Source organism: Paenibacillus sp. NRS-1782 (genome assembly GCF_050467685.1).
In the GTDB taxonomy this organism is placed as follows: Bacteria; Bacillota; Bacilli; order Paenibacillales; family Paenibacillaceae; genus Paenibacillus; species Paenibacillus terrae_A.
The window spans coordinates 1-57,671 of the sequence record NZ_JBITPH010000022.1; the positions used below are offsets into that span (position 1 = coordinate 1).

Consider the following 57,671-nt stretch of genomic DNA (forward strand, 5'->3'; position numbering starts at 1 on the left):
CATGCCGGGCGCACATGAAAAAGGCCCATGGAATTCACACTCCATGGGCCTTAATTTATGCATTTTGGACCAGCGCATACTCGTCTAATCCTTCTTTTCAGGTAAAGGGACATAATATCCTTTGCCATTCGGACCCATCGCGAATTTATTGCGAAGATGGATAAGATTAGGGCCGAATTTGGCTTCCAACTCCTCACGAAACTCATACATGATTTCCATAATATAAACATCATGAATAATCACTTCCGTAATCGGCATCACAAGCCCCGGATGCATCGTCCATGCAGCACGGCTATCATCCCCGAGTGAAAGTATACCCGCTACAACCTCACGGTCATCTACGCTGAGTACAATCCACCGTCCACCAATTTCGGACGTAATCTCTTTACTCATATCATGGTGGTAAATGGTGGCAAATTCAAAGTTAAGATCTCCGTACGCTACAATGAAAATCTCAATGCCTTCCCGGGCGACTTGCTCTAAAGCAGCTCTGAACACCTCGGCATCCTCTTTCCAAATTTCCATTAAGATTCGGTGCTTGGCTCCCTTAATCCCTTCTTGTATGCGACTTATAATGGCTTCATAACCCGATATATTCCAAATATTCTCTCTGTTTTGGGACGATGCTGTATACTGCTCCAATGTCTCTTGCGCTACATTAAAAATCTGCTCTGCCTTGCGTTTTCTCTGAGCAATCAATTCATGGGGCGGAAGTGGCACATATAACGGTGTATTATCCTGACTGACCATAATGTCCCCACGGTTAACCATCCCTGATAATACCTCATAAATTTTGGATCTTGGCACGCCGGAATTCAATGACACAGCGTATCCCGAAAGTGGAGAGCTTTCCAACAAGGTTACATAAGCTTTAGCTTCATATTCCGTAAAATTCAGATCCCGCAGAATTTCTAACACATTTGGTTTCATGACGCATTCTCCTCAAATTCATGTTCAACCTTACTATATCACTTCCCCTTGACAAAAACCGATATACACACTATCTTTTTATTAGTAGTTACTAAAGTAGCTACTCAAGTAACTACTCATATTTCATTTGATATGAGATCATGTCAGGGAGGATTTCACTTGAACAAAGTCATAGCTATCAACAGCAACAGCAATCGCATCTACTACAGCGCTACGATTCTGGCTCTGTTGATTTGGAGCACATCGTTTATTGCCACAAAAGCGGCGTATACCACGTTCCCCCCTCTTACATTGGGACTATCCAGATTTATGATAGCCTCTGTTGTGTTGGGTATTGTTTTGCTTATAAGAAAGGAATTTGTCAAAATTAAGCCAAAGGACTTAGCTATGATTGCATTTAGCGGTGTTTTGGGAATCACTCTTTATTTTTCGATGGAGAATATAGGAGTAAGCCTGACTACAGCTTCTAACGCAGCATTGATTGTCGCCTCCTATCCCGCGATCACATCGTTGCTTGAACTCATGATATATAAAGTGAAGCTCTCCAAATATAAAATCTTCGGGATTGCACTGGCTATGATCGGGGTATATTTTTTGACCTCGGTAGGCGGAAATTCGGATGGAAAGAATGAACTGATCGGAAATTTAATATTGATTGGAACTGGTTTTGCGTGGGCATTTTATACTTTCATGACGCGCAAGGTTGTGGACAAATACCCGCCCGTGACTTTATCTTTTTATCAAACCGTAGCAGGCAGTATCTTCTTTATACCTCTGGCACTTATTGAAAAAGATAGCTGGCAAGCTCCGACAACGGGATCGTTTATGTTATTAGTATATCTGGGCGTATTCTGTTCCGTTATCGCATTTTTGCTTTACAATTACGGATTAATCAAGCTGTCACCGAGCAGCTCCGTTTCTTTAATGAATTTGGTACCGATATTCGGGGTCTTATTTTCGGTTCTATTGTTGCAGGAAACCATTTCGTGGCGACAAATTATTGGCGGTTTGGTCGTTATCCTAGGTGTCCTACTCAGTGTACATCAACCAAGCAGTAAATAGAACGGAGAAGTATGATTATGTATCCTGTGCTACAATAAAGGGGCGAGTGACCTCACCAAAAGTTTCTCGCCCAGGTCGGTTGCGTTCATGCAGTCGGCTTTTTCACTTTTACATAAAAAAGGCGGTTATATTGATTAATGAGCTTATCCAGAATCATAGATTGCCTAAGCACACTGGCGTGACTGAAACCATGTTTCGCTTGCAAAGCATACAGCTTTTGTCGAGCTTTCTCCAACCGTTGACTCAAAATGTCGTCCCTTACCATGATATAACCCTCCTTGTCGTATCCTTAGTTTAGAGGGTTATGAATAAGTTTACAAAAGTAAAGGTTTGGGATAATTATCTATAATCCAACAAAAAAAGACCTGCTACGAAAGCGGGTCTGCAAGGCTAAAGCTAATTACTATAAGGGTCAAAAAATTTCCGGATTAAATATGCTCTATTGTGAATTGGATTAGACTTTTCCAAACAGCTTAGCAAAAATTTAAAACCATCTGAAAACGTCCCCCTACGCAAATAGTAGATCGCCAATTCTGTTGTAAAATGAGTAAAACGCTCTGCAATGAATTGTTGATTGTATACGCCTACTTGTTCTTGTTGTTCCAAAAGAGAGGCAATCTCCACCTCAAACCGCTTGAGTATTTCATCCACATTCAAATGATAACGATTAGCCGCCTCAATGATATTATCTAATGCGGGAAGAATTTCTTCTTTCTTTGAAGAAAAATAAGTTACATAATCGGGGAGTACACTTCCATCGCCTGACATAAGCCTATTTACATAGGTATTGGCCTTAGCCCACTCTTCAAACCGATTTTTCCACAAGATAGTCGTTTCATCCGTTTCCTTCACCCAGCTTAAATCGCCGTAAACACGATTATACTTGCGCGCTTGCTCATAGTCTTTTTTTGCATCACAAACTTCTGAACGAAGTAAATATGAAAATGCCCAGTAAGCAAACGGAGGGGCACTCGGCTTCTTTGGGTTTTTTTTCTTTTCATTTTGCCTCTGGCGCCGTTTCAACTTATTTTGAATTTCAGCCTTATTCTCCAATATCTCAGCGAAAAAGTTTATTTTATCCCATTGTCGTAATGAGCGATATGTATTCAATAAATCTTTTAACGCCTCTAACTGGTCAACTTCATCAAGGCGATCAATATAAGCCTCAAACTGAACAGCAGCCTCATAATTTCTCTCTTGATCATCCCCCTGCCTTGTCACGAACAAACGATATTGGCACAAGGCCAAGCGTTCCGAATGCTGCTTTCTCTCACTGATGGCCACATTTTCGTAAAGTATGGCTGCCGCCTCATTCATGCCTTCATTAAATAATTTCTCGGCAAGTTCAAATAGAGACTCAGAATATCCTAGCTTATCCAATAACATATCCACAACCTGCCGAATGAAGTCCAGCTTGTTCAATTTAGCACAATTATATAAAAAGGGACTCATTCTGCGCCAATTAGGGGTGGAATCGGTTAAATACTCCTCAATGTACCTTTCGTAAAAATAACCAACGGGGTGCCCCATCGCTTCTGTAATTCGATCCAATTGGTAAACCGAAAACGTACGGTTTCCATTAACCAAACTGCTCACAGTACCTAGATTCATTCCTGATATTCTAGCCAGCTCGGAAATATTTAAACTATTTTCCTTCATGTGTTTGATTATCTCTGCAAGTATCGTGGTTGTATTGGACAACCCCCCCCCTTTAAAGTTAACTTTTTAGGATTCCGTTAATATAAATGTGAGCCATTACAATCAAATGATAGAATAGCTTTTCTAGAAATAATGATACCAACTTTTGGTATCGTTATATATAATTTTCATAGATTCAGGAGAAAACAAACAGCAAAAAGAACGAGGTAAAGCATTAAAAGACCTACTGTAAGAGAAGGTCTTGGAATGGAGCATTTTTCAATACCAAGATTAATTACATCCCACCATGGGTTCCGGTCGGTTGGTAAGTAGATCCATTTCCTTGATATTGCAAAGGGGGGATTAGTACTGTAAATATCACAAGGGCAGTAGCTAATAGGGATGTTACTATTTTATTCTTCATCTTCATTCACCTCGGTAGTCAAATTTCGATAAACTGCGATTGTCTCAGCAACTGCATTTTCTCTATAAGACTCAAACAGTTTCATACATTTAATTATATATGTTTTATTATTAATTGCAGTAGATTTTTCCAAACAGCTTAACAAAAATCTAAAACCTTCTGAAAACATTTCTCTGCGCAAATGGTAGACAGCCAATTCTTTTAAAAAATGAGTATAGCGTTCTTCAATAATTCGCAAATTGTACACGCCTACATTTTTTTGTTCTTTTAAAAGAGATAGAATTTCCGTTTCAAATCGCTGAAGTATATCATCTACATTTATATTGTATTGGTTAGCCGCACTAATGACGTTATCTAACGCGGTGAGAACCTCATCTTCCCTTGAAGAAAAGTAATCTATATAATCGGGAAGTACGCTTGCTTCCCCTGACAAAAGCTTATTCACATAAGTATTAGCTTCAGCCCACTCTTTATACCGTCCCTTCCACTTCAAAGTGTCTTCATCCGTTTCATTCACCCAGCTTAAATCGGCGTAAGTGTAAGTATGTTGTAGTGCCTGTTCATAATCTTTTTTTTCGTTACAAACTTCTGCACGAAGTAAATGTGAAAATGCCCAGTAAGCAAACGGAGGAGCGCTCGGCTTTTTTGTATTTTCTTTCTGTGTTTTTTGCTGCTGTAGCTCCAGCTTATATTGGATTTCAGCTAAATTCCCCAAAATTTTAGCAAATTTGTTTACTTTGTCCCACTTACGCAATGAGCGATATGTATTCACCAAATCTTTTAAAGCATCTAACTGATCAATTTCATCAAGACGATCGACGTAAGTCTCAAACTGGACAGCAGCCTCATAATTTTTCTCTGAGTCATCCCCTTGCCTCGTTACGAATAAACGGTACTGACAAATAGCCAAACGTTCGGAATACTGCTTTTTCTCAGTTAGAGCCACATTCTCATAAAGTATAGCTGCCGCTTCATTCATACCTTCCTTGAAAAACTGCTCGGCAAGCTCAAATAAGGGATCGGAATATCCCAACTTATCCAATAGCATATCCACAACTTGCTGAATACAGTCCAGCTTGCTCAGTTTTGCGCAATTATACAAAAAAGGACTCATTCTACGCCAATTTGGGTTGGAATCGGCTAAATATTCGTCAATATACCGTTCGTAATAATAGCCGGCGGGATGTCCCATCACTGCTGTTATTCGATCCAACTGGTAGACGGAAAACTTACGGTTTCCATTGACGATACTACTCACTGTGCCGGGATTCATTTTGGATTCTCTGGCTAAATCGCTAATGTTCAAACCATTTTCATTCATGTACTTCATCATCTCTGCGAGTATCGTGGTTATATTGGACAAAATAAACCACCCCTTTAAAGTTAACTTTTTAAGATATCGACCACTTTAGATGAAAACTATGACAAACAAATGATATTATAGTTTTCCGCAAGTAATCATACCATCTTCTGGAATGTTTTCATATACCTTCAATAGATTTGCTTTGCAACCTAAGCTATTGAAAAAGGCTCAGCAAGCCTCACCCTTCAGCCGTGGAACAACCATGCAGAAGCTGATATAATCGAATGGAATGGAGTTGATGACATGGCTAAAAAAAGAAATTCGACTTCCCCCGCTCCTGCGGCTCAGGACAAACCTGCAACGTTAAAGGATCTGTTGAGTCAGGACGTGCTGAATAAGCTCAAGGCTCAGGCCAATGAAGCCCAGGCAGAGCAGGATAAACGCAAGGAAGACGAACGGCAGCGTGCCCTCGAAGCAAGAAAAGCAGAACAGAAGAAGCTGGACAACAACTTTGAGCATCTGCTGAATAACAGCAATTTGGACTGGCACAAATATAAATAAGCCAAAACCATCCCGGTTTTGGCTCATCTCCAAGCTTGATTATATTATAGCCAGTCACGAATGTGTTGTACCGAGTACAGCACCCCTACCCAAACCGGCAGACTGAACGCCATCCCCCATATGAGACCTTTAGCCAGCTTTTTGTCTACCTCCACCATGATCCTGCCCCTTTCCTTGGGAATAGCAGCAGTATGGGTCAAGAATACGGTATTCAAACCCGTATTTCCTAATCCCAACAAAAAAAGGTATGATAGAAAACGGAAAAGTGCTCTGCGCTGCCCCAAACTATAATTTAGGATTTTACACATCTAATCTTTCAGGAGGAATACAAATGATTGGAAAAAAGATACGTCCCTGGTATATGCTGTGCCTGCTAGCTACCCTGCTCGTGCTGGTAGCCGGATGTGGCACAAAAGCGACAGATGTAGAAGCCGCAAGCCGGACAAGCAGTACAACCCCTGCCGCGACTAAAGACAAAAGTAAACCTGTTTCCCATCCTGTCGTCACGATTGTCATGAACGACGGTAAAAAGATCAAACTTGAGCTGTACCCGGAAGTAGCACCGAACACCGTTAACAATTTCATTTCCCTGGTGCAAAAGGGAGCTTACAACGGTACGATCTTCCATCGTGTCATCCCCGGCTTCATGATTCAGGGCGGTGACCCTCAGGGTAACGGTACAGGCGGCCCCGGCTACAGCATCAAAGGCGAGTTCAAGAGCAACGGTGTCAACAATACGCTCAAGCACACGCGCGGCGTACTATCCATGGCCCGCTCAGCAGATCTGGATTCAGCCGGATCGCAATTTTTCATCATGGTTGCCGATGCGGATTACCTTGACGGTCAATACGCTGCTTTCGGCAAGGTAACGTCTGGGTTGGATGTCGTAGATGCCATCGTGAACTCCAAGCGTGACAGCAATGATAAACCGATCAAACCAGCTACGATGAAAAAAGTAACCGTGGACACGCTGGGTAAGAAATATCCGGCTCCAGTCAAAGTGAAGTAAGATGATATCGGCCCTGTGCGTATGCATGGGGTCGTTTTACATGTTCTACAAAGAGGTTTATCGTGTTCCACAGTAATGCTTACTTGGCTGCTGCCTCTGAGATGTAGTAAGAGTATATACACAAAATCCCACATACTCTTTTCACTCCACTACATTTTATTTCTCGAATAGATGTCGTGCCTTGTTATTACCCAAATTTTAAGGAACCTGCACTTCATGCTCCGGTAGATTGTGATGTGCCTTCCTTCCCTTAAGCAGCCATAGCTCTGGCGTATCCTGTACTCCTTCAAGCCTCAAGCTGAACGCCGTCGGCGGCAAATTACGTATACGCAGCAGCAGACGGTTACCGTCTGCCGCTGTGTCCACAAGCGCTAATGGCCTCAGTGAATCGTTCCTGCCTGTGCGAATCAGATCGCCCGTGGCACCAGCCGCACTCTCCCGGCTCCAGACACGCAGCTCATTCACAGACGGCGTGGCAATCCGCTTGCTGAAAGAAACGACCACCTCATCATCTGCGGTCGATCTTTCCGCACGGAGCGGGATGGGCGGCTCATCGTACATATAGCCGCCCAGATGGTATTCGTAGGCGGTCCAGACGTCATAACCGCCCTCCAGGGCGGCAGCCCCGAACTGCCGGGTCCATTCGCGATCCCGAACCATACTCGCGAGTGAACCGATATCCGCCTGCACCCCGAGGGGCAGATTCGGATCAGCGGCGCGTAACGCCTGCGCTATGCGGGCGTAGCCGCCAATATAATGCGGCGGCAGGCGACGACGCATCCAGTCCGGCCAATGGGTCTGGAGCACATGCATATCCGGGGCTACGCACCCGATCATCGCTACCGCGTCCAGACCCTGCCATTCCCGTAGCTGGCCGGGCACATCGCCGCGCCCGTTCACGGCCAGCGACCACGTCGCCACGCAGATGTCCGGCCGGACATCACGCACGCCGCCTGCGCCGTTCACCAGCTCGCCGATCAGCGCGTTCACGGCGTCCACGCGCAGATCGACCCACTGCGTGTACAGCTTCGGGACCTTCCGGTAGTAATTCCGCGCATGCTTGTCGCGGAAATCCGGAATGTCCTCACCGCTGCGCTCGCGGAAGGCCCGCCGGGCATGCGGGCCAATATCCCCGTACACTCCACTGCGCAGCCCGTTCCATTCGGGAAAATAAGGCTCTGCCACCTCGAACCCGTCGAACGGAATGTCGGTGACCAGCCGGGCAGCGGCTTTCTTTTTCCACTCTACGTATTCCTGTGCAAAATGCGAAAGTCGCTGAAACCCGTCATTCGGCTCGCGCAGCAGTTCCATACGCCATTCTTTCCACTCTGGCGGCAGCTGTGACACACCGAAGGAGCCATTGCCAAGCACCATCGCCCATACCGCGATTCCCCTGCGTTGAAAGGCCGCAACGAGCGCTCCATCCACTTCATTTTCACGCACAACAAAATAATGCACGGTCCGGTAGCCTGCAAGTGCGATTTCATCGGCTATACTATCCCGCGAACGGTTGGCGTAATAGGGAAACAATGGATCTATTTGAATACTGGGGCCGCTCAGTGCCCACGGCTTTATTTTTCCGGTCAGGGCTATAGATTCTGTTGGTTGTGTCCCGTCATTACCGTTATAGCTCAATTGAATCCACCTCCGTTACCCGTCTCTTCGCTATATGCTCCTGCTGGTTCGCCTATGTTACCATACTTCGCAAATTCCGTGAAATGCAAACTTACAGACGGAAATGCAGCACATACTGTTTCACTGTCAGCGTAGTGTTTTCTCTGTGCTATGATCTTCCCCAAGACGTTCAGCTCTGTGCCCAGCTCCTTTGCGAAAGTGGGCATATAGCCTGCCTCCAGGCAACACCTCGAACAGCAACATCATTAGAGAAAAGAATACGAGCGCAATGACCTCTTCTGCCAAAATATACAGCGGATAAGGTCCCAAAACATCCAATATCGACGGTGTTGGCGGCTTTCCGGCAAGAAACATATAGTTTGCTCCGAGTACATTATCTACGAGCCAAACGATCAGCGCCAAGCCATTGAGGAAAAGCATAGCTCCCCCAACGCCCTTCCACGTCGGTTTCAGCCCTTCGATCCATGTCATATACAAGGCAGCCCATATAATGGCACTATGAGCCACAAAAAAATGAATAAAACGATAGTGTGGAAAAGCATATGCCAAATTAGGCGTGAGTACCGCTTGAAACGCTCCTCCAATTCCGGCAAAAAGTACGATCGGATACAGCCAGCGGCTGCGGAAAATCAGCAGCAGAATCGACAGCAGCAGCGTCACACTGCACAGTTCCAACGGCAATGATGTCTGAGCATCCCAAATGTGCTGCGTCACATACCATATATTCAGAGTTACCTCTGACAGAATGAGTAGGGTCACCAGAAGCCAGCGAATCCCCTCACTTAACAGCTTATGCGACTGAATCAGGCCCCGAGTCAGCCAAAGCAGTAAAGCACATAAAATAAGCCCCAGTACAGCCAGCACATGTGAGGAAGTAAAAGCCTCGAATCCTTCCGGCGCAGCAGCATCGAACCAGGACCATGACCACGGCTTGTCCATCAAAAGCCCCCTTCTATCCTTTTTCTCTTTCTTGCTTGTTCGACACCTTAGCCTTTATGATAAAAGATATCATATTCAAAGGAGATCCCTCATGCCCATTAATCGCCGTTTGATCACGGATCAGGACTTCACCGAGGCGTTGGAACATCATCTTCGTGTCCGTATATTTCAGGATGACCAGTTGATTGGTTCGGGCGGAGTCATTATCCGTTTTGACGATCAAACTATAGTCGTGCAATCCAGTGTCAGTGATCTGGCCTACCATCCCAGAAAACAATGTGAGTTTTTTGAAATTAGAAAATAACCGTTATACACCGGAGAACCATTTTGCTTCGTTTTCCGGTGTATAGCGGCTATATTTTCTTTTTCTGACACGTTACGTTTTACAGCTGCATTCCACGAGTTTTCATCATGAGCTTGTTCGTAAGCATTTTCAAGTCCTCCGAAGAAGACGAAATTTCCTGCATAATAGCCGTTTCCTCATGAGCGGCTGTATAAATCTTGTGCGCACCTTCCGAGAAGGCCCCTGACATTTGCTGAATACGATTGATCTGCTCGAAGGTTTGATCTACCCGATTCGTCTGCTCCGTCACAGCTTCTTCCATTAAGCGAATACCTTCGACAAATTCACGCACAATCGAATTCAAACGACTCAACGTCTGATCCACCGAGCTTGTCCGTTCCGCCTCAGCACTGACCAGCGAGGTTTGCTGATGCATTAATTGTACCGTTTCCAAAATTTGCGACTGCACTCGGCTAACGATGGCATTGATTTGCTGCACCGATTCCGTGCTTTGTGAAGCCAATGCGCGAATCTGGTGAGCGACTACGGCAAACCCGTTACCTTCCTCTCCCGCACGTGCGGCTTCAATGGAGGCGTTCAGCGCCAGCAAATGAGTTTGTTCCGCGATATCCTTGACGGTGCTTGTAATCGCTTCAATTTGTGAAGCTTCCTTTTCCAGTCGTGCAATGACTTGCTGCGAACGACCATGTGAAGCTGTCAGCTCCCCCATTCCATCCATAAGAGATGAAAATACGGTCTGCGTTGATTCGACTGAATGCTCCATGTGGCCTGACAGCTCCAGCATATGCCCCGATTTGCTACGCATCATTTTAAAATCGCCCAGCATTCGATCCGCTGTTTCAATGGACTGGGAAGAGGCTTGCTTTTGCTGCTCTACGCCTTCCAAAATATCCTCCACCACCGAAGTCATGGATTCAATCTGTGTCGTAGCCTGTACAATAGCCGAACTAAGGTTTTCCGCGTTTTGCGAAGTCGCTCTTGAGCTGTACGATATCTCGTTAAACATATCCTTGATGTTCAGCATCATACGCCGGAATGCATCATAGAGCACCTTGATTTCGTCATCTGAACGGCGCTCAGGAATGACTACGGACAGATTCCCTGCCGAGGCTTCCTCTGCCGCCTTTGCCAGTCTAACAATCGGACGTGTGAGGAGTTTGGAGATCAACCACCCCAAAATGCCACTCCACAGAACGCCCATTAACAGAATGATTGAGATATACAGCCATTCCTGTGTACCTTGAGCAAGCCAGTCCTTGAGTACAAAAATAAAAAAGGCGCTTGTTCCATAGGTTATTACAGATATTGAGACAAATGCAGCAACCATTTTCGTACCTAGTGACATTTTCATGTACTGTAGTCCACCCCAAAAAACTCAAATTTGATTCCATTTTACCATATAATTGCTACAATTCTAGTGGTTTTTTTCACAGACAACCTTATTTATGAGTACAAAGATAGAGAGACTTTAGGCCCTCCATCCTAACTGCCAAAATAACATGCAATAGACATCAGCGTGCATTAAAAAATGGATGAACCGCACTTCTGTGTGCTTTACAGGCCATTCGTCACCTATTAAACCATTGATTTTCAGGCATTCAACCATTCCATCATTCGGAATTATTGTCATTTTCCTGTTCACTAGCTGTTTTTTTGACTGCTTCAATTGTGTCTATTTGGTGACTGTTTTTTTCCAGTACGGTAAACTCCCATGGGCCTATGGTCATACCCTCTCCCTGTCGGATATCAAAATGCTCTGAAAGCATCCAGCCGCCAATCGTATATACGTCTCTGGCCTCAATATCCGTCTCCAAACGACGATTGACTTCATGAATGAGCGCTTGCGATTTGAGTATGTAACGATGATCGTCTGTTTTGGTAATGAGCGGGGTTAGCGCCGCAGGGGTCGTCAAAATCAAACACATTGTTCAGGTAGCGATATTCTGTCGGTGTAATTTCACCACCCCCTTATGACGTTCATTTTTGGATGGACAGATCCTATAAGTCATGATGTCCATAATCGTGTATTACCCAAAAATGACAAGGAGTAGACTATGGTTGACCAAGTTAGCGAATCGCCAGCGGACTCTTTTGTACGATATCTATCCATTGATCAGCTATCAACTGGTGCCCAACCGCTGTCGGATGAACTCCGTCATGCAGCCAATAGGAGGCGTCCGCCTTGGTAGCTGCCTCGTTCAGCACGCTTTGGAGCGGCACAAATACGGCCCCAAATTCGTCCGCAAGCTGACGCACAAGCTGCTGATAGCCCGTTATTTTTTCCTGCCAAATGTCCCAGCGTGCCTCGGTAGCTCCTGTTTTCAAAATAAACGGCTCACACAGCACCAGTCCGGTATCAGGCAGTACTTCACACGTTTCCTCCAAAATGTGGCGATAGGCTCGCTCAAATCGGTCCGTCACCCCGGACGGCTCCTGCTCCACGATCCGCCAGGCATCGTTCACGCCGATCATAATACTGAGCAGGTCCGGCTTCAGGCTAAACGTGTCCTCATTCCAGCGTGCATACAAATCCGAAACCCGATCCCCCGAAATCCCCCGGTTCACAAATTCTGGCTGCGTAGCAGTCAATCGGCTCCCCAGTGCACCTGCGATCAGATACACATAGCTCTGGCCCAGCCAATGGTTCGCGTCCTCATTCCGTCCTCTTCCTCCATCTGTTATGGAATCCCCCTGAAAAAGAATACGTGTGCGTCCTGTATTAGTGCTGCTAGTCATATTCCACAATCCCTCCTTAACCTTTTCCAATAATATCCTTATCATACTTCATATTTTCCAAATTAGAAAGCGGTTTCAAAAATTGAGAGAATTGTAGATTTGCAAAATGATTTGGTAATGGTACATCACATTTAAATGAGTAATAAAACAAGAATACTATGTAAAATTAAAAGTTACCTAATCCACATAAAACAGTAACAAGTTTATCATGATATCAACTCCTTCCAAGTATCCTTCAAGATTCAATAAATCCTGTTGGTACGTGATAATATGCGGTAAAGAACAGGCATCATTCAGCCAATTCTTTTGAGATACTCTTCATTGATTGCAACATATGTATCCCATCTAAGTGGTAAGAAGAATCTTTCATTATCCTTGTCGCTGTGTGATCAGAAACTAAGTAGATGGCCCTTCTTTCAGGATCGCGATCTGTAAATGCTGTTTCAGCTGGCCTACCGCGTTTTGAAACAGTAAATGGAAGGTTATAAATCAATCCATCAATTACTAATCCTCTATTTTCAACACATTTTAAGCCACTAAATATTTCATGTTTAGTTCTCGGAGGGTACCCATTATAAAGTATGCGCTCTACTCCATAAGAATCTTTAATATACCTATGATGAGTATCTGATCCCTTATCTAAAACATTTAAAAATTTTGTTTCAAAATAAAAATCATCCAATTGTAATTCGCTTGCTTCAGCCGGATCAATATCTGTCATGGAACCCTCCTCTGTTCTCTCTAAACAAATTATAGTACTAGGAGGTAAAATAAGGTATATATAAAATTAGAGATTATTGCTCTCATTATCTTTCAAAGACTACTATACCCTCCTATTACCACTCCCAAAAAAACCACCTTACACCGCGCGGTACTTGCATACCTCCCGAAAATTACAGCCGCCGCACGCTCTGCGGGATGGCATCGGCGTGAAAAAAGACTCGGGTTTCGGCCGATTATAATAATCATCGTCGAGACAGGACTTCATTTCCTCGATGTATCGCCCGACATTGGCAACCACCTTGTCGATATCCTCCTGCGTGGGACGGTACACCTCATGTTCTCCTGTCATTAGATACTCCACACGCACCTCAATCTTCTCCAAGGGAAGCTGGTAATGCTCCTGCACATAGGAAGCATACAAAAATAACTGGTCGGAGAAGTCGCCCTCCTTGCCTGTCTTCCAATCTACGATAACCATGTCTCCATTACCTCTGCGGTAGAGCAAATCCATTTTGACATAGACCTTCGTCTCATGAAGCAGCATCGTATCCCACTTTTCCACCTCGACGATTCGGGCCTCACCCTGCTGCAATTCACGCCAAACCGCAGTCCGGTACAAATTGTGTACCACCGCATGCTGTCGCTCCTTAATCCGGGCAATTCGTTCCGGCAGCACTTCGTCATCATAATAAATTTCAGCGAGCATGATGCGATTTTTGGGGTCTTGCAGCCATAGCTCACGTTGCAGCGATTCCTTGTAGCTGTCATTCAGCATGTTCTTCATCGATGTCTCCAGGTATGCCGGACGTGGAACAGCGCCTTTTTCCACCCAACCACGTATGACCGATTCACACATTTGATGCGTAATATTCCCAAATAAAATATATAAGTTGCTCAGCTGCTTGAGTCGATACAACGTAACCTGCTCTTCACTGCCCTGTGCAGCGCTCCAGCCGTTATGCGAGCCGTAATAATGGTAATAGTATTTGCGTAAGCATTCATCGAACGTTTGGGCCCTCGATTGCGAATAGGACCAGGATGGGTACATAGCCATGAATAGGCCCTCCTTCGTTAGAACTTCCATGCTCTATTATACCGCAAGCCTGGACTGCATCGTCCAAAAAGAACGAAGACCTTAACCCGGAGGTTAAAGCCTTCAACGGTCTAGTATAGTCAATTCGCAATAACTCCTGAGATCCGTCCAACTCTGGCTTCATGTTCAATCCTTCGTTGCCGCATAAATCAAATCACTTACATTAACAGCACCCTGCTCACGGACGTTGACAACGAGTACGGGAGTTCCCAGCATTCCGCTGATCCACGTCTTATAATCGTCAACACTATCATTGGGAAGAATCGTTAAGATGACTCCAGCAAAGCCACCTCCGTGTACCCTGCATGCGCTGTCATCTATGGATTGCAAATACATTTCCGTTAATGCAAGCGCGACAGATACGTCCTGTTCCCGGTCAACCCCGCTTCTATATACGTTTTGAAGCCATTTCCATGAAGAATTACCGGATTCGGTGACGAGCCTCAAGAAATCAGAAAAGCGTCCCTCCTCCAGCGATTTCACCTGTTCATCGACACGTCTATTTTCTTCAAAAAAATGCAACGCACGCAGCACTGCACGATCTCCTGCTTTTTCCCTGACCATTTTGAGGTTGGCATACAGATCCTCCGGCGATAAGTCACGGCAAACAGAAGCACCTAAGGACTGAGCCACTGCACGCATTTCGTTGGGCACCGCCGCGTAATCGTCCGTTAAATCAGCATGATCTCCGCCTGTATTGACGATAACCAGGGAATATCCGTTTTCTTGAAAATTCCAATGAACTGGATTGATGATCGGTTCCTTGGGGTTTACAAAATCAATGGCAACCAATCCTCCATATGCGCAAGCCATTTGGTCAAGCAGTCCCGACGGCTTGTTCCAGTAGACATTTTCGGCGTACTGGCCGATTTTGGATTTGGCGACAGCATCCAACGCTCCCTCATTATAAAAATGACTGATGATCGTACATATCAACATTTCAAATGAAGCAGAAGAGCTTAATCCTGAAGCAGAGAACACATTGCTGGATATATAAGCCTGGAATCCTCCAATGCGATAGCCGAATTCGAGCAAGCCAGCCGCAATACCGCGAACCAGAAGCATCGTACCATCATCCTCCGGTTGTGGTGACAAGTCATTTAAATCAATGACGTATTTCGTTTTGTAGCCTTCGGAAAAGAACGTAATTACAGGCTCCTCCACTTTAGCAGCTACAGCGATGGTATCAAGTGTAATACTGCCTGCCAGCACCTTCCCGTGATTGTGGTCTGTATGATTCCCCCCAATTTCGCATCTTCCCGGAGCACTAAACCATTCAATATCGTCAACGCCGAAGTGCTCCCGGTACGCCTGTAGAAGGGATTGATATCGCGTCGTTTGCTCTGCAACCTGCTGTTGACCGTACATTCGAGCAAGTACAATTTGTCCCTCACTAGAATTCAACAATTCCATATCTTTCATCGTTATTCCCCCTATTGTAGATCATTTCCACCGTGGCGCCTGGCCGCAAATATATATTTGGTGCAACAACAATATAATTATCTCAATTTTCCCTGTGCAAAAATAGGGTACTATTTTAATCTATAATCGCTTATTTAAATCGTTTCTGTGAGAATGCTTCCTTATTTTACGATAGATTAGATTCGTAAGGATATGCAAAAAGGAACCGACCCTTGAGCGGGCCGGTTCCTGTGTCTATACCTGCATATTCCATACACCAGCGGTGTAGTTCGACACAGATATGTGGATTTCTTTTTAGTCGCGTTTCAATACATACTCACCATTACTGTTACGGGTTACTGTAGCACCCAGTGCATCGGCAACCGATTTGAAAGGAACATACAGCGTACCATACTCATCCGTATATGGAGCTTGTGGCAGCGTTAATGTGCTTCCTTCCAGTCCAGCCTGTTTGGAGCCGCTTTTCAGCTTCAGGGTCTTACCTGTAATATCATCCACAACTGTAATTTGCTTGGCAGCCGCATCCCATTTTAATTCGGAACCCAGCTCGTACGTCAATTCACGCAGCGGGATGAAGGCGGTACCTCCACGATTCACCAGCACATAGTAATCGTCTTTAGGATCGAAAGTGGTTTCTACTTTTGTAATTCCCAGATCATTTTTTAAAATACTGTAGATCGGAGAGTTCGCATCAAAATTGCGAAGTGTCGCTCCCGGTGTTAATTCTCCTTGTTTATTCAAGTCAATCACACCATTGGAGATATCTACCTTGGCGGCTGTTACACTACCATTCACATTCCAGGATTGAGTTTCCGTAACAATCGAGAAGGACTTCACTGGAAGACTATCTACTTCTGGCAAAGCAACCGTCAGGTCTGCCACTGATTTGCGAACATTTCCTTTTTCATCAAAATACATATCGGTTTTCAGAACCGTATTGGAACTCAGAACCGTTTTAATTTCAGGAGACTGTGCATATAAAGTGCTTACGCCTACATCATATTGAGCAACGGCCAGATCCAAATACTTTTTAACCTCGGTGTAAGCCTCATTGACCAGTTTTTCCTTGTTCGTGTTCAGTTCGCTTGTGACTTGATCAGCACCATCAATATTCATGCTGGAAGCGATATTTTTAGTAAAATCAATCGCTTGCCCGATCAGTTCCTTCAAGCCTGCCTCGTCCTTGGCCAGATTGGTCAGGAACGGTTTTACCAATGTAACCAACTCATCGCCACGAAGCTCCGCATGCAAGCGGGTCAGCTTCACTTTATCCTTCTCACCATAAACTTCCTCGGTTACAGACGTTGCAGAGATGGTTGAAGGGTTAGGAGCATGATTGAGTACAAGTGCTGCGGCTGTTTTCGTCAGATCTCTTACATCCTTGGAGTATACATAAGGATCAAATCCGGCAGGCAGACCGCTCAAACTCTCCTGCGAGTTCAAAGATATGTAATAAGGTTTTTTGGCACCTTCCAGTTGAATAGCCACACCTTGGCGGTCCAAAGCAATTTCAAACGGCAAATTATACTTGTCGATGTGCAATGTACCCTTGGCGGAAGCGAGTTCCTCCGATTGTACCTTGGCCTCATCCACTGTTACGGAAATAGAATTGATTAAATCAACAATTTCCTGATCTCCTTGCGTAATGCCTGCTTTTGGAGTCAATTTAAGAGATATCTTCTCCATTGACTGCTGGGATTTCACATCAAGTGTGCCCAAAAGATTTTTACTTACATCAAATCCGCCTACTGCCTGGCAACCTGTCAAAGCTACCATTAGCAGAATAAGAGGGACGGCAATCCATTTTTTTATATTCATATTAATCCCCTTTCAAAGATATTTCCGTTATCTCTTCTATTATCTCAGTGTTGACACGCATTGTAAATGAGTAGATTGGAAAATAGAAGTAGTCATTTAGGATCATTTTTCAGCCTGTAGCATCCGGTGAGCCAGCAATGCCATCTCCAGACAACGACGTTTATCCCGGTCTGCCAGATTTCCTCCTATGATCTCGTTAATTTTGTCCAGCCGATTGTAGAGAGTTTGCCTGTGAATGTACAGGATTCCGGCAGTATCGCGCTTGGAGCCATGGCATTGAAAATAAGCATCCAGCGTATCCAGAAGCTGCATATGGTGCTCACGGTCATGCGCAATCAGCCCGCCCAAATGATCCTGTACAAACTCTTGTAAAAAGGGAGTGCGGGGCACAGCCTTCAACAACTGATAGATTCCGATACTGTCGTAAAAAAGCCGATCTCTCATGGCCGGAACGCTTCGCGCCACTTCAATAACCTGGTAAGCCTCCTCGAAACTGCGACCTGCCCCGGTCATCCGGTGCCTTACTTTGCCGAAACCTGCATGAATGCGCACCTTGTCAAGCTGCCCAGCGGCATAGTTCTGAATATATTGCACAGTATGGGCAAGAACTTTCTTCATTTGCGCCGCGGAGCGCAGAGTCAGTTCCTCCTTGGCGCAAAGAATGTAGCACTGGTTCCCCTTCATCATGAGCAGATTGTGCAGCGTCTCCTTTTTCAGCAAAGAACGGAGCAATACCAATATATCCTGGTTAATGGACTCCTTGCGTACCTGACTGGCTTCCTTATCCTGATGCTCCACCTCAATAACCCCGGCCCAAAATAAATATTGTCCCTTGGACAGCAGACGCAGCCCCATCCGGGTCTGAGCCTGTTCCTCGCTGGGAAGCTGTCCGTTCAGCACATCCTGAATCAGTTCATTCTGGTTTCGTAACAATCGGTCTTCGAGGAACTGTGTTCTCAGCACCAGCGTAGCGGCTGCCTTGGCTGTGTAGTCCAGCAGCAGGGACAGTTCTTCCGTCGGCGTTTCGCCATGCAGCACCAGACCTACTGCGGAAAATACCTGCCCGAAGCAGACAACCGGCTGAAACAAGACGGCGGTGGATTCATTGAGATGAAACAGCAAGTGACCTTCCCGGTCAGACGTCATGCTGGATTCCACCTCATTGGCATAGAAATTCGCAATGTGGTCAGCCACATCAGGCTGGATGGAAGGCACGAACCGATGGGTATCAATGGAAGACATGTAGATGATCTGCCGGGCGGCATAATCATGAAGTACCCTTAAAAGGGCACTCATATCCGTGCTGCGCAGCGTCTCCTGCTGAAGCTGGCGCGAGAAGCGCTCCAGATCTTTCAGTAGCTCGTGGTGGCGGTTAATAAGCAGGGAATGAATATCTTGCGTGATTTCAACAAAGCGTACCGGCTGTTCAAATACGATGACTGGAAAATGATGCCGTTCCGCCAGTTCCAGGATTTCCGGCGGAATCTCATGGATGCTCGTACCCAGCTCCACGCACAGTCCTGCGGCTTCGGAACGGATCAGCTGCTCCATATACTCAGCGCGTTCCTCCCCTTCCCGGGTCAGCCACAGGCCAGTCGTCAAAATCAGGTCATGACGGCTCACAAAGGGGGTTACATTTGTGATTTCCAGCACATGGACCCAGCCGACGCGGTGACTCGTACCCTGCTCCCCGGCTGCCAGCTTGGCCCGCCGGAATACCGGACGTTCCATCACATCCGCAATGGTAAAGGTTTTTTTACCGTTCATCGGAATTCTCCTTATGTATATGTCTTTATGTCATTTTATATGACACCTATTCATCAAAAAGTCGAGCCTTGAAGTCAGATAATCCGACAAAATGTATGATGTCAAGGAGCATTTCCACTTGTAAACTGTACCTAATCTAACATGAATTGCATTTGTCGGCTTGAGTCCATTTAACTAATCGGCAGGCTGCACAAAAATAATAATGCCATTTTTGAATTCGTTTGGTGCAAGCAGCAACAGCAGCGTAGGATATGAAACATTGCAACTCAGCAGCGTAGCTGCCCTGAAGAATAATTATTTGCCGATGGATAACAATTATTTTTAGGAGAGGTGAGCAAAGTGAACATTGGAATTCCGAAAGAGATTAAAAACAATGAAAATCGTGTCTCCTTGACACCTGCTGGTGCAGCTCAGATGAGCCAGCATGGACATCACGTGTATGTGGAAAGTCATGCAGGGGTTGAAAGTGGCTTTACAGATGGAGATTATGCCACGGCGGGTGCAACGATTGTACAGCACGCAGCGGAGGTGTGGTCTCAGGTGGATCTGATTATCAAGGTGAAGGAGCCGCTGTCCTCAGAATACGGATATTTCCGACAAGGGCTGATTTTGTTCACCTATCTTCATCTGGCTGCCGAGCCGGCACTGGCCCGGGCGCTGACGGACAATGGCGTAACTGCTATCTCCTATGAAACATTGGATGTCGGGGGAAGCCTTCCACTGCTCACCCCCATGAGCGAGGTCGCAGGCCGAATGGCTGTGCAAATCGGGGCACAGCTGCTGGAAAAACCGAAGGGCGGCAAAGGCATTTTGTTGGCAGGCGTGCCAGGAGTCAAGCGCGGCAAAGTAACCATTATTGGCGGCGGGGTCGTCGGCACGAACGCTGCGAAGGTCGCCATCGGCCTCGGCGCGGACGTGACGCTGATTGACCTGAGCCTGCATCGGCTGCGCCAGCTGGACGATATTTTCGGCAATCAGCTCCATACGCTGGTGTCCACACCCTCCAACATTGCAGAAGCCGTAGTGCAGAGCGATTTGCTGATCGGTGCTGTCCTGATCACCGGGGCCAAAGCCCCATGTCTCGTAACCGAGGTCATGGTGCAGACGATGCAGCCCGGCTCCGTGATCGTGGATGTCGCCATCGACCAGGGAGGTATTGTCGAGACGATTGACCACATCACGACACACGATCAGCCGACCTATATGAAGCATGGCGTCATTCACTATGCCGTAGCGAACATGCCAGGCGCAGTCCCGCAAACCTCAACGCTTGCTTTGACGAATGCGACGCTTCCCTTCGCCCTCCAGCTTGCGGATCAGGGGGTTCAGGAAGCCCTTCGTAAAAGCAAGCCGCTAAGTAGCGGCACAAATGTCCTGAACGGTCATATCACCTACGAGGCGGTAGCCCGTGATCTGGGCTATCCTTACGTTCCGGTGGATCAGGCGTGGCAGACAAAAGCCTTAAAATAGAGTGGAGGTGGTTCTTTTTCTTCTGGCTGAATCCATTATTCTCGCTGCCTATCAGACGATTTCTGCTGTCAGAAACGTCTGGAGACGGCGGTAAATATCTGTGATCTCTTCCAGTGACATGCGAACCAGTCCGCTGGATGAAGGGGCAACAAACTCATGCATCTCGGGGATCATCGGCTCGGGCTGGAATCCCCAATCTGCTTTGGATTTTTTACTGTATTCGGTGTATACGCCTTTGCCGACAAAACAGGCAACCTTAGGACGGTATTCCTTTAGCTTGGCATACAGCTTCAGACGTCCTTCGGCGTATTCCTCGCGTGCAATGTCGTCCACTCCCCGCGTGGGCCGGGCAACAATGTTCGTAAAACCATAGCCAAGCTTGAGCAGCTCCCGATCCTCTGATGGATCATACAAGCGAGGGGTCAATCCCGCTCCCTCCAGTATGCGCCAAAAACGGTTGCGTGGGTTCGCATAATGATGCCCCACTTCGCCTGACTTCAAGCTAGGATTAAAGCCGATGAATATGACAGATAATCCGTAATCCAGATGATCATCTACCTCATGCAGCTCTGTCCTGGTTCCTGTTTCTCTCTCTTCCATGGGGTCCCTCCTATTTGTTGCCGTTGTTCAGGAGTGAGCCGGATATTCGCTGCCGCTGCATTTTCCCGTACATGCGATTCCTGTACCGCCCTCGGGATTGCCCAGACATCACCGTCCCGTATGACCCATGCGAGCGCAATCTGGGATGGCGTACCCCGTGGCTGGCAGCGATGTCCACCATCACGGGATGCTCTAGCAGTCCCCGTCGCAGACGTCCGCCTTGTGCAATCGGGCAATACGCCATCACAGGCACGCCATGTGTACGGCTCCAGGGGAACAGATCATATTCAATTCCCCGCGAAGCCGCATGATATAGCACTCCTTACTTTATTTACTCAGAACTTATCTGCTCAGGAACCTGATGGCGCAGGCTTGTCAAAGACATGGCCCTGGGTCCAATGCTGTCCACCATCCGAGGTGGTATACATTACCGGGGCCTTCTCTGAATCAGAGAAAATAGCCCAGCCTTCCTTGGCATTGGCCATTCCGATTTGCTGACCGCCATAGCCGTCAAAGCTTTGCTTGCCGTTGTTCCACGTCTTGCCGCCGTCATTCGTCCAGCCAATGGTATTAGGCTTGTCACACGGTGCGCAGTAGCCGCCCATCAACGCGGTACTGCTGTTTACGGCATAAAGCATCCCCAGTGCCGCCCCTTCGTTCTTGGGAACCTGATGGTCTTGCTGACTAATACCTGGAGCCGGACCCGCGCCAGCGGTGGCATTGGCCAGCACAGCACGCCAGCTTTGGCCGCTATCGGCAGTATGCCAGAGCGAATATGAGGTCTGATTCATACCTGTATCCCCAACCAGCTCAATCCAAGCGTTTCCGCGTTCTACCGAACGAATGGTTACACCGTTCAGGGGCGCTTCGGTGGTCCGTGACAGAACGGTAGTCCACTTCTGACCGCCATTCGTTGTGTGTAAGAAACGGAACGAGCCCTCTGTGCTTTGCGTTACCGCCCAACCGTTTTGCTGATCATGATAGTAGGGTTGTCCAACGGTGTGATCAGGTACAGGAAGCGCGGACCAGGTTTGACCGCCGTCCTTCGTATATTGGTTTCCGCTGAATCCTTCCTTGGACGATACAAAGTGTAAAAAGCCCGCTTGTCCTTGCTTCGGCACCGTCCCGGTACTTTCCCAGCGTTTGCCTCCATCCTGAGTCGCCAGCAGCGTACCGCTGTCTGCCATGACGGCCCATGCCTGCTGCCCATTCAAGGCAAAAATTTGCTGCACTGTCCCTTGACCCTGATATTGCACATCCCATGCTGCTCCGGCTGAACCGGATGTACCTGCGTCTGTCCGGGCAATCCAGCCCTTCCCGCCGATCCAGCCGGATTTACCGTCGATCAGGCGCAGCGCGGTAACATCGTCCATACGAACCTTCGCCGCATTCGCATCTGTGGATGCTTGTCCACCTGCCCCCGATGCCGTGCCTGTACCGCCAGTTGTACCATTTTCCCCCTCTTGAACGGTTTGACCGTTCTGCTCTTGCTGTCCAGTGGGTCCTGCTTGTGTTGCACCTGCTCCACAACCTGCTGTCATGATGGATATGGCGAGCAAAAGCGCCCATGCCGGTAATTTTTTCTTCATTTTCGTTCATCCCCTTACTGTGTTAGTACAATGCTGCGAGGGTATGCAACGGCAGCAAGGTATATCCTATGTATTACCCTGCTGTCTTCGTTTCACTCTTCACGGATGAAAACCCAAAATCGACGGTATGGAAAACCACGTCTACGGATGTACAGGAACAAAGCCGCCTTCTTCAATGATCCGTTTGCCATCTTCGCTTTGCAGCCACTGGAGCAGCCGTTGAACCGAAGGGCTGGACTTCTCTCCTTCCCGTGTGACCACGAACAATTGAGCGGTGAACGGATACTGTTGCGAACGAATATTTTCCTTATTCGGCACCACTCCGTCAATGGACAAAAATTTAACTTCTTGCCGCTTATGCATCACATTGGCAAAATAATAAAACGAATACCCGAGCGCATTGTGATCCTTGTTATAATCGGCAACTGCGTTAATCATACCACCCATGATGCCAATCGTGCGCTCCCGGGGCGGCTTGGCCATCTCATGGTCAGCCATCACTTTCTTTTGCATATAAGTCTGACTTCCCGAATTTTCTTCCCGCTGATAGGCTACAATCGGCTGAGTCTTGCCTCCCACTTCACTCCAATTATGAATGGAGCCTTCATAAATACGACGAATCTGCTTTGAAGACAGCGTATGAACAGGATTGTCATTGTGAACGAGGAAAATAAACGCATCCCGCCCAATGGGAGTAAGCTTCATGTTCACTCCCTGACTTTTCGCAAGTTGCAGCTCCCCATCGGATGGTCCGGCCACCAGAATGAGATCCGCTTTCTTGTCGATCAGATTTACATACGCCTGATGCGTTGTGTTGAATCTCAATTCGTGCGCCGCGCGCGCCTTGCTCATTCCGGTCAGCTCATGCAGCATATCCTGTGCGAACGGAATCGCCGCTGTAGCCCCATCGACCACTGGAAAATCCCGTTCTGCGATCAACGGACGATGAGGCAGCATCAGTGCAATGGTCAACACAATAACAAGCGCGGCTGACATGGCAGCAACGACCCATTGCCATCTACGATCTACCTTTCCGTTCTTTCCTGTCACCGACGGATAACGATCCACCCCAACGCCCACTACCATTCCGGCGATTGGCAGCAGTGCAGTCAGCAGAAACCAGATTTCACCATGCTGTGTATAAGGCTCTAATACCTCCAGTACAGGCTCCGCCCACGCGTGATAGATTGAAAACAGTTGCCACGAATTGCTCCACACTTCGGCTGGTTGGCCGCCAGAGCCTTGTAACCCCACAATCCATAAACCCAGGCCACATAATAATGATAACAGCCCTGTCAGCATGAGCGGAAGCTTGCGCAGACTGGAAGCACGTGCACTCCAGACACCGTAAGCAGCAAAAATCAGACCTATAATCCAGGCGTATAATATCATCATCACAATGACCGCAGTATCCGTCACACCTTCGCGCCTCAGCAAAAGCTGTACATTAGACGCCACAGCCATACTCCAAAATACATTAAACATGACTGAAAACAATCCAAACATAAATGTACCGCCCAGCCACGGCCAAAACCATGCTAGCCGCATGGAGGCACCTGTTTCTGGCTTGGTTATAATTCCCTTTGGATCAGACATGTACATCCCCCTATATCTTTTAAATGAAATGAGCCTTTAAGCCACTGCTTTTTCATTGTACAATTATGGTAAAGATTAGTATACGAGATTTTGTTTTCACCATAGAGAAGCACACCCAAAAAGGCCTTCCTTGGAGGAAGACCTTCTGGATATTGAACTTAATAATTTTATATCGCTCTTGCCTGGATCAAAAAACGGTGTTGCTTCACGTCCCAATACCCATCACGTTGAGTGTCTAGATGTAGGCCATACAGCTGTTCTATATATCTCTCTGGTTGAAAATCAGCAATCTGCCATTCAATCGCCTTTAAGTAGTAGACAAGCGCTCCGATATCGTAAAACCGCTGTATCGGAAACTGTTCCCGCTGCTCCACGATTTCGAAGCCGTTGCTTTTCAGACCGGTAATCGCTTGAGAAAGGGACCAGTCTGCATACTCGCTATAAGGCGCTTCCAAACGGTCATTAATGCCCACACAATCCAGGCCCCCGACCTGTTGGGTCAAGAACGTACCGCCCGGACGCAAAATACGCCGCACTTCCGCTGGAGAAAATGCCTCATGCTTATTCAGCACAAGATCGAACCCGTTATCATCAAATGGAAGTGAATTGTCGTCATCTATAGCCATAACACGCACACCCAGCGGCTCCAATCGTTCCTTGGCAACAGGAATATTCGGTGCATACGCTTCTGTCGCACATACGATCTCTGGAAAAGGACGTAGCCGTGACAGAAGTTCTCCTCCGCCCGTTCCCATATCCAGCATCGCCGTGGATGAATGGATGAGCGTCATGGCCTTGCTGGTATAAGACCAGTCCAAGGGCTCGCTCGCTACGCGTCCTGTATCCGAGATGAATGAGAAATCCCACCCAGCAAAGGACTGCTTATGGTGCTCCTTCCTGAATTGGGCTGACATTATTATAAAACTCTGCTCTCTTTATGTTCTGCGCTCTATCTCTCTACGCCTCTACGTCTGCCCAAATCAGGGGGAGCCCTTGCCTGCCATTCTGTGCTGTTTTAAGGAGCTGCTGGTAGAGCCTTCGCAAGCTCAGGTGTCATGTCTTTTGGATTTAATAAATAATAGCCTGTGTGAGCATTTAAACCATATAAAGGTTTGATTTTGATCTGTATCAGGTAAGTGCCTTTCTCCATATCCGGAGTATAGTTATAGGATCTGCGGTTTTCCAAAATAGCTTTCCAGAGCTTCATATCTTCAATGACGATTGCTTTATGCTTCTGCTGTATATCTCTGAATAAATTGACGTCTTCGATATACTGACCAGATTGATAAGGTTTCATCTCCTGAGAAACAATTGGAACAGCACGCACAGAAAGTATATCCTTCGAGGTGACCATTACCTTGTCGGCATATCCCTTCTGTTTCAGCCAACCTTCCAGTTTGTGAAAGGATAAACACCAGTTAAATGCAACATTACGAGCCCATTCCGGCTCATATTTGGAAATAGAGGAAGCTTTATGCATAATCTCAATATTCCCCAGCGGATAACTTCCAGACTGCATTTCGCTATAGCTCATATCCAAAATTTCTTCTTTCAGCACAGCTTCAAATTCGCGAATTTCTTTCGGATCAGTCAGTATCACCCTCCGTTCCTCATCATCCCCTGATTTAATGCTGATCGTCTCGGCTTTGCCATCCAGCTTATCTAAAGTGTATGCTACCGTTTTGTATGGCTCAGACACCATGACCTTTGCCAGCGCTGCCCGGAAAGGCTGCTCGGGAAATGTATAGCTTCGGGTCATAATCGAACCATCATCAAGGCGATAGGCAATGGATATCATTTGCTGAGGTTCATTTTTGGACCCGGACATCTGTCCGGCTGAATGTGCCAGCACAAGCTCACGTTGTAGATTCAGTACAGAAGCGATAAAGGCTTTATCCTGCGAAAAATAAAGTTCTTTTCGTGTAAAGCCACCCTCCAAATACAAACTTGGTCCGGCATAAACTTGCTCCACGGAATGTGCAGTTGGAATTCGCTCTTCGTAACCTACCCAACTTGAAGTCGGCATGTACATTGCCAGACCTAACACAGCGGTGTAAGCGACCAATTCCAGCAAAGCACGGACACGTACAATTTGCCACGTCTTGCGAATCACCATCTCCACAGCGATATAGCCCAAAATAGCTCCAAGTATATAGCCGAAGATAGACCAGTCTTTACCTTGTCCGCTTACATTATTAAAATACTCCCCTACTAGCAGCATAGCGCACAGCATCACACCTGCTTTAAATAAGGGCTGGAAGAAGGTAAATGCCATTGCTTGTGTTGCCTTCTCTACCAGCCGTTTGCGATACAACACATAGCTCAAGATCACAAACAGCAAAGAAACACCAATATAAACAAGCAGTTCAATATATGAAAATGGAGTTTTCAGCAATTCCGTAAAGCGAATAAACGGCGATAAAGAATGCCAAATATTAATGTTACTACGTAACTCCATGCCATTACTATAACGAACTATTGTTCCACTGACCTGATAGTAACCGTACAAATGATGCCCCAGAAAGCCACTAATCATGGATGACAGAACGAAGGGGAGCACCATCAAAACGTACACTACAGCAGTTTGCAGCAGCGATTGCCCTACGCAAATACCTACAAACACAGTAAAAGCGAAAAGAAAAATGCTAATGACCGAGACGACCAATGCCCATGATCCAACATCATTCATGTGAAAAATATAAGGCAGATCATTCGTGGCGTTAACCCAAGCCGTCACTCCCGCCGTGAGCCACACGGGTATGAGCAAGAGGATGAGACCACTGATCAAATGTGCCGTTAGCAGATGTTCCCTGCGTAATGGCAGACTGTGATACAAATCAGATGGCCCCTGCCGCTGAATAAAACGAGTCAACATCACACCTGCCAGCACTGGTACGGTCAATAAAATCATATTTTGCAAATCATTACCTGAGTTTGCACTATCGAACAGGCTTCTCAAAACCGTAGGCACCCGTTCGTGTCCGATACTCATAAATAACGGCAGCGGCACTGTAAACAATAATCCCACCAAGTACAACAGACCGATCCAGCCATGCTGTCTCAGGCTTTGGCGAATCACGCCGCCGCTACAGAAGAATCGGTTGGATGTCATAACCTGCGTCCTCCATTTCATAAATGAAAATTTCCTCCAGCGTCAACGGCAGTAAATCGAACACATGCGGCTCATACGCCTGAATCGTTTCTGTAATCTGCTCTCGTTCCCCCCGGATAATAAGCAGCAGAACACTGCCTCTGCGCTCCTTATGTACAACCGGAAGTTGTCCACAGACGGCTTCCTCATGCGTGCTGTCACGAAAGGCAACCTGCACCTTATGCGTATCGGACTTGAGGTCGTCAACCTCTTTTTCCAACAACATACGTCCCTGATGCATAATGCCGACATGATCACACATGTCTTCAATTTCACGCAAATTATGGGATGAAATCACGACGGTCATCTCACGTGCGGCGGTTTCCTGGAACAGCAAATTTTTGACCATCCGTCGCATCACAGGGTCCAGTCCGTCGATCGGCTCATCCAGAATCAGCAGCTCTGGCATGCAGCTCAAGGCAAGCAAAAAAGCGGCCTGACGTTTCATCCCCTTGGAAAAACGGTGAAGCTTACGCTTCGGGTCAAGCTTGAAAATGTCGGTAAGCTGTATGTAGCGGCCCTCACTCCAGCTCGGATAAATGGAGCGGTAAAACCGGGCCATCTGGCGAATCGTCGCTTGCGGAAAAAAATAAGGGGTATCCGGCATAAACAGAATGCGCTGCTTGACTTCTGGCTGCTCATACACCGGCTGTCCACCGATTAGCACCTTGCCAGTATCCGGTCTGTAAATCCCGGCGATGATTTTGAGCAGCGTCGTTTTACCTGCTCCGTTAGAGCCCAAAAGTCCAAAAATAGAGCCTTTCTTCACCGTGAGGGCGAGCTGATCGACAGCCTTTTCTTCTGTAAATGTTTTTGTGACTTCCCTTAATTCAATCAAGGGACATCCCCCTTTCCTTCAATTGCGTAGCTTCCACGTATAAGGCGTCCACTTCCTGCTGCGTAAAACCGAAATGGACAGCTTCGATCATCTGCTTCAACAGCGCCGCCCGAATCTCATCCCGCTTCATTTGCTGCGGCTGATGCTCGGCAGGGGTGACAAAGCTGCCCTTGCCTTGGACGGAATAGATGTATCCTTCGCGTTCCAGCTCTCGATACGCCTTCTGAATCGTATTGGGATTCACCGTAAGCTGAGCGGATAAAACCCGTACAGAAGGCAATTGCTCATCCGGCTGAAGAGATCCGTATACAATCATTTCCTTTACCTTGTCTATTAACTGTTCGTAGATCGGCTTACGACTGCGGATATCCAGCTCGAACATAGACTTCCTCCTTTCAAGACTTGATCAGATTCATCTGCATCCTTTAAACTGTTCTAACTGTACTATTATTAATAATACAGTTAGAACAGTTTGTCAATCATTTCTTTAGTTATTTATTACAGAAAAAAAAGACCAACTCAGAAAGCTGGGTCTTGAAATCATCGTTAACATTCCACTTGAACATAAAAATAGCCGTGATGCGTTAAGCACCACGACTGGCTATTTCTTTTAGCATTCCGTCGATTCGTAAGATTCGTCACGGCTTATATTCGCAGGTGCTTCCCCTTCCGGTAGCATAAGATCTAGCTGAAACCGGAACGTGGCTCCTCTGGCCTCGTCACTATCCACATCAATGGAGCCGCCCATCAGACTGACCAGGTTTTTGCAGATGGACAGCCCCAAGCCTGTTCCTCCATATTTCCGGTTCAGTGCCGGATGAAGCTGGGAAAAGGGCTGAAACAATAGATGCTGGCGATCTGCGGGAATACCGATGCCAGTATCGGTTACACTGAACTCAATCAAGCATTTCTTTGTACGGCTGCTGTAAGCCTTGCTCTCGGCAAAGATGTTTACACGCCCTCGCTCCGTAAATTTGATTGCATTGCTCACCAAATTCACCAGCACCTGCCGGATACGCACATGGTCACCGACAAGGACCCCCGGCAATTCCTGATCCACGTGCCACTCCAGCTCAATGTCTTTTTCCATAGCCTGCTTGAGAAATAGGTCCGCCACACTGCCCATCATATCCTCAAGTTCAAAAGGTTCGTGCAGCAGCGACATTTTGCCAGCCTCAATTTTGCTCAAATCCAGTATTTCATTCAATATCTGCATTAAAGCACTACTGCTATTGGTAATAATATCGATATAGCTTCGCTGTTCCTCATCCAATTCAGTGTCCGCGAGCAGTCCAGCCATTCCGATAATTCCGTTCATAGGTGTACGAAGCTCATGACTCATCACAGAAAGAAATTCTGACTTGGCCCGGTCGGCCCGCTCGGCGGATTCCTTGGCCCGGATGATTTCCTTTTCATTCGTTATATCTACAAAAACCATTACGGCCCCTTTACGCTCCCCATTATCCATCAGGGGACTGATCCGATAAGAGACGAGGAAGCTGGACCCGTCTTTTTTCCAAAACACGGCTTCCTCAGCCTGATAAGAAGCGCCACTGCGGATCGCCTGAAGAATGGATGGCTGCTCATCCGGGTAATGGCTGCTTATCTCATCGACATGGCGGATCATATCTGTGTATGTTCCGTTCAGTGAATTTTCGGCCCCCACTCCAAACATGGAAGCCGCCGCCGGATTCATAAAACGGACATGCCCCTCAGTACTCAAGCCCACAATGCCTTCGGATACGGCGTTCAGAATGAGTGAATGCTCATTGCTAAGCTTTTCGATTTGGGCGATGTAGCTTTTGAGCGGAGTGACATTTTCAAAGATGCCGTAGCAGCCCACAATTTGCTCATGCACAAAAATCGGGATATTAGTTACCTTGATAAACAAGCGCTCCCCATCCTTATGTATGAACTCTGATTCATAGGTTTGCGTTTCTCCCTGCTTGGCCAGCTCCATATGATGCCTAATCTTGTCCCGTTCCTCGGAAGAAGCCATCACAAGAACTCCAGTCCCAAGCAGTTCTTTCCTTGTATAACCAATAAGTTCCTCCAGACTGGGATTCACGCTCAGGATTTGACCTTTCATATTCATGGCGCATATGCCGAGCGGGTTATGCTGAAACAGCGATTTATAACGATTTTCACTTTCACGAAGGCGTTGCTCCATTTTTTGGTGCTCCGTGACATCCTGTACCATACCGACAATTTGAATCGGCTGTTCTCCGCGCTCGTCCATTTCCGCTTCCCAGGTCGAACGCAGCACTTTCTGTTCACCATTAGGCAGTACAATCCGATAAAAGGTTTCTTTATGAATCCCTTTTAAAATGACGTTCGTAATGATCTCGATCATTCGCTCTTTATCCTCTGGATGAATAGCATCCAGAAAAGAATCAATGCTTGTCTCGACCGGCTTTACGCTAAAGCCAAAAATGCTGCGGAATTCCTTGGAAAAATGCAAAACGTCGTTAACCAAATCCCAGTCCCATGAGCCAAACATCGCCAGTTGCTGAGCTTTTGCAAGATTTTCCTCGCTCTTCTGGCGCTCGGTGATGTTGCGGCCGATGGACAAAACTCGCTTGATTTTGCCTTCCTCATCCCGAATGATGCGGTATGACACTTCCAGCCACAAATAATGCCCGTCCTTGTGACGGACACGACGCTTCATAATACCTGTTTCCTGGAAGATTCCATGTACTCTCATATAATCGGCATCTTCTGCATGATAAAATTCGAGCCGTTTTTTGCCGAGCATTTCCTGCCTAGTGTAGCCAAGAAGTTTTTCTACCGAAGGAGAAACATATTGAAGGTTCCCGTCCGGCGTGCTGAACGAGATCACATCCGGCGTATTTTCTGTAATTAGCATGTACAAGTCCTCATTGTCCGAGAGTACCTGCTGCATGTCTTTTTTCTCTGTGATGTCCATCGCGTAGGCAATCAGATACGTTTGACCCGTAGCCGGGTCATCAAATATCGTTAATTCCAGCGATAACCAGACGGATGTTCCCCGCTGATGTCTTAATCGAAGCTCTGCCTTGTACACTTGATCCGTAGCTTTCAGCCAGCCCGTATAGGCGTCCTGCAACGCTTGTCGATCTTTATCTCCTTTATACAACAAATGATAATATCGGGTTTTCAGCAATTCCTCCTGCTTGTATCCGACCTTGTGACAAAGGGCCGGATTGACATACAGACATTTTCCGTCCCTGGAGAAAATGGCTATCCCTGTCGGGGCATGATTGTACATGTGTTCCAGCAAAGGCAGTCGTTGAGCAGCAGAAAACACAATAAATCTCCTCCTTTGTGGTTTATGAGGGCGCAGTCTAACATGCATGCACAAAATTGCCGATGCAGTGTCATCGGCAATCTTTTGAATTATTTTTTATACCACTCGACTCAGAAAATGACGCAAAAACCGCTCCGCATCCACTTCAAGTGCCACGTCAATACTAGTCTGTGAATGAGCTTGATCCTTTTTTACTCATGATGACCTCCACAGTAGAACAGCATTCTTTTTCATTATACACAATTGAATGCTTATTCTCTTGGTCATGAGGTTCTTTATCTAAACACGATCAAAAAAAGCTACGGCAGTTGTGCCGTAGCTTTTCCTTCGGGGCTCTTCCATTGCTTAAGCGCACATCTTCTGTCCCAATCCTAAGGCTCGATTCCCCACACCAGCTTATCATTATGGAATAATGTTACTTTATTCCATTCTGTATAAGAGGTTTTGGTAGGATCGAAGGAATAATCATTGGATTCGTCCAGGTTAGACCAGTCGCTTTTGTTGATACGGATCTGAATATCACCTGTTTGCGCTCCAGCTGCAAGCGTACCGGCAGCAGCATTGAAACCAATTTCGATATAATTGTCAGTAATAGTTCGCAGCACATTATCATTGCCTACTTGCGCATAGTCTACTGCGGATTGCAGCTCTTGGCTGCCATCTTTCGTAAAATAATACCGGACTTTCAGCTCACTCAGCATCACGGGTGTTGTACCTTTATTTTTCAGATTTAAGAAAGGCTTGACTGCGTTATTAGCTGGATCGGTATCCCCGGCCCGATACATTACAACCAGATCACCCGCTGGTTCTGTAGGATCTGTAGGGTCCGTTGGATCTGTAGGTGTTCCTTTTGGCTCAGCGCTTACCGCAGTGGAATCCTTGCTTGTTCCTTTCGTATTCGTAGCACTTACAACATAGAAATAAGTGGTTCCGTTGGTCAGACCCTTATCTGTGTACTCTTTCTCAGTAACAAGAGGCGCAACGGCTGTAAAAGGACCTGCTTCGCTGGTTGCACGTTTTACCGTGTAGCTGTCGGCCCCAGTGGACGCATTCCAAGTCAGCTTCACTTCCGCATTCCCCGCTGTCGCCTTTAAGCCCGCTGGTACTGCCGGAGCGGCTGGTGTAGGAGTTGTTCCGCCACCAGATGAAGGGACAATCGCTGGATATGCATTTTGCACAAGCATAACAAACTGATCATGGAACCAAGCTCCTGAAATAGGTGCATTCGGTAAAGCATCTGTTAATGTGCCATCCTTGGTTGTATAGGTAGGATCACAATATCGGTCAAAGCCTTTACCCTCATCGTTCGGAATAAGCGAACTGGAACCATCGGAATCACCCGGAGGTTTCGCCCATACATAAGCATCGACATGGGAAGCTGGAGCTGTTTGCGGCGGCGTACCCATACCTGCTCCGCTGTTATTACACCAGTTGCCACGATGCGAGCGTTTGTCTATACGGCCTGAGTTCACATAGGAGTTAATATCACTGCCGACAGCGGCAGTCGGACGGTTAGGTCCTCCCCATCCGTTACGGCCTGTATCAATGAGCATACCGAGTGAGCTCGGCCAACCTGCGTTTACAAAATCTCTATGCAAGGACTCTGTGAAATCCAGTTCATCGAAGTTAGGATTCCATTCGTAGTACTTGGACGATTTGATCGGCTGTCCGCCAATATTCAGGTTTGGATCGGGCAGATTAGGCTCTGTCAATGGGGAAGAGTTGGCTGTATTCGTGATAAAGCCGTCCACGCTGGACAGTCCTTTGCTCGTATCTGTGAAAACATTCGTGAACAGTGTGACGGTTGCTGAACGGTTGTTATCCCAACCCAGCCAACCGGAGTGACCGATATCTACATATTTGTAGACGTTCGGAATCGCGTTCAGCTTGTTCATGGTATATTTCACGCCAGCTTCATAAATCCCTGTAGATTTGGCTTGAGCACATTTGGGATCATTCAGATTCGTTATCAGATTCGGCAAACTGTCCGGCTCAATAATCGCTACAATGCGGATATCCTGATACTTCGGTTTGGCAAAAATAGCAGCAATTTTATCGACATAATCCTTTTTGTACGTTTCCAGACCCGCTTGGGTCAACGGCAGCTCACCGTTGGAAGCCAAGGCTTTACAATCCCGTCCGGGCAGATCATATACAATAAACTCTGCCGTAATCGGTGTGTTGCCTTTCTTTTGTGTCAACACTTGATCCAGATGCGCTTCCAAACCAAGCTTGCCTCCACCGCCGTTAATAGCAGCGATGCGATCGAGCCATACGGCAGTCGGGAACGTTTTGATGGTTTGCATTTTCGCTTTCAGTGTAGAATCTGTAACCTGGGCAATCGATGTATCGACGCTAGCCGCATAATCAGGACTAACATATTTGGTTGCCCCTTGATAAGGATTGTCCACATGGGATTCTGCATGTATTTTATCCGTAAATCCTGCACCTGGTAGAAAGCTGCTTGCGACGAGTGATAGCGCAAAAGCATACTTCATGCCTTTACGAAGCACTTGCTTTGTTTTCAATTGCTTCACCTATCTTTCCGTAGATTTTGTTGAATCTTCCTATGGCGGCACCTGATTGTTACATGATTATGTGTGAGTTACGCCATCTTTCTCCAAAAAAAGCGGCGTTCTTAGCTGCTAAGGTAAGCGCTTTCTATTTTTTCACGCGCTTACTTCCTCCCCTTTTTGTCACCTCCTATGTTAGATTATAGTGGGCTGGAAAACTGATGTAAATTGAATAAATTAAGGATTAAATTATTAATTAGGCACATGAATTGCCACAGTACCCGTTTTTGCTGTCTCCCCACTTCCCAGGGCCGAGTCCTTCATAAGATGAACTATGCCTGCTGTGACAAGCTCTCCCGACCTACGGGATCGACACCAAAAAGCGGATTTAGAAAAAATTAGGCTATTTTCTTTAATTTCCGTCAGCTCAAATCGACAATGATAAACTCCAAACTCCGTACTATGCCAAATCGTTAAATCTATCGACACCAATAGGGTATTTTCAGGCTCTCATCGCCATGAAAATACCCTATTCATCGTAGTGCAGCCTCACGGCCATTCATCATGCATGTACATGCAGTGAGCGCTCATGCCATTGTACCAAGCTGCCAGGCCTAGCTAGGCTACTCCTTTTCGCGTTCCTTGCCTTTGTCGGATTCGCCCGCATTTTTGTTGGCCGCCTCCCGATCCAACTGCATTTCCTCAATCGTCTTGACCTTAAGCCTTGCCGCTCCCTCATACGCACGAGTTGGGATCAGATCGCCCGCAGCTAAACGTTGACGCGCCTCGGCAATTGCCGCTCCGTATTGTGGAAGCCACGCTTCCTGCGCTACCAGCATTTCATCGACCATTTGCCAGATTTCCTTCGGATTACATACCGCACCCACCAGTGGGTCCATCATGAACGCCTGCCGCAACAGCTTGTCGTCCCCATGCACGGCAGCTTCAACTGCCAATCGCTGCACGGAAATGCTAACATTGCAGACAGCCGCAGGGCCGAGCGGCAGTTCACCCACAAGAGGCATGGAAATGCCGTTACGATCCACATATCCGGGCGCCTCAATAATCGCATCATCCGGCAGATTGGAAATCACTCCGTTGTTGACGACATTAAAATGTCCACGGTATACACGTCCTGTTTCCAGTCCTTCGATAATGTAGGAGCCATGCTCCTCACCGCGTTTTTCCGACTTGTACTCCAGTGGATCTTCCTTCATCCAGTTTGGAAAATCTGTTTCAAACCAGTTGCGTCCTTCCGTACATACACGCAGATAGCCTCCCGTTTCTCCATTAATCCAGCTTCCCAGATCAATCCAGTCGAGAATTTCATCCGGACGCTTCCGGTACCAGGGAACATACTCGCTTAGATGGCCGTTCGATTCGGTGCTGTAATAGCCAAAACGGCGAAGCATGTCGATGCGTACCTTTTCGGTGCGGCTATATTCGGGATGCTTTTCAAAAGCCTCCAGCAGTCCAGCTGTCAGATCCTTGCCTTCATGTGACGCCTGAATGTACCATGTCTGGTGATTGATTCCGGCACACACAATGTCCACATCCTGCTTCTCCAAGCCATATACTTCAGCAATTTGGTGATGCCCATGCTGTACACCGTGACACAACCCAATCGTACGTACACCGCTGTACTTGTTGCAGGCCCAGGTCATCATCGCCATCGGGTTCGAGTAGTTCAGCAGCAGCACATCTGGTGCGCTTAGCTCGCGGATATCCTTGCAGATCTCCAGCATTTCCGCAATGCCACGCTGCCCGTACATAATACCTCCTGCACACAGCGTATCGCCCACGCATTGATCCACGCCATATTTCAGCGGAATGTCTACATCGGTCGCAAACCCTTCCAGCCCGCCAACCCGGATCGTACAAATCACATATTTGGCATCCTTCAAAGCCACTTTCCGGTCCGTGGAGGACTGTATTTGAATAGACAAACCGTTCTCCCGAATATCCCGCTGGCACAGCTCAGTGACCATATCCAGATTGTGCTGATTAATGTCCGTAAAAGCTACTTCAATCTCGTTAAATTCCGGCACCGTCAACAGATCTCGCAAAATTCCACGGGTAAAGCCGATGCTCCCCGCTCCAATAAAAGTCACCTTAAATGACACGGCATTCAACCTCCAGCGTTAGATGTGTAGTATACCGTCATTGTAGCAATTTGCCAGAGGGAAGCGTTATCAAAATCATGACCAGATTCGCGTTTAGGTGTCAAAAATCCTAACTTAACTTGCCGCCTTATCCCTCTTCATCCTCCGCATAGTTCCACACATGGCGTTCCACGGCAGTGCGGTATTCGACAGGTGTCTTGCCTGTGTGCTTTTTGAAAAGCATATGGAAATACTGCCTGCTGCCCACGCCTACATAATCGGCAATTTCGTGAATGGGAATGTCCGTTTGCTGGAGCAGCATTCGGGCCTTGTCCATCCGCAGCATCGTCAAATAAGCGGTAAGCGTTTGTCCGGTATGTTTTTTGAAAATGCGATGCAAGTACCCCGGATGCAGATTCACCGCTGCTGCCATATCCTTCACCAGAATTTCCTGGTCATAGTTGAGATGAAGAAATTCGATACATCGTTTAATGTAGACATCCGTTTGCTGCGTGTCACTCCGTTCCGTTTCCTCACGCAAACGCGCAATTCGCACGAGCAATTGCATAAACAGCAGCTCAGCCATTGCACTTGGATGCTCTTTTCGCTGATCCAGCTCCAGCACGAGGCTTTTCAGCGTATAATACACCTCTTCCGGGTCAGACAGCACCAGATAAGGAAATGGACGCGACATGAAGGCAGTGACCTCGTGCTCTTCCCCTGCCATTTGTCGAATAGACGGACCTACTCGCACCCCTTCCGTAAAACCGAACTCTACATTCAGCATCCGGCATGGCTGCTCTCCTTCTACGACCAGTCGATGCGACACACCCGCGTCCAGCATAATAAACTCTCCCTTGCGCAGCGTGATGCTTTCTCCTGCCTTCTCTCCTGTCTGTACATCCACCCGGCACAAGCCGGAGATCATGTACATAATTTCGGTAGAATGATGATCGTGATACGGCATGGTGTAATCGTGCCACTGCTTGTAATAGTAAGCAAAAAAACGGGGAATATAATCCCCGTCACGCAGCCGTGGCTCAAACAGACTTCCGTTCATCCCCCCACCTCCGCAAAATAGATCAGGCTAACACGGCAACGTATCTGCAACCGCCTATTTTCACAGTTTAACAGACGATGCTATGTAATTCTATTTCGCTCTAGTACACTATCTGAAATCCGGTGGAATACGTCCTGAAGATACCCGGAAACACAAGCACATTGTTAATCTGGTTGGGATAGTGGCTGCAACCCGTGGCAAGTACACGAACATGCGGGATAGCTTGCTCAGGCGCAATCTCCGGCTCTGGATTAGCCATGGCAAACACAATACTGTCTACCGCCTTCCCTTGTACATCTGAGGCATTCTCAATTAAATTTCCGAATCGACTTGAAGGACTCGGTCTGCTGTGTGATGCCCTTCTCTGCCGCAAAGCGCTCGATGCTGGACGCGCCGAAGAATCCATCGATGCCCTTCGTTCTCTCAATGACATAAGTCGCATCCTCCGGCTCTGCAATTGGTCCGCCGTGGCAAATAATCATGATATCCGGGTTCACAGCCCGACCGGCTTTAATAATCGCCTCGATTCGTTCTACACAGTCGTCTAGGGTCAGCGCTGTTTTTGCACCAATCGTGCCCTTGGTCGTCAAGCCCATATGCGCAACCAAAATGTCGGCTCCCGCCTCCGCCATAGCCTTCGCCTGAGCGGGATCAAAAACATACGGAGTAGTCAGCAAATCCAGCTCATGGGCGCTACGGATCATTTCAACCTCAAGGTCGTACCCCATATCGGTTTCCTCCAGGTTTTGTCTAAACACCCCATCAATCAAGCCTACTGTAGGGAAGTTCTGAACACCGCTGAAGCCCTGCTCCTTCAATTGCTTCAAATATACCTCCATCACTCTAAACGGGTCGGTGCCGCATACCCCTGCCAAAACAGGCGTATGCTTGACGACCGGCAGCACCTCGGCTCCCATTTCAACGACGATTTGATTGGCATCTCCATAGGAAAGCAAGCCCGCCAGCGAGCCGCGGCCCGCCATTCTGTATCGGCCGGAATTGTATACGATCAGCATATCCGCTCCGCCCGCTTCACTGCTTTTGGCCGTAATGCCTGTGCCTGCCCCGACACCGAGGAGAATTTTACCCGCCTTTACCTCTTTCCTGAATTTAGTCATAATTTCTGATCTGGTCAGCTTATTCATTTCGTATATCCTCCTTATTAGATTCTTAGGAATTTGATGCTTGCATGAGAGCAATCAGTTTTTGAGCTGCGGCCTCTGCAAAGGCCGGATCGTTGATGGCGCAATCCAATTCAATCACTTCAATAACCGAGATGTCGACATGCTTACGCAGGGTATCGAACAGCATTCGGTCCTCCTCCAGGCCGTAGAAAGGCTGCCCCTCCACATCAATTGCAGAAATGCCCCTAAGCGGCAGCATTAGCACGGTGCTTTCCTTTGCCATGTTCAGCTTCTCCGCAAGCTTCCTGCCGATCTGTTCATTTTCTACCACCGTAGTTCTCATCAGGGTTACGGTCGGATTATGCTGATAAAACTTATGATCCTTGAATTTCTCCGGCACGGTATCTCTCGGCCCAAAATTGCACATATCCAAGGCGCCCACCGAGACCACCTGCGGAATGCGATGGCGGCCTGCAGCCTCCAAGCGATGCGGCCCTGCATTCAAGACACCGCCGATGATTTCATCCGCCCACTCCGTCGTCGTCAAGTCCAATACCCCTTCAATGAAGCCCGCCTCGATCAACGCCTCCATCGACTGCCCTCCGATGCCCGTGGCGTGGAACACAAGCACCTCGTAGCCCCTTTCCTCCAAATATTTTCTTGCCGCTGTCACACAGGGCGTGGTTACTCCGAACATCGTGGCTGCAACCAGCGGCTTCTTCTCCGGTTCATGCGCATGTTCAAACTTGAGCATTCCCGCTATCGCAAATAACGCATTTGTGAAGATTTTCGTAGAAATCGAGTTCAATCCTGCTACATCCACCACAGACGGAATCATGACGATATCACTCGTGCCTACGTATGGAGCTGTATTTCCAGAAGCAACGGTCGATACCATCACCTTTGGAACGCCAATTGGCAGGGCTCTCATGGCCGGTGCGACCAGTGAGGTCCCGCCAGTGCCTCCAAAGGAAATGATTCCGTCAAATTTACCCTGCTTGTACAACTGTGGTACCAGCTTCTTCAGGCCTTTGGACAATACCTCTGTAGCCAAAGCCCGATCCTTCCTTGCCGCAAGCTCCTCCATGTCCATGCCTGCGGCGCGAGCGACTTCCCGATTGGACACATCCGGAATAAAGGCCGGCTCGAATACGCCTGTATGAATCATCAAGGTCCCCATCCCAAGCTGCTCTGCAATCCTCTTGATGTAAAGGTACTCATCGCCTTTCGTATCAAACGTTCCAGCTATTGCGATGGTCTTCATTCTGCTGCCTCCTCGTATGATCATTTAGTACAATGTTCGATCGCAGGGTAGCATGCTGATTTTTTCGCTAACAGAAAAACCAGTATGATCGCTATAGCTTCATCATACTGGTCCTGTTTATTCATGAAAACGCTTTTATGTTCTATGTTTTTGTGTTTAGGTTAGATCTGTACTGCTTGGGTGAGCAGCCCTTAAGCTTTTTAAACATTTTGCTGAATTGGGCATAATCCGGATACCCTACCATCCCAGCCACCTCGGATAATTGAAGCTGCGGCGCATGGAGTAGCGTGACAGCTTTATTTATGCGGAAGCTCACAAGATAGGTCTGAAAGCTGCAGCCAACCTCCTTTTTAAACAAGCTGCTCAAATAGCTGCGCGAAACATGAGCAACCTTGGCCAGATCCGAAAAAACAATTTCACTGCTGTAGTTTTGTGCCACATACTCCTTGACAAACTCAACGTAATCATAATGCTTGGTGATGCCGTTCAGCATTTTGGCCATAAAATCGTCCTCATCTAGCTTGCCCAGGCGCTTAAAATCGCGAGTAATTGCCGTAATTGACTTCTCCGAAGGAATTCGTTCAAAGGCAGATCCGCCAATATAGCCCATAATGTCTGTGTTGTTGCTGTACATGTACTGGACATCGACCGGCGTCTTTACCGGACCGCCGTAAATCATCTTGATCAAATCCGGCTTAAGGTGCTTGCAGGCATCGAAAATACGCAGCGCCTTTGATTTGGTAGCCTCTAAGGATACAACCTTCCGCGCGCCCAATAATCCGCCCTCGGTCAGGCCGAGATGAGCACAGATTACATCTGCCCCCGCCTCAATCATTTGGGCCGCTTGAAGCTCGTCAAATACGAAGGCCACCGTAAACAACTCCTGTCGATGGGCCAGACGTATGGCCTCAACCTCTCTGTCATAGCTGATTCCGTCTTCCTCCAGAGCCTCTCTGAACAATCCGTCCATCAGGCCGACAGTCGGATAATTATTCACTCCCGAAAAGCCTCTGCTCTTGATTTCCTCAATATAATCGGCCATCTCTCTGGTTGGATCATTCGCATTCAGTCCAAAGAGCACGGGAGCATGCCTCACCAACGGCACAATTTCTCTTGACGCAAAATCCATCACCATATCATTACTGTTGCAAAACGGCAAAAAGCCCGCCAGAGAGCTTCTCCCCATCTGGCGAAACTTGCCGGAGTTCAGCATTAATATAAAGTCCGCTCCGCTATGAGCTGCATACTTGGCTGTGATCCCTGTGCTTGTCGAGACGCCGATGATGTGATTACCCTCGTGCAGCTGTGATTGAAGACGCTCCAGTATGGCTATTCTGTTCAAGCTCCATCAGCCCCTCATCTCTACAGATTTCTCGCCAGGCCCAGCTCATCGTAAGACAGCCTTATGATTCCGCAGGAACCATCCTCATTGTCCTCTTATTATAACATGCCATTTCATGGTCACCTAAGCTCAAGGAATACCGCCGGATGGTCTCAACAAAAGCATGTGGGCAGTCGGCACTCTCAAAGGCAGCCATTTAGACCGCCTCTATATTGCCTCAGCTTGTCGAGAAACTCAGGTCATTTTAAGACCTTGGGTTTCTCGACAAGCTGAGACACGGATCAACCGTGACTTTTTCTAACTTTCAGGATATTAGATAAAATTTTCGAGCCGCCCTGCCTTGTTGGGATCACAAGTCAGCAGCGGTTATAAACACCCATGTCGCTTGACATCGGTTGGTTTCTTTTTAAAGATATAACTATGTTTATTGTAAAACTGTTAAATTATATGGTATTGATTTAATATATAGTTTTGTACATAATAGATTTGTATTGTAATTGGTAAAAAAGGAGGCTAGTGGTTTTTGTGTAATTTTAAAAACATAATTTTGAGGGAGATGAATGGATTTTGAAGGTCAAGAGTTTATGTATGTGGGCTGTTGTAGGCATGCTTTCGTTATCGCTAACTTGTTCAGTAGGTGCAGAACCACTCCAAAATGAACAGTTAATCAATCCGTCGATGACTAAATCCGACAATGCTATATTAAGCAATATCATCAACTCGCTGGACCCCGAAGACAGAGAAAACGTTACATACATAGATGAAACGGGCAAAGTGCTTGTAAACAAGGAAAGTTTAAGGCAGGAAGTTATCCCCCTGGAACCGGTGAGTCAGGTTACGTATAAGAATTCGAATTCATCCCTCACTTCCGTAACTGATACTACGTATAAAAATAATAGGTATAAAGATTCAACAGGGCAGCTATATACTTTACCCGTATTACAGCCTAAACCAGCGTGTATGGGTAATCACTCATTAACACCAATGGATTTTAGCACTAACTCCGCGAGCTTCCCTGAATGTCGAGACCTGAGAAACGGGCCGTATCGTTCAGTATGGTCACATATAGGGTTTGCATGGGCTAGTACACGAGTTCATTTACCAAGTGCTAGAGAGATTCGTGATAATAATAGTGGATATAACGGAAGCACAGGATTTATCTATATGGGTGGTTGGAGTAACACCAATAAGGCAGTAGATGTTGGTTTGCAGCATAGTACAAAATATAATGACTGGGCTCCTTTCATGCTCATTGAAGGTGTAAAGACCCCTTATACATTTACGCCACGCTTTGAGCCTGATCAGGAAGTACAAATGAAATTTTATGTCCCTTCTGACGGTAACATTGCCTTGACTGTAACGGGTTATGCAGACGGTACTAAGATCCAAAGAAGCTGGGTTAAGCCCGCTCCTGGTTGGACTGCGACTGGTAATGGTAACCTTATCAAAAGAACGACAAGCATAGGCCAGATACAAGATCGACAAGACTATTATGATGGTTCTTACATCAGAAAAGTTCGTTGGGCTACATCCTATATCGGTACAAATTCAGAAGATAATATCCCTTGGCGAAACAGCCAAACCTATGATTATTGTTCTATGCCACGGAGTAAAGTTGAAGTGGATTACGTGCACGGAGGAGAGGAAACAGACAGTATATTTTTAGACTGAATTTTATGAGAGGGGCTTTTTTGCCCCTCTCTTTTAAGGAGGAAATTTTGTGGGAAAGATGCTGTTTAGGATTCTGCTTTTAAGTGTAATGGTATTTTGCTTTTCTCAACCCTATACAGGAAAAATGTCAGCTCACAGTATAGAACCAAGCTCTCCATTTTTAAAGATTAACAACTACTATGTGTTGTTCACAGCCCCCAAAGCCCCTTATATTGATAAGAACAATCGCTATATGGTGCCTTTGAGATCCATTAATGATTTGTTGGGAGGACAGACTACGTATAACCCAACTTCTAATACGGCTACAATTAAGTTTGGAACACACAAGGTTGAGTTTAAAATGAACTCCACTGAGATTGTTACCGACTCGAACACGTCCGTGATGGATACCGTCCCTGTGCTTTATAAAAATGCGATGTTTGTCCCTTTAGGGGTACTTACCAAGAACTTAGACATACACCAGGAATGGGATCAGCAAAATAAACTGTATTCCCTCTCTGGGAAGGAATTAATGAAGACACCTATGATGGAGAATGTAGAAGATTTGGATCATTTTAGAGAACAAGTGGATAATGAAAATGCATTCCAGTTGTTATCGTACAAATTGATCATGGGAGAAAAGATTCATCTCTCAATCACAGCTAAGAATATGACAGGGAAAAAGATTAGTGAGGGCATTGAAGATTTAAATACTACTTTTATTTTTTCTGACAACAGCACGGCGGGCGAAAATAGAAATCGTAAAAGACCCAGTATAGATAAGGATGAAATTGTAACTCGCGAAGATGACATAGATTATGTGAAAACAATAGAGAATAATAAAATGATCAAACATGAGCTGTCGTATATTCTCTTTAAGGGAAGAACGCTAAAACCATAAGATCCCTCAAGTAAAATGGTACTGTTTTCCTAGCAGATGAATCGTAAGGCTGTAAATTGAGTTAAAAGTAAAGCTGATGATCCAAGATAAACGAGCGTATCTATCCACGATTAAAGCCTTCAAAGCTTTGATTCATTCTGACCAAGGAACCCCACTATGCGCATCCAGATTTTCAAAAAATGGTGAAGCATATGGGGTTCCAACAATCCATGTCCAAATAATCTAGTCTTTCTTTAGAATGGTCCTTTACATAGGGTACATTTAACCCTGGGGTAGCCCTTTTTATCATCATAAAGCTCCAGCATCACGCCTGCAAATCTATTTATCCAGCTCCAGCCTAAGAGCTTTGCTTTCTCAACTGACCATAATATAAATCACTGTAAAAGCCTTTATGAGCCAGCAGCTCATCATGCGAGCCCTGCTCCTCCAGACGACCATCCTTCAAGACCAGAATCCGGTCAGCCTGACGAATGGTATTCAGTCTATGCGCGATGACAAAGCTCGTTCGCCCTTGCATAAGCCGCGCCAGTCCTTCTTGTATTTTCATCTCGGTAATCGTGTCGATGCTGCTGGTTGCCTCGTCGAGTACAAGGATCGAAGGGTTAGCCAAAATAGCACGGGCAATAGCCAGCAATTGTTTTTGCCCTTGGCTGATGCCGCTGCCGTTAACCTCCAGCACCTTCTCATATCCGTCCTTCATCCTCATGATAAAGGAATGGGCATTCGCCAGCTTCGATGCTTCCTCTACCTCTTCATCAGTGGCATCCAGCCTGCCGAAGCGGATATTTTCACGGATTGTCCCCTGAAACAGGAAGGAATCCTGTAGCACAAACGCCATACGTGAGCGCAAGCTTTCACGCTGTATGGTGGTAATGTCGCGCCCATCTAGCGTGATCATTCCCTTGTCGGGACTGTAAAAACGGGATATCAGCTGAATCAGCGTTGTTTTTCCTGCCCCGGTCGGACCGACCAGCGCGATCATCTCACCAGGCTTGGCTTCAAAAGAGATGTCTTTCAGCGTAGCGCTCTCAGCATCATAGCCGAAGGAAACATCGGTAAACCGAACTGCACCCTCGACATGCTCCAGCTCTACGGCGCTGTGCTCGTCCTTGGACTCCTCATCCTCATCCAATATTTCAAATACGCGCTCAGCTCCAGCAATAGCGGACAGCAAGGTATTCCACTGGTTAGCCAGATCATTCAGCGGTCTGGTGAACTGGCGGGCATACTCTACAAAGATGATAATCGTTCCGATGGTAATAGAACCGTGTATGGCCAAAATCCCGCCGATTCCTGCCACAATGGCAAAGCTGAGATTGTTCAGGCCGTTCATCAGCTTGGGGATAAAGCCGGAAATCGTTTGTGCCCAGAAGCCCGACAGACGGATACGGTCATTACGTTCACTAAAGCCGCGAATAACCCTCTTTTCCTGTGAAAATGCTTTGATAATTTGCTGCCCGGATAACGTTTCTTCGATGTATCCGTTCAGTTCGCCCAGATTCTTCTGCCGTTCCTTGTATAAGGGACCCGTGCGGCGCGTAATCCAGCGCATCCCGACTGCCATCAGCGGCACCACGATAAAGGTTAGCAGTGTCATCAGCGGACTTAGCCACAGCATGACTGCGAGTGTACCCACCAGCGTCAATACGCTCGAAAAAATCTGAATGGCTGAGCTATTCAGCGTAGAGCTGACATTTTCAATATCATTGGTCAATCGACTCATAATCTCTCCCTGCTGACGTTTACCATAAAAAGGAATCGGCAAGCGATGCAAATGTGAAAACAGGTCGAAACGCATCCGGTACACGGTCTCTTGGGCGATTTCGATCATCCAGATATTTTGCAGCCAGGAGGTCAGCGAATTGAGCAAATACACAGCCCCCAGCCCAATGAGAAAATACATCCATGTGCGTCCGCCCATACCTTCCAGAAAATGGTCCACGGCAACGCCGACCAAATACGGACCCAGCAATGCCAGCCCGGAGCTGAGCAGTACCATGAACAGCACCAGCATTAGCTTGGCCTTGCGGCGGGCCAGATACTCCCATATCCTGCCCAGCGTGCCGGACCAGTTCTTGGCCTTGGCCTTGCGGCGTCCCTCTGCTCCTGCTGGGTTGCGCAGCACACCGGACGGCGGTGTAGGCTGACGGAAGGGATCAATGAGTTCCTTGAACATGCGACTCCTCCTTTCTGTATTGTGATTCATAGATGCGTCGATACAGCTCCGAGCTGTCCATTAAATGCTCATGACTTCCACTCGCGATCAGACGGCCTTCATCCAGCAGTAAAATCTGATCTGCCGTTGCGGTCGAGCTGATCTTCTGCGTAATAAGAAAGGTCGTGCAGGACAAGCCCTCCAGCGCCTCCAGCAAAGCCGCCTCTGTCCGCACATCCAGCGCACTGGTGCTATCGTCCAAAATAAGCACTGCCGGATGGCGCACCAGCGCGCGAGCAATAGATAGCCGTTGCTTCTGTCCACCGGACAGATTCACACCGCGCTGTCCCAGCATCGTGTCATAGCCTTGTGGCAAGCGTTCAATCATATCGTGAATTTGCGCCATACGAGCCGCTTCCTGAATCTGCTCCAGACTGGCATTCTCCAGCCCCCAAGCGATATTTTCCCGAATCGAGCCAGTGAAAAGAAGCACCTCCTGCGGCACGTACCCAATGGCCTCACGCAGTATGGAAGCGTCCAGTTCCCGCGCGTCCTTGCCGTCAAAGCGCACCCGGCCCTCATTTTCTTCATACAAACGCGTAATGAGCTGCACAAGTGAGGATTTACCCGACCCCGTAGCCCCCATAATAGCGATGCGCTCACCCGGTCGAGCCATAAAGGAAATATCCTTTAGCACCGCGAGATCGTTGCCCGGATAGTGAAAGCTCACCCGATCCAGTTCCACCTGTCCCTCGATTCGCGTGTTATGTGTTGGAATAGACTCCCGTTCTCCGTGGTCTTCATGAGGTGTCTCCAATACCTCACGAATCCTTGCCGTGGAAGCGGTCGCCCGGGAAAACACGACAACAATCCCCGACAAGGCAGACAAGGCTCCAATCGTCCGCAGTGAATAATTGACGACAGCGACCACCTGTCCCACACTGGCATCCCCTGTTGCAATTTGCCCCCGTCCGAACCAAAGCACGGCGATAATTCCCGCATTCATCGTAAACAAAATGAACGGCATCGTCGTTTCTGTCCAGCGCAAAGCGGAAACCGTCCCTTTCATCAATTCGCCCCCGTAATGGGCAAAACGCTCGATTTCATGCCGCATCCGCACAAAAACCCGTATGAGCCGGATACCTGTCAGATTCTCCTGAATCACCCCGTTAACATCATCCAGACGACGCTGGACGCCCTTAAACAACGTGACGGTTCGCCGCATCATCACCAGCACAAATACGAACAGCACTGGAGCCATGACCGCCAGCAACAGTCCAAGCCTGAAATGCACAACCAGCGCCATCACGATGCTGCCAATCACCACCAGCGGCACCCGTGTCATAAACCGCAAGCTCATAAACACCGTATCCTGCACCTGCGTAACGTCTCCCGTCAAACGCGTAATCAGCGATGAGGTAGCAAAACGTTTAAACACCGGATAGGAAAAGGATTGCACCTTATGATACAGCCTTTCCCGCAAATCATAACCAAAGCCCTGACTGGCATGGGAAGCAAAAAAGGAACTAGAAATCCCTGCTATAAAAGCAATAACGGCGCTTCCTACCAGCACACCGCCCCATAACCAGACGACGGACAAATCCTGCTGCCGAATGCCCTCATCAATAATTTTGGAGATCAAATACGGTTGCGACAATTCCACCGTCAGCTCCAGCAGCATCATCACGAGAGCCGCGATGGCTGGAACCCGGTATTTTTTCAGAAAAGAGAACATCATCCCCACTAGCATTCCTCCAATTGCTCGACAGCCGTCCTTCCAGATCAGCGTGTGATCATCATACAGCACTATATTTTATTATACCCTTCTGAACGCCCTCCTTCTAACTAATAAATGAAAGATTTCTGCTGCCACAATTAAAAATATGCAAAAAAGAGAGCACGTAAATACGGCTCTCCTTGCGATTCCATTGTAATCAACCTACTTGTCGTTCCCAGTGTTCATTATTCCTCTGCTGGTACTGCTGACTCTACCTCTACTTCCTCCGTATTCATTTGCTTCCCATCCATCTCCGATGTCTCTGCCTCATCCACCTCATCGCTGTTCTCTTCTTGAATTACGGCTCTTGGCGTGTAGAGCTTGGGAATCGGTACATTCGCCCAATCCATATCGGATGCGAAATAAAAGCTCGTATAGGATGGCTGGTTATAGCCCGTATTTTGACGCGCCACATCCACCCGATATTGCGGGTCATGCATCAGTGTATACAATTTATGCGTCGTAGGCTCAGTGCCCAAATAGATACGGATCGCCGAGCTATCCGCTGTGCGAACGAGCATTTCTTCCCGCCAATCTCCGAAAATGTCGGCTACCAGCGATGGCGTTCCTTTCGTATAGTTGTTCGTTTTGGTTCCAGTGGCGGTCAATAATGTTCCTCGTTTCCAATCCTCAATGGTTGGGGTAACATCAATCGCGCCGTTTACGATTTGTGTGGTCATATCGGCTGCCCATTTGATACTCATATTAGTGCCAGGCATCTTGGTATCCAGTTGCTTGCCGGCAGCGGTCCATAAGCCCATGGCCCAGGTTTCCAGCCCTCGCTGATCCGGGTCTATGTCTCCGATCATTCCCCGGCCTGTATCCTTGCCGGAATATCCGCCGTAGATGACTTTACCCGTTTTGGCATCCCGCAGGGAATAACCATAAGGAGCATAGGTGCCGCCCTCATGCACCATAAAGATTTCTTTGCCCGGCCGATCCGGGTCAATATCCGTCACATGCAGCGCATCGCCGTGACCCAAACGGGCTGTTTCGCCGGGAATCGCACTTTCGGGAGGCATGACATCGAACGAGCTGTACAGCAGGCTGCCGTCATGGTCGATGGTGGCAGAGCCGTATACGATTTCGTCCTTGCCGTCACCATCTACGTCTGCGACGCTCAGCGAATGCGCTCCCTGTGTGGTCAAGGTGCCGAATTTCGGGTCCGTTCCATCGCGCCCGTGCGGACTATCGTTAAACGGATTCGTCATCGGTGCCCAGCCGCTGTCCACCATCCAGTTCTTTTGGAGATGGCGACCATCCCATGTGTAGGTGACCAGCGTGGAACGCGTATAGTACCCGCGTGCAAACACAGCGTACGGTTTGCGGCCGTCCAGGTAGGCCACGCCTGCCAGAAAACGATCCACCCGGTTGGCGGGTTCAATCCGGGCCATGGCGTAATCGCCCCACATGAGGCCATCGTCATGACGCTCTGGCTCATAGCGGACGGTGTCCAGCTCTGCTCCCGTTTTTCCTTTGAAAATGGTCAAATACTCCGGTCCATCCACAATGAAGCCTTCAAACTCTCTCAGCTTGTTTTTGTCGCTCCGCGCAGGCGCGTATACATCCATAAAGTAGTCCGTCAGGCTTTCCGCATCCTTACGGGATAACGGATAGCTATACTTTGGAGCGATACCAAAGCATTCCTCCAGCGTAGCGGGCCACTGCCCTTTGACCACTTCTTCATGCTTCGTCCAGTTCATGAACATGTTCACCACATGCTCGTAATAATCCGTGCGGCTTAAACGGTAATCGTCCTTATGCGTAATCCCTGCTTTGCGATCCTCACGGGGCAGGGTAATATAGGTTTCTTTTTTCGGCTTGCCCTTCTTGTCAAAAGTAATCGTTTTGGTACCCGGGGCCGTTTTGAACATCAGCTCGGCTTTGCCATCGCCATCAAAATCGTACACCATCATCTGTGTATAATGGGCACCTGAACGAATATTCACACCCAGGTCGATCCGATATAACAGCTTGCCCTGGGCTGTATATGCATCGACATACGTATTTCCGGTATAGCCCTTCTGAGAAACGTCCTTGGAGTTCGACGGGTCCCATTTTACAAAAAATTCATATTGTCCGTCTCCGTCCACATCCCCCACACTCATATCATTTGCAGAGTAGGTATAGGACTCACCTGCGGGTGTTACGCCATCGGCGGGCTTTTGAAGAGGCAGCTCATAGTAGCCCTGCTGCCACGGCGTCACTTTGGCGCTGCGATCCTTTTCCCGTCCATTCACGACCGAAGCTACTCTGTACACCGCTTTTCCGGTTCCTTCTTTATCCACATAGCTGGTGCTGTCGGTTACCGTCGCGATCTTTTTACCGTCACGGTATACATTAAAATCCGCGCCTGTCAGCCCCGTTGGGCTGTAACCATTCACTTCCTGCGCCAGCAGCCGCCAGCTTAAAAATACACCCTCCGGTGTCACCGCAGCCACCAGTCCCCGATCCAGCTTTTCCAGTTGGATGCTGCCACTTCGGTTCTGTTCGACAGCAACAGCCGATGCTGCCTGAAGCTCCGGTTCAGATGGAGCTTCTGCCGCCATCCCCACCGTTGTACCCGTCATCGCCAGCATCGTTGCCAACGCGGCGGTCAAGGTTCCCTTTCGCCATGCGCCTTTCCTTTGAGCCATCCAAGTCGTCCTCCTCCATTGTGTTGTGATGACAAGCAAATACCCAAAATGATTGCGCTTACATAATTTAAATTCCTTATTATTATAGTTTTGCCGTTCTCCCCAAAGCGTTTAAAAATCCGATGACTTCTCTTCACAAATCCGTGTTGTTTGCCGTTTCGCATAAAACAGCCCCCACCAAGCCTGTACGAACACGGCAAGATGAGGGCCGAAAAGTATTTACAGAGTTATGTTAGTGATATCCGATAATTTGAGCGACAACTACCAATACTGCACCCAGTACGAACCAGACAGCCAGTAGCGGCCAAAAGAAGCGAACCCATTTCTGATACGGAATACCCGATACGGCCAAGCTCCCCATTAAGGCTGAGGAAGTAGGCAAAATCATGTTCGAAAATCCGTCTCCCAACTGGAAGGCAAGCACTGTCGTCTGGCGTGTAATGCCGAGCAGATCAGACAGTGGCACCATAATCGGCATTGTCGTTGCGGCCATTCCCGAACCGGAGGTGATGAATACGTTCATAATGTTTTGGAACACATACATGCCCAGCACTTGTACCGATTCAGGCAAATGTCCCACCATGATCGCAAGGCTGTTAACGATGGAGTCAATCACATTCCCGTGATCCAGTACAACCACGATGGAACGTGCAAAACCGATAATCAGCGCACCATAGGTGATATCCTTGGCTCCTTTGGCAAACTCTGTCGCAATGCGACTTGGCCCGTAGCCTGCGCAAAAGCCGGAAATGACTCCCATCGAAAGAAACAGGGCAGCCAGTTCTTCCATCCACCAATCCTTTTTGGACACTCCCCAGATCAACGTCGCAAAGCTTACGACAACGGTCAAGATGATCAGGATATGCTTAAGCTGTATGGAAGGCAGATTGGATAGATCCACCGGCTTGTCTTCAGCGCTCTTTTCCAATTCGTAAACGAGGCTGCTTTCCGGGCTTTTCTTCACTTTGCTGGCATAGCGCATAATATATAAGCTCGTAATGACGATCAGGATGACTAACAGGATGGCACGAAGCCACAGCCCTGAAAAAATAGGGATTTGCGCAATCGCCTGTGCCAAGCCGACATTAAACGGATTCAGCAGCCCGGCAGTAAATCCACAGGAAGCCCCAAGTGAAATCATGGCCGTACCCGTCATCGCATCAAACTTCAACGCCCGGGCGATAGCAATACCAATCGGCACGAATACCATAACCTCGGTGGACATGCCCATCGTAAAGCCACCCACGGAAAACAGGGTAATAAATACCGGAATCACCCATATCCCTTTGTTGGAAAAAGACCTCGCTACCCTTCCCGTCACAGCCTCAATCGTCCCCGAGGACGTAATAATCTGAAAAACACCGCCGATGATCAGAATGAAAAAGACCACATCGGCAGAATCGACCAGACCCGATACGATGGATTTCGGAATATCCCACAGCGTAACCGGATTCGGATCGACATGAGCGTACGAACCGGGGATGAGAAGGGTTTTGCCGGTTGTTTCATTTTTAACCCGTTCAAACTCTCCGGCGGGCACGACATAGGTCAATATCCCGGCCACTAAGGTCAGAAAAATAAGAATGACAAAGGTATGCGGCATTTTCAGCCATTTTTTCGGGCCGCTCGGTACGGCCGTGTTGCTACTCATTCGGATGCTCCCCCGTTTCTCTGCGCTTGCCACTGTTCAAATTCAGTCCGTACCTCTCTCAAAGCCAGCGGATCGGTCACGAGATCATAAGCCGTTAAGGCCAGCGCTTTGGCGGCATAGTTCATTTCAATCATGCCTTCCTCCGCTCCCGCAAGCTGGGCAAATTCCGGCGTATGCGTGGATGCGTCACCCAATCGGATGTAAGGATGAATCGCTGCGGTAATCTGGCTGACATTGCCGATATCCGACGAACCGATGCCCCCTTGCGCAGGCGGCTCGTGAACCTCCAAACCGAGCTGTTCCAGATTGTTCTGGAACAAAGCGGCCAATCTCTTATTCGTATTGCGCTCCGCATAAATAAGTCCCTCGGCAATGTCCACGGTGGCGCCCATACCTTCTGCCGCCGCACGAACAGCGCGATACACCTTGCTCCGCACTTCTGCCAGGCCGTATTTATTTTGCGCCCGCAAAATAAATACGGCCTCGCACAGCTCCGGCACCACATTCGGGGCATCCCCGCCCTTTGTAATAATGCCGTGGATACGCACGTCGCTGGTGACAAACTGGCGAACTGAATTAATCGCCACAAAGGCATTAATCATGGCATCCAGTGCGCTGATGCCCTTCTCCGGGGAGGAAGCGGCATGGGCCTGCTTGCCATGAAACGTAAACGTGGCGTCTACGCAGGCCAATCCCCCGCGCAAAACCATCGTTTTGCTCTGCGGATGCACCATCATTACGGCGTCTATGCCGTCGAATACGCCATGCTCGCACATGATGATTTTGCCGCCTCCCTCCTCCTCGGCTGGTGTGCCTAACACCACGATGCGTCCGGGTAGATCCGGCATCGCTTCCTTGAGGGCTATAGCGGCCCCCACCGATGCGGTACAAATCAGGTTGTGTCCACAGGCATGTCCGATGGCTGGAAGTGCATCATATTCAGCCAGCAGAGCGATTGTGGGTCCGCCGGATGTCCCTTCCCATTCCGCACGGAAGGAGGTCTCCAGTCCGGCAATGCCTTTTTCCACAGCAAAACCAGCCTGTTCCAGTGTATGGGTGAGCCAGCCCTGTGCCTGATATTCATGAAAGCTTAGCTCAGGATGTTTATGTATTGTTCGGGCAAGCTCCCGTAATTCGTGATCCTTCGTATCTACAGCCTTCATAATCTTTTCATGGGATGGCGTTTTGCCATTATGTCCGTTCGCTGTTGAGTTCATCAATGGAATGCCGCCTTTCATTCGTCATAACGAATAAATATACAATCAATATTCAACATTGTATAAGCGAATGCCAGTGAAGTAAATTTAATATTTTTTGGGTTTACCCTTAAAATTATTTTATATATGACATGACATCTCTTGAAATACGTCATTTCACACCAAAAATTACGTATATTTGCTGCCTTTATCACGTCAAGAATGGAGCATCCATTCTACAAATCTTTCCACTGCCATAAGATGACTGGATTTATTTTTATACAACATCCATGTTCGACGCAGGACAGGCTCCCCATTCTTGCGAACTAAGTTAAATGCATATAATTCATCCTTTGGAGAGACAAATATTTCGGGTACGATGGAATATCCCAATCCGTGTCGGACCATTTCCTTACAGGTTTCGTAGCTGTCCACCTCCATGGAAACTCGTGGCGGCCTGCCCAGCATCTCACTCCACCACGCCTGCACCGATTCGTTAAACGAGGAATACATGTGGCCGGAATGCTGCGGCTTGCCCGGGTCCTTATAACGAATCATTGGAAGCTCCGGCAATTGCTCAAGCTCTACGGCCTCTTGGGAGATCACACAAATATGCTCCTCCGATAGAAGCTGCTTTCCCTCAGACCAAGGGTAATCATTGCGAATGACGCCCAGATGAATTTCATCTCCACGGAGCATTTCATAAATTTCTGCGCTGAGTCCGCAGGTAACCGAAAATTGCACGTCAGGATAAATATCTTTAAAGCTTTTCAGAATCGGCGGCAGCTTGTAGTGCCCGTAGTAGCTTGAAATCCCTAACCGCAGCGTCCCTTTTACCTCACCTCTCAGGTGAATAACGGCTTCTTTTAATTCGGTCAATTCTCTTAAATTTCGTTTGGCATACTCAGCCAGTCGTTCCCCTTCCATGGTCAGCTTCGTCCCTCTGTTCCCGCGTACGATAATCGGCACCCCGAACTCCTTTTCCAATTGGTTCAGACGGTAGGTCAAGGCGGGCTGTGTAATATACAAACGCTCAGCGGCACGTTTCAGACTATATTCTTCTGCAATGTAGCACAACATCAGGCAATCCTTTTCATCCATCATCGTCACTCCTTTCGTTATATTGTTCCCTTGTTCATACGTTCTTGTGTTCTCCGCAGGAAAAAAGCCCACAGACGTATCGGTCTATTATACCGCATGAAGGGCATGGGCAAAGACCCGGTTAAATCCGGCAAAATGATCCCTGTCCCATCTCCAATCCGTTTTTGCAAAAGGAACTCGATTTTAAAGCGACCGCTTCGCTTGTACAGCACCCTTCCGCCTACTCCGTTTTACATGTACATTTTTTCAGTTCAGCTTACATAAAAGAAGCTCACCGAAGGATGGAAAGCATCTCCCATCAAGTGAGCTTCTTTTGGGGTCTTAATGTGGAACAAAGGAGCTGAAATCATCCCGGCTCGACTGGTCTGCATGATAAAACACTGCATCCCCATCCTGCAAATGAAAGGGTTGCCCGTACGGATTTTTCACTTCTCTCCGGTAGCCTTCCAGTTGCCACTGGTTCAGCAGCGGGCCGTTAATATACTGCAAATGTGGGTGCTCGGTATCCCCCTGACGGAGCGACTCCACATTGAAGTTCACAATGATGTAGCCCGTTTTCTTGAATATGCTCGCATGCTCGTTTAGCTCCCGGCGACGGCTTTCTTCACGTAAATCCGTCCCTTTAGGAACCACGTATACATCAGCAGGCAGGCTATATTCGCCATACCAGCGCTGAATCGACGCATTGGCACGATCCACATCGACTCCATCCGGCAGGTCCGTCTTGGGACCGATCAAGGTACGGACCGCCGCAGGCAGCACCAGCCAATCATAGCGGCCGATCCACGTCTTGCTGCGCGTGATACGCTGGGCATACAGGGAAACATAGCGTTCCAGCGTCGAATGACCCTGTTGTGCTTCACTCAGCTCATGCTTGTATTGGTAGGCTGCTGTATCCTGCATTTCCTCCGTCGGTACATTACGCAGCCGCTCATTTAAAATGACATATCGCTTCTCCCGATCCTCCGCCGATCCCAATCGGATGAACTTGCGGCTTCCCACATGTGTATACAGTTCTACCTCTTCCCGCTGACGACCCTCCTTGCTCACCCAATAAAATGATGGCGTGATGCGGATACCGTCCTTAGCGCTGAACATATTCCCTTTCGTTTTGAGGTCAAACTTGAAATGGTAGCCTGTCTTGATCGCCACATTTGGGTAGCCTTCATGCGGATGACTGCCGGGACGGACAGGCAAGGTAAACGGCTCCTGATTCCCCCTTGGCAGTCCGTCGATGTTGCCTAGTCCCGTCCAATAGGACAGACCGCTATGCACCGGGCTTCCTTTGCGCTGTCGGAACACCCGCTCCCAATGGTAGTCGGCAATATCCGTGATATGAAAATCATACATCCGTCCGATGACCTCGATCTCTACCACATCATTGGCGACATGATGCGCGATATCCGTATTGGCATGTCGCTGCTCAGTGAAGCCGTCCGGTGCGTTTTCCGCAATAGTCCGAAACTCGACGGTATAGTTCCCTTCATCCACCCATACGGGCAAATAGAAGTCGGTGTCCAATTGCCTTACCGGAATGTCGATCCAAGTTCCACGCAGATAGAACTGCGTTTTCCCCTTGTCGTACACATCAAACGGAAATCGCACCTGCTTGGTTCGCACATATTTGGCATACTCCCGATCACCATAGCCGGGAATATTCAGATGCGGGCCGGCCGTTGAGATCGTCACGCGGAAAGGCCGTTCCAGAATGAGCGCCGATCGACCTTTCGTCGGTTGGGTTTTCTGGTTGTGAGCCGCATCGTCTGATACGCTTGAAAGATTCACCACGGGCGTATGGACAGTCACGGTATTGATCCCTTGAATCGGCAAAATTTTATCTGCACCGCCATTGATATTTCCTTTGAGAATCGCATAGGTGATATCACCGCTACCAGGCGTATTGGGCTTATTTGTCTTGTGCTTTTCAATCACATGGCCCGGACTGTAGAGGGTATCCGGCCCGATTTTTGCGGGTTCGGGGATTTTCCCAGGAGTTGGGCCTTTTTCCTTGACACGCTGGTGGTCCATGATCGTTTGACCGTTGAATTTCACGGTATCGTTCTCCACTTCCACGTCTGGTGTAGCCTTCTGGGCCACAGGCTCCAATGACCTTTGTTCATTGGGCACCTTCGGCATACTCTTGCCGCCATAAATATAAAGTGATCCGCCGTCGATAATGCCCGGTGAAGGAGCCGGATAGTATTTCCCGTTGGTCGCAGATTCCAACGCTGGCGGCGTATAATTACGCGGTGGAATCGTAATGCTTCCTCCCGGCAGTGCATAGTTGCGAAGCTGCGCGTTCTTGATGCCGTACACTTCGAGGTTGTCGATCCTCCAGTAAGAGTACGGTTTTACAATTTCGTATTTGTAATACTCCACGACCTTCATATGCCGGGTATCGTTGATATCCTCCCATTCCAGATCATACGTGCGCTTCAGCTTGACGTTGTAGGTGCATTCGCCTTTGAGCTGCTGGAAGGTATTCTGGAACAGGTAATTTCGGGCCAGCACGTTTCCATACAGGCTTTCGGAGGTTGGAATGCCCTTGGCTACATCAAAATGCGACGCGCCCCGCTGATCGGCTTTGATCACAGCCGACACCATCGGGTCGAGGTATTTATCCGACTGGCTGCCGCTAGGCGTAGGTCGAGTGCAGGTGACTCCTGCCGGGGGCTGCTCTATCGTCTCTAGCTCCTTATAATATAAGTAAGCTGTAAATTTCTCGAAAGAGCTGTTATAGGTAAATCCGGGTACATTTCCCGGAAAAATGTCTCCGCTCGGCGGATTACCCGTGGTACTTTTTTTGTAGCCAACATACTCATATCTGGGATCGGTTGGCGGGGTGAAGTCATACGATTGATCCGGTTTCAGCTCATCTTCTATTGGTGTAAATACGTAGTTAAGAGATTTTCCATCAGTAGTAAAATGCTTGACGATGAGTCCGCTGTCCAGTTCTATTTTGAAGAGGATGGGCTGGTAGATACGCCAGGCTTCGACCTCTTTGGCGCAGGTGGGGCAGCTTTCTTCCTTGATGTTGCGAGCCTGATCTACTGGATCAAGTTTCATGTTTACAGTTATTGGGATGATAGTAGTTTCTGAACCAATTCCCTGTTTTTGAAAGGAACGGATATCTGAATCTTTTGTCCCCTTACTCATATGTCTCGCATATTCCTCATAATTATCAGATCGAGATTTAACAAAATAGTCACCATGGCTCATATAATCAGCTGTCGTATATAAGCGAGCGGTAACGTTCTTGATTTTACGGCCCGGAAACTGAAACTTGTAAGTGAAAGTCGCTTCAC

Annotated in this window: 43 protein-coding genes and 2 pseudogenes (1 of these 45 running past the window's edge); 7 read left to right on the forward strand and 38 right to left on the reverse strand. The window is 47.8% G+C overall.

Features of this window, described 5'->3' with window-relative positions:
- Nucleotides 1-84 precede the first annotated feature (84 nt).
- The gene (locus tag ACIFQM_RS09640; protein ID WP_430042485.1) at nt 85-930 is read right to left on the reverse strand and encodes a TrmB family transcriptional regulator; all 846 of its coding nucleotides are present in this window, start codon (nt 928-930) and stop codon (nt 85-87) included.
- Nucleotides 931-1,089: 159 nt separating this feature from the next.
- Between ACIFQM_RS09640 and ACIFQM_RS09645 the strand changes: the two genes are divergently transcribed.
- The gene (locus ACIFQM_RS09645; RefSeq protein WP_430042484.1) at nt 1,090-1,992 is read left to right on the forward strand and encodes a DMT family transporter; all 903 of its coding nucleotides are present in this window, start codon (nt 1,090-1,092) and stop codon (nt 1,990-1,992) included.
- Between the two features lie 85 nt (nt 1,993-2,077).
- Here ACIFQM_RS09645 and ACIFQM_RS09650 read toward each other — a convergent pair whose 3' ends face one another.
- From ACIFQM_RS09650 to ACIFQM_RS09660, 3 genes are all read right to left on the reverse strand, one after another.
- Nucleotides 2,078-2,257 (reverse strand): aspartyl-phosphate phosphatase Spo0E family protein, encoded by a 180-nt coding sequence (locus ACIFQM_RS09650; protein WP_430042483.1) that lies wholly within the window; start codon nt 2,255-2,257, stop codon nt 2,078-2,080.
- A 131-nt stretch (nt 2,258-2,388) separates the two neighbouring features.
- Nucleotides 2,389-3,693, reverse strand: a complete 1,305-nt coding sequence (locus ACIFQM_RS09655) for a helix-turn-helix domain-containing protein (RefSeq protein ID WP_430042481.1) — start codon at nt 3,691-3,693, stop codon at nt 2,389-2,391.
- 350 nt (nt 3,694-4,043) lie between these two features.
- Nucleotides 4,044-5,417: a helix-turn-helix domain-containing protein gene (locus tag ACIFQM_RS09660; protein WP_430042478.1), complete on the reverse strand. Its 1,374-nt coding sequence runs from the start codon at nt 5,415-5,417 to the stop codon at nt 4,044-4,046.
- 243 nt (nt 5,418-5,660) lie between these two features.
- Between ACIFQM_RS09660 and ACIFQM_RS09665 the strand changes: the two genes are divergently transcribed.
- Entirely contained in the window at nt 5,661-5,918 is a 258-nt protein-coding gene (locus ACIFQM_RS09665; protein WP_430042476.1) for a YqkE family protein, read from the forward strand.
- A 44-nt stretch (nt 5,919-5,962) separates the two neighbouring features.
- Here ACIFQM_RS09665 and ACIFQM_RS09670 read toward each other — a convergent pair whose 3' ends face one another.
- On the reverse strand, nt 5,963-6,133 hold the full coding sequence (locus tag ACIFQM_RS09670) for a hypothetical protein (RefSeq protein WP_200893490.1): 171 nt from the start codon (nt 6,131-6,133) through the stop codon (nt 5,963-5,965).
- A 116-nt stretch (nt 6,134-6,249) separates the two neighbouring features.
- Here ACIFQM_RS09670 and ACIFQM_RS09675 point away from each other — a divergent pair, with 116 nt between their 5' ends.
- Nucleotides 6,250-6,927, forward strand: coding sequence for a peptidylprolyl isomerase (locus tag ACIFQM_RS09675; RefSeq protein WP_430042473.1), 678 nt, complete (start codon nt 6,250-6,252; stop codon nt 6,925-6,927).
- 198 nt (nt 6,928-7,125) lie between these two features.
- Here ACIFQM_RS09675 and ACIFQM_RS09680 read toward each other — a convergent pair whose 3' ends face one another.
- Both ACIFQM_RS09680 and ACIFQM_RS09685 read right to left on the reverse strand, forming a co-directional pair.
- Nucleotides 7,126-8,562 carry an N-acyl-D-glucosamine 2-epimerase gene (locus tag ACIFQM_RS09680; RefSeq protein ID WP_430065385.1) on the reverse strand — a complete coding sequence of 479 codons (1,437 nt, stop codon included), beginning with the start codon at nt 8,560-8,562 and terminating at the stop codon, nt 7,126-7,128.
- Nucleotides 8,563-8,688: 126 nt separating this feature from the next.
- Nucleotides 8,689-9,501: a TIGR02206 family membrane protein gene (locus ACIFQM_RS09685; RefSeq protein ID WP_430042469.1), complete on the reverse strand. Its 813-nt coding sequence runs from the start codon at nt 9,499-9,501 to the stop codon at nt 8,689-8,691.
- 91 nt (nt 9,502-9,592) lie between these two features.
- On the opposite strand from ACIFQM_RS09685, the gene ACIFQM_RS09690 reads away from it, so the two are divergent.
- The gene (locus ACIFQM_RS09690) at nt 9,593-9,805 is read left to right on the forward strand and encodes a hypothetical protein (RefSeq protein ID WP_430042467.1); all 213 of its coding nucleotides are present in this window, start codon (nt 9,593-9,595) and stop codon (nt 9,803-9,805) included.
- A 79-nt stretch (nt 9,806-9,884) separates the two neighbouring features.
- Here ACIFQM_RS09690 and ACIFQM_RS09695 read toward each other — a convergent pair whose 3' ends face one another.
- From ACIFQM_RS09695 to ACIFQM_RS09730, 8 genes are all read right to left on the reverse strand, one after another.
- Nucleotides 9,885-11,156, reverse strand: coding sequence for a methyl-accepting chemotaxis protein (locus ACIFQM_RS09695; RefSeq protein WP_430042466.1), 1,272 nt, complete (start codon nt 11,154-11,156; stop codon nt 9,885-9,887).
- Nucleotides 11,157-11,415: 259 nt separating this feature from the next.
- Nucleotides 11,416-11,718 carry a transporter associated domain-containing protein gene (locus tag ACIFQM_RS09700; RefSeq protein WP_430046845.1) on the reverse strand — a complete coding sequence of 101 codons (303 nt, stop codon included), beginning with the start codon at nt 11,716-11,718 and terminating at the stop codon, nt 11,416-11,418.
- 154 nt (nt 11,719-11,872) lie between these two features.
- On the reverse strand, nt 11,873-12,586 hold the full coding sequence (locus tag ACIFQM_RS09705; RefSeq protein WP_430042462.1) for an SGNH/GDSL hydrolase family protein: 714 nt from the start codon (nt 12,584-12,586) through the stop codon (nt 11,873-11,875).
- A 244-nt stretch (nt 12,587-12,830) separates the two neighbouring features.
- Nucleotides 12,831-13,262 carry a hypothetical protein gene (locus tag ACIFQM_RS09710; protein ID WP_430065387.1) on the reverse strand — a complete coding sequence of 144 codons (432 nt, stop codon included), beginning with the start codon at nt 13,260-13,262 and terminating at the stop codon, nt 12,831-12,833.
- 138 nt (nt 13,263-13,400) lie between these two features.
- Nucleotides 13,401-14,318, reverse strand: a complete 918-nt coding sequence (locus ACIFQM_RS09715) for a PD-(D/E)XK nuclease family protein (RefSeq protein ID WP_430042457.1) — start codon at nt 14,316-14,318, stop codon at nt 13,401-13,403.
- 165 nt (nt 14,319-14,483) lie between these two features.
- A complete protein-coding gene (locus tag ACIFQM_RS09720; RefSeq protein ID WP_430042455.1) occupies nt 14,484-15,779 on the reverse strand; it encodes a galactokinase in 1,296 nt (431 codons plus the stop codon).
- 294 nt (nt 15,780-16,073) lie between these two features.
- Nucleotides 16,074-17,597, reverse strand: a complete 1,524-nt coding sequence (locus ACIFQM_RS09725; protein ID WP_430042453.1) for a copper amine oxidase N-terminal domain-containing protein — start codon at nt 17,595-17,597, stop codon at nt 16,074-16,076.
- A 102-nt stretch (nt 17,598-17,699) separates the two neighbouring features.
- A complete protein-coding gene (locus ACIFQM_RS09730) occupies nt 17,700-19,364 on the reverse strand; it encodes a PucR family transcriptional regulator (protein ID WP_430042451.1) in 1,665 nt (554 codons plus the stop codon).
- A 339-nt stretch (nt 19,365-19,703) separates the two neighbouring features.
- Here ACIFQM_RS09730 and ald point away from each other — a divergent pair, with 339 nt between their 5' ends.
- Nucleotides 19,704-20,834 (forward strand): alanine dehydrogenase, encoded by a 1,131-nt coding sequence (gene ald / locus ACIFQM_RS09735; protein WP_430042449.1) that lies wholly within the window; start codon nt 19,704-19,706, stop codon nt 20,832-20,834.
- 51 nt (nt 20,835-20,885) lie between these two features.
- Here the strand turns inward: ald and ACIFQM_RS09740 are convergent, their stop codons facing one another.
- The 16 genes and pseudogenes from ACIFQM_RS09740 to ACIFQM_RS09815 all read right to left on the reverse strand — a co-directional run bounded on the left by ACIFQM_RS09740 (nt 20,886) and on the right by ACIFQM_RS09815 (nt 41,299).
- Nucleotides 20,886-21,434, reverse strand: a complete 549-nt coding sequence (locus ACIFQM_RS09740) for a mismatch-specific DNA-glycosylase (RefSeq protein WP_430042447.1) — start codon at nt 21,432-21,434, stop codon at nt 20,886-20,888.
- Nucleotides 21,389-21,753 (reverse strand): annotated as a pseudogene (locus ACIFQM_RS09745) (aldo/keto reductase); the annotation flags it as partial. The pseudogene ACIFQM_RS09745 and the gene ACIFQM_RS09740, both read right to left, overlap by 46 nt.
- Nucleotides 21,754-21,784: 31 nt before the next feature.
- Nucleotides 21,785-23,023, reverse strand: a complete 1,239-nt coding sequence (locus ACIFQM_RS09750; RefSeq protein ID WP_430046849.1) for a hypothetical protein — start codon at nt 23,021-23,023, stop codon at nt 21,785-21,787.
- 141 nt (nt 23,024-23,164) lie between these two features.
- On the reverse strand, nt 23,165-24,619 hold the full coding sequence (locus ACIFQM_RS09755) for a PstS family phosphate ABC transporter substrate-binding protein (protein ID WP_430042444.1): 1,455 nt from the start codon (nt 24,617-24,619) through the stop codon (nt 23,165-23,167).
- A 167-nt stretch (nt 24,620-24,786) separates the two neighbouring features.
- Nucleotides 24,787-25,533 carry a class I SAM-dependent methyltransferase gene (locus ACIFQM_RS09760; RefSeq protein WP_430042442.1) on the reverse strand — a complete coding sequence of 249 codons (747 nt, stop codon included), beginning with the start codon at nt 25,531-25,533 and terminating at the stop codon, nt 24,787-24,789.
- Nucleotides 25,534-25,634: 101 nt separating this feature from the next.
- Complete coding sequence (locus ACIFQM_RS09765) at nt 25,635-27,731, reverse strand: multidrug ABC transporter permease (RefSeq protein ID WP_430065389.1); 2,097 nt, start codon at nt 27,729-27,731, stop codon at nt 25,635-25,637.
- On the reverse strand, nt 27,706-28,608 hold the full coding sequence (locus ACIFQM_RS09770) for an ABC transporter ATP-binding protein (RefSeq protein ID WP_430042438.1): 903 nt from the start codon (nt 28,606-28,608) through the stop codon (nt 27,706-27,708). The genes ACIFQM_RS09765 and ACIFQM_RS09770 overlap by 26 nt, the downstream gene beginning before the upstream one ends.
- Nucleotides 28,601-28,990, reverse strand: a complete 390-nt coding sequence (locus ACIFQM_RS09775; RefSeq protein WP_044646746.1) for a GntR family transcriptional regulator — start codon at nt 28,988-28,990, stop codon at nt 28,601-28,603. Before ACIFQM_RS09775 ends, ACIFQM_RS09770 begins: the two co-directional genes overlap by 8 nt.
- Nucleotides 28,991-29,218: 228 nt before the next feature.
- On the reverse strand, nt 29,219-31,894 hold the full coding sequence (locus tag ACIFQM_RS09780) for a PAS domain S-box protein (protein ID WP_430065392.1): 2,676 nt from the start codon (nt 31,892-31,894) through the stop codon (nt 29,219-29,221).
- A gap of 371 nt (nt 31,895-32,265) precedes the next feature.
- On the reverse strand, nt 32,266-34,431 hold the full coding sequence (locus ACIFQM_RS09785) for a glycoside hydrolase family 6 protein (RefSeq protein WP_430042434.1): 2,166 nt from the start codon (nt 34,429-34,431) through the stop codon (nt 32,266-32,268).
- Between the two features lie 599 nt (nt 34,432-35,030).
- Complete coding sequence (locus ACIFQM_RS09790) at nt 35,031-36,530, reverse strand: alpha-glucosidase/alpha-galactosidase (RefSeq protein WP_430047538.1); 1,500 nt, start codon at nt 36,528-36,530, stop codon at nt 35,031-35,033.
- 127 nt (nt 36,531-36,657) lie between these two features.
- Nucleotides 36,658-37,569 (reverse strand): helix-turn-helix domain-containing protein, encoded by a 912-nt coding sequence (locus ACIFQM_RS09795; RefSeq protein WP_430042430.1) that lies wholly within the window; start codon nt 37,567-37,569, stop codon nt 36,658-36,660.
- 133 nt (nt 37,570-37,702) lie between these two features.
- Nucleotides 37,703-37,876, reverse strand: a pseudogene (locus ACIFQM_RS09800) (NAD-dependent malic enzyme); the annotation flags it as partial.
- A gap of 1 nt (nt 37,877) precedes the next feature.
- Nucleotides 37,878-38,714 carry a phosphoenolpyruvate hydrolase family protein gene (locus ACIFQM_RS09805; RefSeq protein ID WP_430042427.1) on the reverse strand — a complete coding sequence of 279 codons (837 nt, stop codon included), beginning with the start codon at nt 38,712-38,714 and terminating at the stop codon, nt 37,878-37,880.
- A gap of 25 nt (nt 38,715-38,739) precedes the next feature.
- A complete protein-coding gene (locus ACIFQM_RS09810; RefSeq protein WP_430042425.1) occupies nt 38,740-39,957 on the reverse strand; it encodes a Tm-1-like ATP-binding domain-containing protein in 1,218 nt (405 codons plus the stop codon).
- A gap of 142 nt (nt 39,958-40,099) precedes the next feature.
- The gene (locus ACIFQM_RS09815) at nt 40,100-41,299 is read right to left on the reverse strand and encodes a phosphoenolpyruvate hydrolase family protein (protein WP_430047541.1); all 1,200 of its coding nucleotides are present in this window, start codon (nt 41,297-41,299) and stop codon (nt 40,100-40,102) included.
- 567 nt (nt 41,300-41,866) lie between these two features.
- Here ACIFQM_RS09815 and ACIFQM_RS09820 point away from each other — a divergent pair.
- Nucleotides 41,867-42,970 carry a hypothetical protein gene (locus ACIFQM_RS09820; protein ID WP_430047544.1) on the forward strand — a complete coding sequence of 368 codons (1,104 nt, stop codon included), beginning with the start codon at nt 41,867-41,869 and terminating at the stop codon, nt 42,968-42,970.
- A gap of 58 nt (nt 42,971-43,028) precedes the next feature.
- Nucleotides 43,029-43,850, forward strand: a complete 822-nt coding sequence (locus tag ACIFQM_RS09825; protein WP_430042505.1) for a copper amine oxidase N-terminal domain-containing protein — start codon at nt 43,029-43,031, stop codon at nt 43,848-43,850.
- Nucleotides 43,851-44,187: 337 nt separating this feature from the next.
- Here ACIFQM_RS09825 and ACIFQM_RS09830 read toward each other — a convergent pair whose 3' ends face one another.
- The 7 genes from ACIFQM_RS09830 to ACIFQM_RS09860 form a co-directional block, all read right to left on the reverse strand.
- Nucleotides 44,188-46,026 carry an ABC transporter ATP-binding protein gene (locus ACIFQM_RS09830; RefSeq protein ID WP_430042420.1) on the reverse strand — a complete coding sequence of 613 codons (1,839 nt, stop codon included), beginning with the start codon at nt 46,024-46,026 and terminating at the stop codon, nt 44,188-44,190.
- Entirely contained in the window at nt 46,007-47,743 is a 1,737-nt protein-coding gene (locus ACIFQM_RS09835; protein WP_430042503.1) for an ABC transporter ATP-binding protein, read from the reverse strand. The genes ACIFQM_RS09830 and ACIFQM_RS09835 overlap by 20 nt, the downstream gene beginning before the upstream one ends.
- Before the next feature lie 224 nt (nt 47,744-47,967).
- Nucleotides 47,968-50,418 (reverse strand): rhamnogalacturonan lyase, encoded by a 2,451-nt coding sequence (locus ACIFQM_RS09840; RefSeq protein ID WP_430047547.1) that lies wholly within the window; start codon nt 50,416-50,418, stop codon nt 47,968-47,970.
- 232 nt (nt 50,419-50,650) lie between these two features.
- A complete protein-coding gene (locus ACIFQM_RS09845; protein WP_430047549.1) occupies nt 50,651-52,069 on the reverse strand; it encodes a YfcC family protein in 1,419 nt (472 codons plus the stop codon).
- Nucleotides 52,066-53,286, reverse strand: coding sequence for a M20 family metallopeptidase (locus ACIFQM_RS09850; RefSeq protein ID WP_430042414.1), 1,221 nt, complete (start codon nt 53,284-53,286; stop codon nt 52,066-52,068). The genes ACIFQM_RS09845 and ACIFQM_RS09850 overlap by 4 nt, the downstream gene beginning before the upstream one ends.
- A gap of 195 nt (nt 53,287-53,481) precedes the next feature.
- Nucleotides 53,482-54,369: a LysR family transcriptional regulator gene (locus tag ACIFQM_RS09855; RefSeq protein WP_430065394.1), complete on the reverse strand. Its 888-nt coding sequence runs from the start codon at nt 54,367-54,369 to the stop codon at nt 53,482-53,484.
- Nucleotides 54,370-54,687: 318 nt separating this feature from the next.
- A protein-coding gene (locus ACIFQM_RS09860) for a DUF5704 domain-containing protein (RefSeq protein ID WP_430065397.1) crosses the window boundary here: on the reverse strand, nt 54,688-57,671 show its 3' portion. Its footprint extends 238 nt past the window's final position; 2,984 of the gene's 3,222 nt are visible here — the last part of the coding sequence; the start codon falls outside the window, past its right edge — the gene reads right to left on this strand; the stop codon is at nt 54,688-54,690.

Coding starts and splice junctions, on each gene's coding strand:
- ACIFQM_RS09710 (WP_430065387.1), bottom strand. CDS start 13,262: ATGACAGATATTGATCCGGCTGAAGCAAGCGAATTACAATTGGATGAT.
- ACIFQM_RS09685 (WP_430042469.1), bottom strand. CDS start 9,501: ATGGACAAGCCGTGGTCATGGTCCTGGTTCGATGCTGCTGCGCCGGAA.
- ACIFQM_RS09705 (WP_430042462.1), bottom strand. CDS start 12,586: ATGATAAGGATATTATTGGAAAAGGTTAAGGAGGGATTGTGGAATATG.
- ACIFQM_RS09640 (WP_430042485.1), bottom strand. CDS start 930: ATGAAACCAAATGTGTTAGAAATTCTGCGGGATCTGAATTTTACGGAA.
- ACIFQM_RS09675 (WP_430042473.1), top strand. CDS start 6,250: ATGATTGGAAAAAAGATACGTCCCTGGTATATGCTGTGCCTGCTAGCT.
- ACIFQM_RS09690 (WP_430042467.1), top strand. CDS start 9,593: ATGCCCATTAATCGCCGTTTGATCACGGATCAGGACTTCACCGAGGCG.
- ACIFQM_RS09650 (WP_430042483.1), bottom strand. CDS start 2,257: ATGGTAAGGGACGACATTTTGAGTCAACGGTTGGAGAAAGCTCGACAA.
- ACIFQM_RS09760 (WP_430042442.1), bottom strand. CDS start 25,533: ATGTCAGCCCAATTCAGGAAGGAGCACCATAAGCAGTCCTTTGCTGGG.
- ACIFQM_RS09850 (WP_430042414.1), bottom strand. CDS start 53,286: ATGAACTCAACAGCGAACGGACATAATGGCAAAACGCCATCCCATGAA.
- ACIFQM_RS09755 (WP_430042444.1), bottom strand. CDS start 24,619: ATGTCTGATCCAAAGGGAATTATAACCAAGCCAGAAACAGGTGCCTCC.
- ACIFQM_RS09775 (WP_044646746.1), bottom strand. CDS start 28,990: ATGTTCGAGCTGGATATCCGCAGTCGTAAGCCGATCTACGAACAGTTA.
- ACIFQM_RS09840 (WP_430047547.1), bottom strand. CDS start 50,418: ATGGCTCAAAGGAAAGGCGCATGGCGAAAGGGAACCTTGACCGCCGCG.
- ACIFQM_RS09720 (WP_430042455.1), bottom strand. CDS start 15,779: ATGAAAGATATGGAATTGTTGAATTCTAGTGAGGGACAAATTGTACTT.
- ACIFQM_RS09855 (WP_430065394.1), bottom strand. CDS start 54,369: ATGATGGATGAAAAGGATTGCCTGATGTTGTGCTACATTGCAGAAGAA.
- ACIFQM_RS09805 (WP_430042427.1), bottom strand. CDS start 38,714: ATGAATAAGCTGACCAGATCAGAAATTATGACTAAATTCAGGAAAGAG.
- ACIFQM_RS09695 (WP_430042466.1), bottom strand. CDS start 11,156: ATGAAAATGTCACTAGGTACGAAAATGGTTGCTGCATTTGTCTCAATA.
- ACIFQM_RS09740 (WP_430042447.1), bottom strand. CDS start 21,434: ATGGAAGAGAGAGAAACAGGAACCAGGACAGAGCTGCATGAGGTAGAT.
- ACIFQM_RS09845 (WP_430047549.1), bottom strand. CDS start 52,069: ATGAGTAGCAACACGGCCGTACCGAGCGGCCCGAAAAAATGGCTGAAA.
- ACIFQM_RS09715 (WP_430042457.1), bottom strand. CDS start 14,318: ATGGCTATGTACCCATCCTGGTCCTATTCGCAATCGAGGGCCCAAACG.
- ACIFQM_RS09825 (WP_430042505.1), top strand. CDS start 43,029: ATGCTGTTTAGGATTCTGCTTTTAAGTGTAATGGTATTTTGCTTTTCT.
- ACIFQM_RS09810 (WP_430042425.1), bottom strand. CDS start 39,957: ATGAAGACCATCGCAATAGCTGGAACGTTTGATACGAAAGGCGATGAG.
- ACIFQM_RS09750 (WP_430046849.1), bottom strand. CDS start 23,023: ATGAAGAAAAAATTACCGGCATGGGCGCTTTTGCTCGCCATATCCATC.
- ACIFQM_RS09795 (WP_430042430.1), bottom strand. CDS start 37,569: ATGAACGGAAGTCTGTTTGAGCCACGGCTGCGTGACGGGGATTATATT.
- ACIFQM_RS09730 (WP_430042451.1), bottom strand. CDS start 19,364: ATGAACGGTAAAAAAACCTTTACCATTGCGGATGTGATGGAACGTCCG.
- ACIFQM_RS09835 (WP_430042503.1), bottom strand. CDS start 47,743: ATGATGTTCTCTTTTCTGAAAAAATACCGGGTTCCAGCCATCGCGGCT.
- ACIFQM_RS09725 (WP_430042453.1), bottom strand. CDS start 17,597: ATGAATATAAAAAAATGGATTGCCGTCCCTCTTATTCTGCTAATGGTA.
- ACIFQM_RS09830 (WP_430042420.1), bottom strand. CDS start 46,026: ATGTTCAAGGAACTCATTGATCCCTTCCGTCAGCCTACACCGCCGTCC.
- ACIFQM_RS09665 (WP_430042476.1), top strand. CDS start 5,661: ATGGCTAAAAAAAGAAATTCGACTTCCCCCGCTCCTGCGGCTCAGGAC.
- ACIFQM_RS09765 (WP_430065389.1), bottom strand. CDS start 27,731: ATGACATCCAACCGATTCTTCTGTAGCGGCGGCGTGATTCGCCAAAGC.